This is a genomic window from Rhizobium hidalgonense (genome assembly GCF_002914525.1).
GTDB lineage: Bacteria > Pseudomonadota > Alphaproteobacteria > Rhizobiales > Rhizobiaceae > Rhizobium > Rhizobium hidalgonense.
The window spans coordinates 54,957-112,010 of sequence record NZ_LODW01000046.1; the positions used below are offsets into that span (position 1 = coordinate 54,957).

51 protein-coding genes and 8 pseudogenes (2 of these 59 running past the window's edge) are annotated in these 57,054 nt (G+C 59.6%); 23 read left to right on the forward strand and 36 right to left on the reverse strand.

The window, feature by feature from the left end; all coding sequences use genetic code 11:
- Positions 1-770, reverse strand: partial view of an AraC family transcriptional regulator gene (locus ATY29_RS08400; RefSeq protein WP_097535883.1) — the 5' portion only. It extends 130 nt beyond the left edge of the window; the window shows 770 of its 900 coding nt (coding positions 1-770); it begins with the start codon at positions 768-770; the stop codon falls past the left edge of the window.
- Positions 771-869: 99 nt separating this feature from the next.
- On the opposite strand from ATY29_RS08400, the gene ATY29_RS08405 reads away from it, so the two are divergent.
- Both ATY29_RS08405 and ATY29_RS08410 read left to right on the forward strand, forming a co-directional pair.
- Positions 870-1,628 (forward strand): SDR family oxidoreductase, encoded by a 759-nt coding sequence (locus ATY29_RS08405; protein WP_097535885.1) that lies wholly within the window; start codon positions 870-872, stop codon positions 1,626-1,628.
- Between the two features lie 38 nt (positions 1,629-1,666).
- Positions 1,667-2,609 (forward strand): annotated as a pseudogene (locus tag ATY29_RS08410) (alpha/beta hydrolase family protein).
- 238 nt (positions 2,610-2,847) lie between these two features.
- Here the strand turns inward: ATY29_RS08410 and ATY29_RS37545 are convergent.
- Positions 2,848-3,071: pseudogene (locus ATY29_RS37545) on the reverse strand (ribosome small subunit-dependent GTPase A); the annotation flags it as partial.
- A gap of 425 nt (positions 3,072-3,496) precedes the next feature.
- On the opposite strand from ATY29_RS37545, the gene ATY29_RS08420 reads away from it, so the two are divergent.
- Positions 3,497-3,643, forward strand: coding sequence for a DUF1127 domain-containing protein (locus tag ATY29_RS08420; protein WP_003567864.1), 147 nt, complete (start codon positions 3,497-3,499; stop codon positions 3,641-3,643).
- A 533-nt stretch (positions 3,644-4,176) separates the two neighbouring features.
- Here the strand turns inward: ATY29_RS08420 and ATY29_RS36800 are convergent.
- The 3 genes from ATY29_RS36800 to groES are packed head-to-tail and all read right to left on the reverse strand — an operon-like array spanning position 4,177 to position 6,366.
- Entirely contained in the window at positions 4,177-4,314 is a 138-nt protein-coding gene (locus tag ATY29_RS36800) for a hypothetical protein (RefSeq protein ID WP_157214772.1), read from the reverse strand.
- Between the two features lie 53 nt (positions 4,315-4,367).
- Positions 4,368-5,996, reverse strand: coding sequence for a chaperonin GroEL (groL, locus tag ATY29_RS08425; RefSeq protein WP_097535887.1), 1,629 nt, complete (start codon positions 5,994-5,996; stop codon positions 4,368-4,370).
- 55 nt (positions 5,997-6,051) lie between these two features.
- On the reverse strand, positions 6,052-6,366 hold the full coding sequence (groES, locus tag ATY29_RS08430; protein WP_097535889.1) for a co-chaperone GroES: 315 nt from the start codon (positions 6,364-6,366) through the stop codon (positions 6,052-6,054).
- A gap of 273 nt (positions 6,367-6,639) precedes the next feature.
- Between groES and ATY29_RS08435 the strand changes: the two genes are divergently transcribed.
- The 5 genes and pseudogenes from ATY29_RS08435 to ATY29_RS38490 form a co-directional block, all read left to right on the forward strand.
- Positions 6,640-6,912, forward strand: a complete 273-nt coding sequence (locus ATY29_RS08435; RefSeq protein WP_003567860.1) for an usg protein — start codon at positions 6,640-6,642, stop codon at positions 6,910-6,912.
- Positions 6,913-7,005: 93 nt separating this feature from the next.
- A complete protein-coding gene (locus ATY29_RS08440; protein ID WP_003567859.1) occupies positions 7,006-7,296 on the forward strand; it encodes a hypothetical protein in 291 nt (96 codons plus the stop codon).
- Positions 7,297-7,562: 266 nt separating this feature from the next.
- The gene (locus ATY29_RS08445) at positions 7,563-8,036 is read left to right on the forward strand and encodes an Hsp20 family protein (protein WP_003567857.1); all 474 of its coding nucleotides are present in this window, start codon (positions 7,563-7,565) and stop codon (positions 8,034-8,036) included.
- Positions 8,037-8,107: 71 nt separating this feature from the next.
- The gene (locus tag ATY29_RS08450; protein ID WP_097535891.1) at positions 8,108-8,407 is read left to right on the forward strand and encodes a DUF982 domain-containing protein; all 300 of its coding nucleotides are present in this window, start codon (positions 8,108-8,110) and stop codon (positions 8,405-8,407) included.
- Positions 8,408-8,628: 221 nt separating this feature from the next.
- Positions 8,629-8,940: pseudogene (locus ATY29_RS38490) on the forward strand (ornithine cyclodeaminase family protein); the annotation flags it as partial.
- Between the two features lie 95 nt (positions 8,941-9,035).
- On the opposite strand, the gene ATY29_RS08455 reads toward ATY29_RS38490, so the two are convergent.
- Genes ATY29_RS08455 through ATY29_RS08470 form a run of 4 tightly spaced genes read right to left on the reverse strand, consistent with a single transcriptional unit; the run spans position 9,036 to position 11,370 of the window.
- Positions 9,036-9,203, reverse strand: a complete 168-nt coding sequence (locus tag ATY29_RS08455) for a hypothetical protein (RefSeq protein ID WP_244597367.1) — start codon at positions 9,201-9,203, stop codon at positions 9,036-9,038.
- 1 nt (position 9,204) lies between these two features.
- The gene (locus tag ATY29_RS08460) at positions 9,205-9,852 is read right to left on the reverse strand and encodes an amino acid ABC transporter permease (RefSeq protein ID WP_097535893.1); all 648 of its coding nucleotides are present in this window, start codon (positions 9,850-9,852) and stop codon (positions 9,205-9,207) included.
- The gene (locus ATY29_RS08465) at positions 9,849-10,502 is read right to left on the reverse strand and encodes an amino acid ABC transporter permease (RefSeq protein WP_097535895.1); all 654 of its coding nucleotides are present in this window, start codon (positions 10,500-10,502) and stop codon (positions 9,849-9,851) included. Before ATY29_RS08465 ends, ATY29_RS08460 begins: the two co-directional genes overlap by 4 nt.
- 22 nt (positions 10,503-10,524) lie before the next feature.
- Positions 10,525-11,370, reverse strand: coding sequence for a transporter substrate-binding domain-containing protein (locus ATY29_RS08470; protein WP_097535897.1), 846 nt, complete (start codon positions 11,368-11,370; stop codon positions 10,525-10,527).
- A 112-nt stretch (positions 11,371-11,482) separates the two neighbouring features.
- Here ATY29_RS08470 and ATY29_RS08475 point away from each other — a divergent pair, with 112 nt between their 5' ends.
- Positions 11,483-12,412, forward strand: a complete 930-nt coding sequence (locus tag ATY29_RS08475; protein WP_097535899.1) for a LysR family transcriptional regulator — start codon at positions 11,483-11,485, stop codon at positions 12,410-12,412.
- Between the two features lie 187 nt (positions 12,413-12,599).
- Complete coding sequence (locus ATY29_RS08480; RefSeq protein ID WP_097535901.1) at positions 12,600-13,598, forward strand: IS30 family transposase; 999 nt, start codon at positions 12,600-12,602, stop codon at positions 13,596-13,598.
- Positions 13,599-13,909: 311 nt separating this feature from the next.
- On the opposite strand, the gene ATY29_RS08485 is transcribed toward ATY29_RS08480, so the two are convergent.
- The gene (locus ATY29_RS08485) at positions 13,910-14,206 is read right to left on the reverse strand and encodes a type II toxin-antitoxin system RelE/ParE family toxin (protein ID WP_003567855.1); all 297 of its coding nucleotides are present in this window, start codon (positions 14,204-14,206) and stop codon (positions 13,910-13,912) included.
- Positions 14,203-14,469 (reverse strand): type II toxin-antitoxin system ParD family antitoxin, encoded by a 267-nt coding sequence (locus tag ATY29_RS08490; protein ID WP_025418433.1) that lies wholly within the window; start codon positions 14,467-14,469, stop codon positions 14,203-14,205. The genes ATY29_RS08485 and ATY29_RS08490 overlap by 4 nt, the downstream gene beginning before the upstream one ends.
- 277 nt (positions 14,470-14,746) lie before the next feature.
- Here ATY29_RS08490 and ATY29_RS08495 point away from each other — a divergent pair.
- Positions 14,747-14,934 (forward strand): annotated as a pseudogene (locus ATY29_RS08495) (type II toxin-antitoxin system HicA family toxin).
- Positions 14,935-14,938: 4 nt separating this feature from the next.
- A pseudogene (locus ATY29_RS08500) lies at positions 14,939-15,342 on the forward strand (type II toxin-antitoxin system HicB family antitoxin).
- Between the two features lie 316 nt (positions 15,343-15,658).
- Here ATY29_RS08500 and ATY29_RS08505 read toward each other — a convergent pair.
- The 3 genes and pseudogenes from ATY29_RS08505 to ATY29_RS36805 all read right to left on the reverse strand — a co-directional run bounded on the left by ATY29_RS08505 (position 15,659) and on the right by ATY29_RS36805 (position 16,572).
- Positions 15,659-15,895 (reverse strand): BrnA antitoxin family protein, encoded by a 237-nt coding sequence (locus tag ATY29_RS08505; RefSeq protein ID WP_003567851.1) that lies wholly within the window; start codon positions 15,893-15,895, stop codon positions 15,659-15,661.
- Between the two features lie 292 nt (positions 15,896-16,187).
- Positions 16,188-16,295 (reverse strand): annotated as a pseudogene (locus tag ATY29_RS38495) (DUF3175 domain-containing protein); the annotation flags it as partial.
- A gap of 127 nt (positions 16,296-16,422) precedes the next feature.
- On the reverse strand, positions 16,423-16,572 hold the full coding sequence (locus ATY29_RS36805) for a hypothetical protein (protein WP_003567849.1): 150 nt from the start codon (positions 16,570-16,572) through the stop codon (positions 16,423-16,425).
- 31 nt (positions 16,573-16,603) lie between these two features.
- On the opposite strand from ATY29_RS36805, the pseudogene ATY29_RS08520 reads away from it, so the two are divergent.
- A pseudogene (locus ATY29_RS08520) lies at positions 16,604-17,982 on the forward strand (thiamine pyrophosphate-requiring protein); the annotation flags it as partial.
- Between the two features lie 77 nt (positions 17,983-18,059).
- Here ATY29_RS08520 and ATY29_RS08525 read toward each other — a convergent pair.
- Positions 18,060-18,491: pseudogene (locus ATY29_RS08525) on the reverse strand (alpha/beta fold hydrolase); the annotation flags it as partial.
- A 356-nt stretch (positions 18,492-18,847) separates the two neighbouring features.
- On the opposite strand from ATY29_RS08525, the gene ATY29_RS08535 reads away from it, so the two are divergent.
- On the forward strand, positions 18,848-19,504 hold the full coding sequence (locus ATY29_RS08535; RefSeq protein WP_097535919.1) for a LysE family translocator: 657 nt from the start codon (positions 18,848-18,850) through the stop codon (positions 19,502-19,504).
- A 115-nt stretch (positions 19,505-19,619) separates the two neighbouring features.
- On the opposite strand, the gene ATY29_RS08540 is transcribed toward ATY29_RS08535, so the two are convergent.
- The 13 genes from ATY29_RS08540 to ATY29_RS08600 form a co-directional block, all read right to left on the reverse strand.
- Complete coding sequence (locus ATY29_RS08540) at positions 19,620-20,210, reverse strand: cysteine hydrolase family protein (RefSeq protein ID WP_097535921.1); 591 nt, start codon at positions 20,208-20,210, stop codon at positions 19,620-19,622.
- 45 nt (positions 20,211-20,255) lie between these two features.
- Positions 20,256-21,848: a gamma-glutamyltransferase gene (ggt, locus tag ATY29_RS08545; RefSeq protein WP_097535923.1), complete on the reverse strand. Its 1,593-nt coding sequence runs from the start codon at positions 21,846-21,848 to the stop codon at positions 20,256-20,258.
- A 33-nt stretch (positions 21,849-21,881) separates the two neighbouring features.
- Positions 21,882-22,574, reverse strand: coding sequence for an ABC transporter permease (locus tag ATY29_RS08550; protein ID WP_097535925.1), 693 nt, complete (start codon positions 22,572-22,574; stop codon positions 21,882-21,884).
- A complete protein-coding gene (locus ATY29_RS08555; RefSeq protein ID WP_097535927.1) occupies positions 22,571-23,284 on the reverse strand; it encodes an ABC transporter permease in 714 nt (237 codons plus the stop codon). Before ATY29_RS08555 ends, ATY29_RS08550 begins: the two co-directional genes overlap by 4 nt.
- A 74-nt stretch (positions 23,285-23,358) precedes the next feature.
- On the reverse strand, positions 23,359-24,210 hold the full coding sequence (locus ATY29_RS08560; protein ID WP_097535929.1) for a transporter substrate-binding domain-containing protein: 852 nt from the start codon (positions 24,208-24,210) through the stop codon (positions 23,359-23,361).
- 93 nt (positions 24,211-24,303) lie between these two features.
- A complete protein-coding gene (locus ATY29_RS08565; protein ID WP_097535931.1) occupies positions 24,304-24,975 on the reverse strand; it encodes a GntR family transcriptional regulator in 672 nt (223 codons plus the stop codon).
- Positions 24,976-25,073: 98 nt separating this feature from the next.
- Positions 25,074-26,744: an amidohydrolase gene (locus tag ATY29_RS08570; protein ID WP_097535933.1), complete on the reverse strand. Its 1,671-nt coding sequence runs from the start codon at positions 26,742-26,744 to the stop codon at positions 25,074-25,076.
- 58 nt (positions 26,745-26,802) lie between these two features.
- Entirely contained in the window at positions 26,803-28,290 is a 1,488-nt protein-coding gene (locus tag ATY29_RS08575; RefSeq protein WP_097535935.1) for an aldehyde dehydrogenase family protein, read from the reverse strand.
- Entirely contained in the window at positions 28,290-29,678 is a 1,389-nt protein-coding gene (locus ATY29_RS08580; RefSeq protein WP_097535937.1) for an NAD(P)/FAD-dependent oxidoreductase, read from the reverse strand. Before ATY29_RS08580 ends, ATY29_RS08575 begins: the two co-directional genes overlap by 1 nt.
- Positions 29,675-30,472, reverse strand: a complete 798-nt coding sequence (locus ATY29_RS08585) for an ABC transporter permease (protein WP_097535939.1) — start codon at positions 30,470-30,472, stop codon at positions 29,675-29,677. Before ATY29_RS08585 ends, ATY29_RS08580 begins: the two co-directional genes overlap by 4 nt.
- Positions 30,469-31,320 (reverse strand): ABC transporter permease, encoded by an 852-nt coding sequence (locus ATY29_RS08590; RefSeq protein WP_097535942.1) that lies wholly within the window; start codon positions 31,318-31,320, stop codon positions 30,469-30,471. Before ATY29_RS08590 ends, ATY29_RS08585 begins: the two co-directional genes overlap by 4 nt.
- A 4-nt stretch (positions 31,321-31,324) precedes the next feature.
- A complete protein-coding gene (locus ATY29_RS08595) occupies positions 31,325-32,365 on the reverse strand; it encodes an ABC transporter ATP-binding protein (RefSeq protein WP_097535945.1) in 1,041 nt (346 codons plus the stop codon).
- 70 nt (positions 32,366-32,435) lie between these two features.
- Positions 32,436-33,542, reverse strand: coding sequence for an ABC transporter substrate-binding protein (locus tag ATY29_RS08600; protein WP_097535947.1), 1,107 nt, complete (start codon positions 33,540-33,542; stop codon positions 32,436-32,438).
- 154 nt (positions 33,543-33,696) lie between these two features.
- Here ATY29_RS08600 and speB point away from each other — a divergent pair, with 154 nt between their 5' ends.
- The 9 genes from speB to ATY29_RS08645 all read left to right on the forward strand — a co-directional run bounded on the left by speB (position 33,697) and on the right by ATY29_RS08645 (position 44,484).
- Positions 33,697-34,743 carry an agmatinase gene (gene speB / locus ATY29_RS08605; protein ID WP_097535949.1) on the forward strand — a complete coding sequence of 349 codons (1,047 nt, stop codon included), beginning with the start codon at positions 33,697-33,699 and terminating at the stop codon, positions 34,741-34,743.
- 93 nt (positions 34,744-34,836) lie between these two features.
- Positions 34,837-35,760, forward strand: a complete 924-nt coding sequence (locus tag ATY29_RS08610; protein WP_097535951.1) for a LysR family transcriptional regulator — start codon at positions 34,837-34,839, stop codon at positions 35,758-35,760.
- A 145-nt stretch (positions 35,761-35,905) separates the two neighbouring features.
- On the forward strand, positions 35,906-36,853 hold the full coding sequence (locus ATY29_RS08615; protein ID WP_202973650.1) for a LysR family transcriptional regulator: 948 nt from the start codon (positions 35,906-35,908) through the stop codon (positions 36,851-36,853).
- Positions 36,854-37,025: 172 nt separating this feature from the next.
- Complete coding sequence (locus tag ATY29_RS08620) at positions 37,026-38,129, forward strand: polyamine ABC transporter substrate-binding protein (protein ID WP_202973651.1); 1,104 nt, start codon at positions 37,026-37,028, stop codon at positions 38,127-38,129.
- A 24-nt stretch (positions 38,130-38,153) separates the two neighbouring features.
- The gene (locus ATY29_RS08625; RefSeq protein WP_165779410.1) at positions 38,154-39,224 is read left to right on the forward strand and encodes an ABC transporter ATP-binding protein; all 1,071 of its coding nucleotides are present in this window, start codon (positions 38,154-38,156) and stop codon (positions 39,222-39,224) included.
- 137 nt (positions 39,225-39,361) lie between these two features.
- Positions 39,362-40,120, forward strand: coding sequence for an ABC transporter permease (locus tag ATY29_RS08630; RefSeq protein WP_310856048.1), 759 nt, complete (start codon positions 39,362-39,364; stop codon positions 40,118-40,120).
- 2 nt (positions 40,121-40,122) lie between these two features.
- Complete coding sequence (locus tag ATY29_RS08635) at positions 40,123-40,920, forward strand: ABC transporter permease (RefSeq protein WP_097535955.1); 798 nt, start codon at positions 40,123-40,125, stop codon at positions 40,918-40,920.
- Between the two features lie 121 nt (positions 40,921-41,041).
- Complete coding sequence (locus tag ATY29_RS08640) at positions 41,042-43,501, forward strand: aminotransferase class III-fold pyridoxal phosphate-dependent enzyme (protein WP_097535957.1); 2,460 nt, start codon at positions 41,042-41,044, stop codon at positions 43,499-43,501.
- 11 nt (positions 43,502-43,512) lie between these two features.
- Positions 43,513-44,484 carry an acetylxylan esterase gene (locus ATY29_RS08645; RefSeq protein WP_097535959.1) on the forward strand — a complete coding sequence of 324 codons (972 nt, stop codon included), beginning with the start codon at positions 43,513-43,515 and terminating at the stop codon, positions 44,482-44,484.
- Positions 44,485-45,334: 850 nt separating this feature from the next.
- Here ATY29_RS08645 and ATY29_RS08650 read toward each other — a convergent pair.
- From ATY29_RS08650 to ATY29_RS08685, 8 genes are all read right to left on the reverse strand, one after another.
- Positions 45,335-47,437: a beta-galactosidase gene (locus ATY29_RS08650; RefSeq protein WP_097535961.1), complete on the reverse strand. Its 2,103-nt coding sequence runs from the start codon at positions 47,435-47,437 to the stop codon at positions 45,335-45,337.
- 108 nt (positions 47,438-47,545) lie between these two features.
- A complete protein-coding gene (locus tag ATY29_RS08655) occupies positions 47,546-48,424 on the reverse strand; it encodes a 2-hydroxy-3-oxopropionate reductase (RefSeq protein ID WP_097535963.1) in 879 nt (292 codons plus the stop codon).
- Between the two features lie 7 nt (positions 48,425-48,431).
- A complete protein-coding gene (gene otnI / locus ATY29_RS08660) occupies positions 48,432-49,211 on the reverse strand; it encodes a 2-oxo-tetronate isomerase (protein ID WP_097535965.1) in 780 nt (259 codons plus the stop codon).
- Between the two features lie 10 nt (positions 49,212-49,221).
- On the reverse strand, positions 49,222-50,931 hold the full coding sequence (locus tag ATY29_RS08665; protein WP_097535967.1) for an ABC transporter ATP-binding protein: 1,710 nt from the start codon (positions 50,929-50,931) through the stop codon (positions 49,222-49,224).
- Positions 50,932-50,941: 10 nt separating this feature from the next.
- A complete protein-coding gene (locus ATY29_RS08670) occupies positions 50,942-52,129 on the reverse strand; it encodes an ABC transporter permease (protein ID WP_097535969.1) in 1,188 nt (395 codons plus the stop codon).
- Between the two features lie 10 nt (positions 52,130-52,139).
- Positions 52,140-53,126, reverse strand: a complete 987-nt coding sequence (locus ATY29_RS08675; RefSeq protein WP_097535971.1) for an ABC transporter permease — start codon at positions 53,124-53,126, stop codon at positions 52,140-52,142.
- A 106-nt stretch (positions 53,127-53,232) separates the two neighbouring features.
- Positions 53,233-55,341 carry a family 10 glycosylhydrolase gene (locus ATY29_RS08680; RefSeq protein ID WP_097535973.1) on the reverse strand — a complete coding sequence of 703 codons (2,109 nt, stop codon included), beginning with the start codon at positions 55,339-55,341 and terminating at the stop codon, positions 53,233-53,235.
- Between the two features lie 85 nt (positions 55,342-55,426).
- On the reverse strand, positions 55,427-57,054 hold the 3' portion of the coding sequence (locus ATY29_RS08685; protein WP_097535975.1) for an ABC transporter substrate-binding protein. The gene runs 298 nt beyond the window's last position; the window shows 1,628 of its 1,926 coding nt (coding positions 299-1,926); its start codon lies beyond the right edge, outside the window — the gene reads right to left on this strand; the stop codon is at positions 55,427-55,429.

Genomic DNA, 57,054 nt, shown 5'->3' on the forward strand with positions numbered 1-57,054 from the left:
AGGATTAACTCTTTCGCCAGCGCCATGCGCCATCCCGTCGCGTACTCCATCGGCGCGACACCAACTTCCTTGCGGAAACGATCGAAGAAGGTCGAACGAGACATGGCGGCTTCGCGAGCAAGCGTTTCCACCGTCATGCTGCGACCCGGATCTGCGTGGATCCGGCGCAAGGTCGGTGCCAGCAGTGGATCGGCCATGCCACGCAGCAGACCCGGCGGCATCTTGGCAGTTGCTGCCGATCGCAGTGCATCAATGAACAACACCTCGAGCAACCGGTGGAGAACCATCTCACGCGCTGCGCGGTCAGCCCTCGTCTCGTCATTGATCATGCGGACCAGAGCCATCAGTCGCTCTTCACCGTGAACATGGATGACTTCCGGCAGCAGCGAAACAAGCAGAGCCTTGTCATCTGAGCCGAACCCGCAATGCCCGACCAGTGCTTTGATCTCTGCCGGCGCTTCCGGGTCGCCCAGACGGAAGACACCGGGGCTGGTCTCCAAACGTTGGGCAAACGCACCTCTTGGCGGCGGCTCCATGCTGCTCATCGTGAACGAAAAGATCTTCGGGACCAGGACGAAGTCGCCCGCAGTCAGCGCCATCGGCTCACGACCGGCAATCGTCATCAGGCAACGGCCTTCAACCACGGCGCAATAGAAAGGGCTTCCAAGCTCAGTCCGCTCAACCAGCCACTGACCACCACCCGTGACCAGCTTTGAGATCGACGGGCTTGGTCTGAGCAATGAAACAACCTCAGCGACAGGATCGGCCATGACTTCGGACTTTTGCTAAATACTCTCGGACATACGCACATAGCAAGTCCAAGACGGTAGGTCCATCTTCAGGCGAGTTAAAACGTCAGGAGACAGAACATGCCAAAGATCCTCATTACCGGTTGCTCGTCCGGCTTCGGCCTCGCCATGGCGCAGAAATTCGTGAATGCAGGTTGGGACGTCGTCGCGACCATGCGCACGCCGCGCCACGATCTTCTCCCGTCAAACGACCGGCTCGAAATCCTGGCGTTGGACGTCACCAGCGCAGACAGCATCGCAGTGGCGGTCGAAGCCGCCGGCACGATCGACGCTCTGGTCAACAATGCCGGCGTCGGCATGCTCAATGTGCTCGAAGGAACGGAGATGCCGAAGATCCGCGAACTGTTCGAGACAAACGTCTTCGGTGCGATGGCGATAACCAAGGCCGTGCTTCCGCAGATGCGGGGCCATCGCTCAGGCGTCATCGTCAACGTCAGCTCCACCGTCACGCTGCGACCGCTGCCCGCGCTCTCGGTTTACAGCGCCAGCAAGGCGGCGCTCAATGCCTTCACGGAGAGCCTTGCTCTTGAGGCGGCTCTTTTCGGCATCCGCGCTAGACTTGTTTTGCCTGGCTCGGCGCCTACGACTGGGTTCGGCAAGAATGCTGTCTCGCGCATGGGGATGGAAATTCCAGAGCCGTACGAAGTCTTCGTCCGCGACTACCTGACGAAGTTGCGTTCCAGCACTGAAGTTACGACGGCGGATGAAGTCGCGGAGGCTGTCTGGCGGTCTGTGACAGAGATTGAGGCGCCGATGAAGATCCCCGCCGGAGCCGACGCGGACACCTCGTTCCGCGCGGCCGGCTATTCGCTGACCTGAGAAGCTGTCACCTGAAACCACACATGAAGGTCCTGGCCATGAACAATCTCATCAATCTCGCAAAGTATATTCCGACGCCAGAAGCCGCTCTCACTGTGGCCTACACGCCGATCCGTCTTCCGATGCCAGGCCGTCAGCCACTGGAACTGCGTTTGACTGCGCCGGCAATCGGCACTGAGCTGCCCATCCTGCTGCTGTCACATGGGTTTGGTCCATCCAACTATATCCCCTCAAAAGACGGTTACGCGTCCTCTCGCACAGTTCTGGGCGGAAAGGGGGGTCGTTGTGATCCAGCCGACGCACGCGAGTTCGCGGGTTGGTGGCCTACCGTCGGATGTAACCGGCGCGCCGTTCTTCTGGCGCGAGCGTGTCGAGGAGATGAAGGCGATCCTGGACCACTTGGCCGAGATCGAGCGGCAGGCTCCGGCCGTTGCCGGCCGGATGGATCATGCACGCATCGGCGCGGCCGGGCATTCCTTCGGCGGCCACACGGTCGGGCTGCTGCTCGGCGCGCAGCTGGACGGCGAGGATCTCTCTGACCCTCGTATCTCGGCAGGCGTTCTACTGACAACGCCGGGACGCGGCGGCAAGGATATGACGTCCGAGAGTGCTGCGCGGTTTCCGTTCTTCGATGTCGATTTCTCGACCCTGACGACACGCAGCCTGGTCGTTTGCGGTGATATGGACAACCCGCATTTTACAACTCGCGGCCCTGAGTGGCATGGAGATGCTTTCCAAGATGCGCCGGGCGCAGAAACGTTATTGATGATGCGCGGCGTCGGGCACGGCCTTGGCGGGATCGCCGCCCTGGACGCAAAGGAAACGGAGACTGAAGCACCGGACGTGCTGGAAGCGACAAGGCGTCTTACGCTTGCTTGGCTTCAGACCGCGCTCGGCGCAGATGAGGGCGCATGGCCGCGAGCTCGTCTTTCGCTTGAGCGTGAAGCGGCATCACTTGCGACTGTCACAGAGAAGCTCTGAACTGTTGAGGGTTCTCGGGCGCCGGCGCTCGAGGCTGCCGTGGCGTTCGCAGATCCCGGCGGGGAGAGTGCCAGGCAGGGAAAACGCCCCGTTTTATCATTCATACACAAAGTGCGCGCAACTCCGGTCTGACTGACGTTACAGTTCCCGGTGACTTCCGTCCTCAGGCTTTGGATTGTATCTGTCGAGGATCAGTAGCGTGATTCCTAGGCGAAAGCCTCGCGCTGCAGTCGAACCGTCAGTATTTCTTCTTTCTCACGAGCTTGTTCTCTCGTGGCCCGCTCAGGGTGTTCGGTCACGGTTTTCAGCATGCAGGCGCGCCAACGTTCGAGGCGATCTGGATAGGGTGCTAATCGCGGCTGCGGCCTGTACGGCGCATCCCGGTTCATGTGCTTGGGTACAGTCGCGAAGCCGGCAGAGTGGTGTCAGCTCGGTGATCTCAGCGAACAGCGTGTTTATTCCGCCTTTCTGCGACATGGTGACAAAACAGGACATGACGACTCCCACCGCTCATGGTCTCGACCAGGCTGAAGGTCGATGGTTCGTTTCCCATTCGAGCGTTTGCATTCCTTGCGTTTGTCAAAAGCTGGTAGGCTTGGCGATGCGATGGAAATATGCACAGATTTGCTTTCGCTTCCCTTCTGATCAGATACCCTTCCGTTGAGGATCAGCCAGATCAATTCCGGTGACCCATCAGCGACCGGTTCAGCAGCGCCTTCATAGCCTCTCGCCTATCTCTGAAGCGACCCATGCTTTGAGCGCATGGGCGACCTGAGACCTTGTGCCTTATCGATGGGCGTCCAAAGGCCTATATTCCTACCATCGAAACGACGTTGGAACCAAAGCATGGTTGCTGGCGTCAAGAGACCTCACGAAAGGGGATCATCATGAACGTAGCACGCTCTTTCAACGCTTGGCGGAAGTATCGTCAGACTGTCACCGAACTCGGCCGCATGAGCTCGCGGGACCTGCAGGATCTCGGTATCAATCGCGCCGACATCCACAGCATTGCCCGCCAGTCGGTCGCCCGCTAAGCAATTTATTTCCTGCCGATCCTGAGTGACACTACGCCCGCTGATGACGCGGGCGTTTCGTTGTCTGGCCCCACGGTGAGGCGCCGGGCTGGAGATTTCTTTCGTCGCAAAAGAGGTCGTGCATTTTCCGCATAGCTGCACTGCAGCAAAGTCTATTTCATGTGCGGCGGGAATGGGTATTCTATTTTCATCGAAGCGATGCACCTCCTCCCGCAGAGCTTCGATTTCAGGCGGCCCACTCCTCCTCCCGAGGGACGTCTGTCAGAACGGCGACACTCTCCTCCCAGTCGCTGTTCGGTTCTTTTCGAAAAGCCTGCCGCACCTCCTCCCACGGCAGGCTTTTTCGTTTTCAGGAACGGCGGCATCAAAGTCCGAGATCAAGTTGCGGTTCCTGCCCGCTCTCTTCGGTGTTGAGCGACGAAAGGGTGACCCCCACGCACCGCCCCCACGACGGCTCTCCGAGCGGCGTCACTCAGGCGGTCTGAACGGAGTTCATGGCCGCCGTCGGTAGCGGGTCGCGATCGCACACGCCCTTATTGAAAAGCCTGGCAACGGTTGTCGTCAGGCCCCCCGATCGCGGCCGGGTCGTTGACGATGCCTTTCGCACGCGCGACTTCCTTCACCACGCCGGCGCATAGACGTGCATCTTCTTTTGAAACCGGTTCCATCATTTTGCTATTCCGATGAGGCCCGCCCCAGCGGAAGAGGCGGGCCTCATCACCGTTTAGAAGTCCATGCCGGCACCAGCGGGCAGGGCCGGTGCGGTGTCCTTCTTAGGCTTCTCCGCGATCATGGCTTCCGTCGTTACCAGCAGGCCTGCGACCGAGGCCGCATCCTGGAGCGCTGTGCGAACCACCTTTGCAGGATCAATAACGCCCTGTGCATAAAGATCGCCATACTCGCCAGTCTGAGCGTTCCAGCCGAATGACAGCTCACTCTTTTCCCGGAGCTTGCCGACCACGATCGAACCCTCGGCGCCGGCGTTTTCGGCGATCTGGCGGATGGGTGCCTCGATTGCGCGGCGGACAATGTCGATCCCGACACGCTGATCGTCGTTGGCTGTGGGGAGACCTTCGAGTGCCTTCACCGCGCGCAGCAGCGCTACGCCGCCGCCCGGCAGGATGCCTTCCTCAACGGCCGCTCGCGTTGCATGCAGGGCATCGTCGACGCGATCCTTCTTCTCCTTGACCTCGACTTCCGTTGAGCCGCCGACGCGGATGACGGCGACACCGCCAGCGAGCTTGGCTAGGCGTTCCTGCAGCTTTTCGCGGTCGTAGTCGGAGGTGGTTTCCTCGATCTGGGCGCGGATCTGCGCGACACGACCGTCGATTTCCGTCTTGGAACCGACGCCATCGATGATGGTTGTGTTCTCCTTTTCGATCGCCACCTTCTTTGCGCGACCAAGCATGTTGAGCGTAACGTTTTCAAGTTTGATACCGACGTCCTCGGAGATGACAGTGCCACCAGTCAGGATGGCAATGTCTTCGAGCATTGCTTTGCGGCGGTCACCGAAGCCTGGAGCCTTGACGGCTGCGATCTTCAGGCCACCGCGCAGCTTGTTGACGACGAGGGTCGCCAGGGCTTCGCCTTCGACGTCTTCAGCGATGATCAGCAGCGGTTTGCCCGACTTTACGACCGCCTCCAGTACCGGCAGAAGAGCCTGCAGGTTAGAAAGCTTCTTCTCATGGATCAGGATATAGGGATCCTCGAGCTCGACCCGCATCTTGTCTTGGTTGGTGACGAAATAGGGGCTGAGGTAACCGCGGTCGAACTGCATACCTTCGACGACCTCAAGCTCGGTTTCAGCGGTCTTGGCTTCTTCGACGGTGATGACGCCTTCGTTGCCGACCTTCTCCATCGCTTCGGCGAGGTAGCGGCCGATTTCTTCATCGCCATTTGCGGAAATGGTACCGACCTGCGCGATCTCCGAATTGCTGGTGATCTTGCGCGCGTTGGTCTTCAACTCCTTGACTACAGCGTCCACGGCAATATCGATGCCGCGCTTCAGGTCCATCGGGTTAAGGCCGGAGGCCACCGCCTTTGCACCTTCCTTGACAATCGCCTGCGCAAGCACCGTCGCGGTCGTAGTGCCGTCGCCGGCGAGATCGTTCGTCTTCGACGCCACTTCGCGCAACATCTGGGCGCCCATATTCTCGAACTTGTCTTCCAATTCGATTTCCTTGGCGACGGAGACGCCGTCCTTGGTGATGCGCGGCGCGCCGAAGGACTTGTCGATGACGACGTTGCGCCCCTTTGGACCAAGCGTTACCTTGACCGCGTTGGCGAGAATATCGACCCCACGCAGCATGCGTTCACGGGCATCGGTGTTGAATTTGACTTCTTTCGCAGCCATTTCTTCACTCCTTCGATAGGCAGCTTTTTGACTGATAGGTTCACCAGTTGGATAGTCAGGCAGCGATCTTCTGCTTTGCTTGGGCTTCGATGACGCCCATGACGTCGCTTTCCTTCATTATCAGCAGGTCTTCGCCGTTGATCTTTATCTCAGTGCCGGACCATTTGCCGAACAGGATGCGATCGCCCGCCTTGACATCGAGCGCATGCACCTGACCGGCCTCGTTGCGGGCGCCAGTTCCCACGGCGATCACTTCACCTTCCTGGGGCTTTTCCTTGGCAGTATCCGGAATGATAATGCCGCCTTTGGTTTTTTCTTCGGATTCCACCCGGCGGACAAGGATGCGATCGTGAAGCGGTCGGAACGACATTTTTTCCTCCATTGAGCAAAAATGATGACGTTAAAACCCTGGCCGGACCGGATGACTAGCCCGGGCAGGTGCGAACCTCATTGAGCGTTCGCGCGGAAAATTTATTTTTCGGATTTTTCAATTTCAAGAGGGTGGACGAAAAAATTAGCACTCGCCCTCGACGGCTGACAACACACTGTAAAGGAACAAAAAACTGACATTTTTCGTTCGGAACATGTTGAAAGAAGCGAAGTTATGCGCGACCATCATCATGTTACGAAACGGAGATGAAGCATGCAATTTTCATCGGACTTGGAGCGTCAGCTCAACGGCTACGGTCTCACCACCGCTCACATCCTCTACCGTATTCCCGATTTCGAGTCCGTCCTGCAGACCTACGTTTGGCAAGATTACGATCTTGCCCCTGATTTCCCCGAGATGCGCAAGTTTCTGGATTTCTGGCAGGCATCGCTCGATGGACCGTTGCATTCGGTCCGTTATAGCCACCAGCGACTGATCAGGCCGAACGAATGGCGGCGCGTTGATGGTGAGTTCAAGCTGCACTGAGCCTTGAATTTGGTTTTTCGTCCTCCTAGCTCATCGTCCGACCGAGGCCGTTGAGCTCGGTGCGTGCCCCGAGAGTGTATGGAGTAGCACCCGTTGGAAGAGAACATCAATATCATCAAGAACGTAGACATCACTGAACGGGAAGAGATCATCGTCGACTTTGCCCGTTTGCTCGAAACCGCCTCACAGGAGGCGCTCGCCTATGGCGAAGGACGCTTTGCGATGGTGTCCGCCAGTATGGCTGAGGCGATGCGGGCTAATGCCGACGAACTCGCTCGCGATAAGCCGGAAGCGACGGAGCGTGTATTACAGCAGGCTTACGCCATGATGTCGCAATTCAAGGCCGCCTATCCTCATCGCGTGATCAGTCGCTCGGTCCACTAAAGGGGCTGCTAAGCGACGCCAATCGCTGAACCCGGCTGCAGACGGGGAGCTCTTCCTGATAGGCGAAATGTCCCAACTGACAAGCAAATCAGGTCGTATTCAACCAGCCTGGAGTGCGACGTAAATTTTTCTTGTTACGGGTCTTGAAACAGGAAATCCGCTAAACCGAATCGATTTCCGCCAGCTGCTGACGACAGAGTTGGCTTTGCTGGAAGCGCCGCCTTTCGGCGCTCCCGTACCCATGTTGCTTCAAGGAGGATATGGCTATGGCAACATCTTACAACTACGCACCCCTGTTCCGCTCGACCGTGGGCTTCGACCGGGTTTTCAATCTTCTCGAAAACGCCCAGCGCGCCCGTTCGATCAGCGACTGGCCGCCCTATGACATCTTCAAGACCGGCGATGACAGCTACCGTATCGCGATCGCGGTAGCTGGCTTTTCACGGGAGGATCTGGACATTACCTTTCAGTCCAACCTGCTGACGGTCACAGGCAAGAAGCAGGAAGCTTCCGCCGAAGGCTTTCTGCATCGCGGCATTGCCGGGCGTCCGTTCGAACATCGATTCGAACTCGCCGACCACGTCAGGGTCAACGAAGCGGATCTCAGCAACGGGCTCCTGTCGATCGAGCTTGTCCGTGAGATCCCGGAGGCACTGAAGCCGCGAAAGATTTCGATCCAGAGCACGCCGGCCTTGACTTCGCCCCCCCCGGTTCAGATCGAAGCTCAGAAGGCGGCTTGATTTCTGAGCTTGTCCAACAGGCTAAGGCGCCGTCGTGGCGGCGCCCTTCAACACTTGGGAAGGAGAGAGCGATGAAGCCCGATATGTTCAGCCAACCTGTCACCATTCTTGTCGGCCTGGGCTTTCCTGCAGAAATACGCGGCGTGACGGACGCCTACCGGCATCTTGCCGAGTGGCCGGCCTCGCTCAGGGACACGGCGCACTCCGTCGCATTAAAGGCGTGTCAAGCAGCGCTTCACGCCGAAATCGAAGCAGAGACGGCGCGCGGACTGTTCGTCGCGTTTGCTGAGAAGCATGATCTGCTCGCTCCCGAAACGCTCGCGATTGCTGCGTCGCGCATGAGAGGCGACCGCGACCCCCACGTGCAATGAGGTTGCCCCATGGCGAACATAATCTTGCAGCAGGCGGTCGACAGCGCAATTGCGGGTAGGACTGTTGATGCAGGGTTTGCAACTCCGGCGGCCAGTCGACGTCGTGAGATCGCCTCTCTGGCGCTCGATGACAAACGGGCCATTCTCGCGGCTTGGGCGTTCCATTTCTATGCGGTCGACTCGAAGCCGGAGCTTCGCCAACTGACTGAGACGCCGGCCAAAGCATTCCTTTTGAGCATGTTGATCTTGATCGACTGGGCTCAGTCCGATGTCATTACCTCGATCACCTCATCCTTTGCCCACTCTTAAAGCCATCGCAGGTGCAGCCAGCCACCCACCTTTATTGGGGAGTGCCAGCACACCCAGGAGAGGGGCATGCTGACGCAAGATTCAATCACCGAAATCGACTCTGTAGTCTCGGGAAACACGCCGGCCGAACGTCCGCAGATGAAATAACGCTATTCGACGACACCGGCGTTGCGCTGCAGGACCTTGCTGTCGCGTCGGGTGCAGTTGATTTGGCTCTCGTCTAACGACGGCTTCACTCACCAGACCAACTGTATGTCTCGTCCATTCATCGAGGTCCGTCGTCTGTCCCAGCGCTACGAACACCTTCATCTGATATTGTTTACAAAGATTCTTCCAATCGTGTTGAGCAATAGCTGAGCCGCGAGGAGGGCCCGATGATGCAGGTGACGTCGCCGCTGTGAACATCGAGATCGATGCCGCGCAATACGGCCTTGTCGCCAAAACGTTTTTCAAGTCCGCGAACGAAGATCGCCGCCGGTTGCGTCATGTCAGGAACCTTTCATGGCGAAGCGGCGCTCAAGAACGCGCCCGAGCCTCGACAGAATTTCGACGAATGCCCAGTAGAGGAGGGCGATGGTGACGTAGGGAGTGACAACGGCGAAAGTGATCGAGCTAATCGCACCGGCCACTTTCGTCAGTTCGCCAAGTGTGATGACAGACAGAACGGCCGATTCCTTCAGGAGTGCGATCGCTTGACCCACACACGGCGGCAGGGTGAGGCGCAAAGCTTGCGGCAGCTCCACATAAAGGAAGCATTGTCCCGGTGTCAGGCTCAGCATCTCGGCCGCTTCGCGTTCTCCCTTTGGGACGGCGTTGAGACCTGCCCGGAAAATCTCGGCGAACGGGCCGGCGCCATAGACACCGAGGCCCACGATGCCCGCCACATAGGGGCGGAGCAGAAGCCCGAATTGTGGGCCCCCGTAGTAGAGAAGGAACAGCACGAGCGCGAGCGGTGCGCCTCTGGCAAATTCCACATAGGCCCTGACCGCAAGGGAGAGCGGCCAGAAGCGGCGGCGCAGCGCCGAGGCAAGCATGATGCCGAGAAGGATTGCGATTGCCATGCCGCTGACCGACACCGTGATGGTGGTTAGAAGTCCGGCAAGATAGAGCGGAGCGTCGTTCATGAAGCCGGTCATTGGCCTTCGCTCCCATGCGAGAGACGTCGTTCGATCAAAAGGCCCACTCCTGCGAGAAGAATACCAATCGCGACATAGAGAATGAGAGCGAAGGCATATGCGTCCAGCGGCCGAAAGGTGGAGGCGGCGACCTGCTGGGCGCGGCGCGTCAGGTCGGTGACGGCGATCACCGAGACGAGCGAGGAGTTCTTCACCAGAGCCTGCATTTCGCCAACGAGCGCCGGCAGCATGGTGCGGAAAGCCTGAGGCACCTCGATATGCAGAAAGATCGTGCGGGGAGAAAGGCCAAGCATTTTCGCCGCCTCGATCTCGCCTTTCGGGATGGCCTGGAGGCCCGCCCGGTAGATTTCGGACTGGAAGGCTGCTGTATTCAGCGCTAGGGCCACGGTCGCCGCAACGACCGGGTCCAGTTCAAGACCGAGAAAGGGGAGAATATAGAAGATGATCAACAGCTGGACGAGGATCGGCGTTCCACGCCAGAATGAGAGATAGATCCCGGCCAGGGCCCGGATCCATCGTCCGCCACGTCCGGCTGACGCCAGCAGGAGGGCCAGCGGCGCGCCTAGAAGAAGCGCCGCCAGACTGATCGTCATCGTTGTGGTCAGGCCGTCGAGAAGTGCCGGCCAAATGTGTGCGACTGTCTTTTCCATGACCTGCCTGTCCCTGCGCGTCTTATTCGGCGGCGGGGAGGGCTTCCGGCAGTTCCATCGGCGCACCGAACCACTTCTTCTGAAGCTCGGCGAGCTTGCCGGACTTGTTCAGCTTGATCTGTTCCGCATCGATCAGCGCATTGAGTGCAGCGCTGTCTGCGTCATTGCGGCCGGCCCAGGCGAAATAGGTCTTCGGGCCGAAGGTCGGGAGAACCACTTCAAACGCATCGGGACGCTGGCGAGATGCTTCCAGGAGGTTCGGAAGCGAATTGACAACCGCCTGGATACGGCCGGCGCCGAGATCGGCATAGGCCTCCGAGAAATCGGTATAGGTAGAGACCGTCACGGCCGGCTTGCCGCTGTCCTTCAGCTTTCCAGCAAAGGTCTCAAGTGCTGCGAGCTGGGCCGAACCTGCCTGCGAACCGACCGCCTTGCCAGCGATGTCTTCGGGCTTGGTGATCGCCGAATCGCCCTTGTGCTTGAGAATGGCCATGGTCGCATCCGCAATCGGGGCGGAGAGGTGATAGGCCTTCATGCGTTCCGAGGTGACGGTGACGGACGTGACCACATAGTCGAAGCGGCCTGCCGCGAGGCCCGGCAGAATGCCCTGCCAGGGCAGGTCGAGCCGCTTCAACGTGACATTCGGCAATGCCTTCATGACTTCTGCCATGATATCGGCCGAGTAGCCGACGATCTTGCCGTCTTCAACGAATTCGAAAGGCGCGAAGCGTGCTTCGGTTGCAACAGTAAATACCTTGTCGGACTTGACCTTTTCGAGAAGGTCTGCGGCCCGGGCAGTGCAGGTCGAAAGCGCGGCAACGAGTGCTGCGCCGATGAGTAGAGCTTTTGAGGTCGATAGACGCTCCATAATTCCGTTCCCCGTTTTCAGTGATGCCGAAACAGGAAATCATGGACAACAGCGCAAAAAAATAGGAAAGATATGAAGTTTACATCAGAAAATATGATGTAAGGCGTTGCCGATGCTTCTAGCCCAGTCCGACCTTAGATCGTTGACCGTCTTTCGTGCCGTCGTGGAGCATAAGAGCTTCCTTGGTGCGCAGATCAACCTTGGCCTGAGCCAATCGGCCGTGAGCTTTCATATAAAGGCGCTGGAAGACAGGCTCGGCTTCAGGCTCTGTCGTCGCGGCCGCGGCGGCTTCGAACTGACCGATCGGGGCGCTATCGTGCACGAGCAGTCGAAATCGCTGTTTCTGGCGCTCAATGCCTTCGAGAGCGATGTCGGCAACTTGAAGAACCGGATTACGGGAACGCTGAGACTTGGCCTGGTGGATAACACGATCACCGACGCCGACCTTCCCATCCACCGCATCATTGCCCGGATTAGCGACAGGGCGCCGGAGGCACGGCTGGAACTGGTTATCGATTCGCCGGATGCGCTTCTGTCCGAAATCGCCAATGGCGGCCTCGACATTGCCATTCTGCCGGAAACGGAAGCTTACCAGGGCCTGAAATTATCGCGCCTGCGGGACGAGACCCATTCTCTCTATTGCGCAAATGGGCATCCGCTTTTCTCATCGCCGGATAATGAGATTTCGGTTGAGCGGGTCGAGGGCTTCGATTTTGTCGTCAGGCCCTATGCCAATATGCGGGAGCTGCAATATTTTCCGAAGGCACGGGCGCGGGCGTCTGCCTCGAACATGGAAGCGCAGGCAATGTTCGTGATGTCCGGACGCTACCTCGGATATCTGCCGGATCACTACGCGGCGGACTGGGTGCAGAAGGGCATCTTTCGGGCAGTGCTGGCAGAGCAGGCGCGGATCAAGTCGCCTTTCATCATCGCCACCCGCCTCGGGGAGAAACCGTCCACAGTTCTCGACTTCTTCATTCGCGAACTCGCCGGATTTGCCTCCGAAGCTCTTCATCGTGGGCCCCATTTGCTTAATGACTGATTCAGGTATCAGCCTTGCGAGTTCGGGAGAAGCAGTCGCTTTCTCTCAAATCTCAAGATTGCCTGTCCAGATCGGGGGCATAGTTCCATAATTTGGGCTTATGCGAGGAAGAGTTGTAGCGGGGTACATTCTATTTCCAAGTGCGACATGCCAATGATTTCAATGGTTTCACTTTGGAGATTTTGGCATGTCGCGATGCTATTCACACTTGACCCTCGCCGATCGACGGCGCCTGCATCATTTGGTCGAGCGGAAGGTTCCGATCAATGAGATGGCCAGCCAACTCGGTCGCCATCGCTCGACCATCTATCGCGAGATCAAGCGCAATACGTTTCGCGATCGCGAACTACCGGACTACGACGGCTACTACAGCACGGTTGCTGACGACATCCGCAAAGAGCGGCGACGGCGTTTGAGGAAGCTTGTGCGGCACCCGCAATTGCGCGAACTGGTTATCGAGCAGCTGGAGGCGCTTTGGTCACCGGAACAGATCGCCGGCCGCCTGCTCGCGGATGGCGTTTGCACCGTGCGTGTCTGCACCGAGACGATCTATCGCTTCATCTACGGCAAGGAAGATTATGCGCTGAAGCTCTATCAGCATCTGCCGGAGGGCCGCCGCAAACGCCGCCCTCGCGGTTCGAGGAAACCCCGCGACGGTGCCTTTCCTGCTGCCTGCAGGATATCGCAACGGCCTGACTTCATTGGTGATCGTTCGCAATTCGGCCACTGGGAAGGCGACTTGTTGATCTTCCAACGTGACTTGGGCACCGCCAACGTCACTTCCCTGATCGAGCGCAAAAGCCGCTCCGTGATGATCAAGAACCAGAGCCGACACTCGCGACCAATCATGGACAGGATCATCGAAGCATTCTCTTCCTTGCCGGCGTTCGCACGCCAGAGCTTCACCTTTGATCGCGGCACGGAGTTTGCCGGTTTCAGGGCTTTGGAAGATGGCATCGGCGCCCGTAGTTGGTTCTGCGACCCCAGTGCGCCGTGGCAGAAAGGCGCGGTGGAAAACACCAACAAGCGCATCCGTCGCTTCATGCCAGGCGAGACGGACCTGACGGCCGTCTCGCAACGCAACCTCATCCAGCTTGCTCGCCATCTCAACCACCAGCCAAGAAAGTGCCTCGATTACAGGACACCGGCCGAAGTGTTCATGGCCCATTTGCAAGAAGGACGCTGAACCCCTACCCTAAAAACCGGCATGATGCACTTCGGTTAGATTCTGCACGGCTATTTAGTAATGCGACAGTTGGGCCAGTTAGAGATGCGACAGTCTCGCCTCTCGACGCACTGGTCAAAGCCAACGTTGGGAGCAAGGATGACGACCTTCAGCCTGGTCGAGACCATGAGCGGTCGGAGTCGTCATGTCCTTTATGATCACCATGTCGCAGAAAGAATTGCATCGCCTCGCACGATGACGCTGAGACGCACAGAGTAGCCGCTCAGCTTGCCATTAGTGCGCGAGGTAGCCCCAAGATTGGCACATTCAAATCATTCGCCGAACAGGATGGCGCCATAGTCGGTGGCGCCATGCAAGATATGGATGATGACTACCTTCGCGGTTTCGACGCGGTAGAAGATCAGGTAGTTGCCATGAACACGACGACGAATACCGTGGTGCTCGTAGCGAGCGACGAGTGCGAAGCTGTTCGGACTATCAACGAAATCCACACATTCGCTCCGCAGCTCCCGGATAAATGACAGGGCGCGCCGCGGATTGTGCTCGGCGATATAATCGGCGATCTGCTCAAGGTCGTTTTCCGCCTCGCTTGAGAACTCAAGGATCATGCCGATTTTTCGGCCTTGTCAGCCATCGCACGGTATTTGGCGTCGAGACGGTCGAAGACATCGCTCGCCGGCTTCGTCCGACCAGCGTCCGCATCGGCAATGCCGCGCATGATGGAGGCGTCCAGCGCGGCGAGCCGGGTCTCGCGGTCCTGGATCAGTCGCACACCTTCACGCAGGACTTCGCTTTTCGAGCCATAGCGACCAGTATCCACGAGTTGCTGGATATAGCTTTCGAGCTGTTTTCCCAGTTCGGCGCTGATCATGCGGTTCTCCATCTGATTTGTTGTAGGATAGGCTCTTATCAACTATTATCAACAGTCATTATATCGCTGAACAGCGGGAAAAGGTACGTCCGACACTTTGTGCTGCCGCATGCCAGAATTGAGGTATTAGGCCTCTGAATGCCGGGGCCGTCAGAGATGACAAGCCTCTTAAGATTATTGTTCGCCGGGGCAGGTGCGCAGGACCGTTTGCCTATACCTTTCGCGGAAATATGGCTCTTCGGGAGTGAAGTAATACCTACTCGTGTATATTTCCGCCATGAAGAGCGGTGACATAATCTCGGCATTGAAGGCGGACGGTTGGTTCGAAGTGGCCACTAAAGGTAGCCACGTCCAATTCAAGCATCCAACCAAGTCGGGCCGCGTCACCGTGTCTCACCCAAAACGGCACATCCCTCTGGGAACGCTGAAAGCATTGAGAAGCAATCCGGACTGAAATTGAGGTGAAAACATGCGCAATTATATCGGACTGATCCACAAGGATGCTGGTAGCGACTACGGCGTGTCCTTTCCTGACTTTCCCGGACTTGTTACGGCCGGGGTGGATCTTGATGACGCGAGATCAATGGCTGAAGAAGCATTGGCCTTGCATGTCGAGGGACTTGTTGGAGACGGCGAAGCTGTGCCGGAGCCTTTAAGCCTTGAGGCGATTATGTCAGACCCTGACAATAAGGATGGTGTCGCCTTCTGGTTGCGCTGAAAACTGAAGCCAGGAAGGTCATCAGAGTGAACGTCACTCTGCCTGAGGACATTTTACAGCAGATTGACACATTTGCAGAAGCAAATGGGATGACCATTCCCGGCTTTTTGGTAAGAGCCGCTAAGCATGAGATCGATCGCACCGCTGCCGCGTGAGTTGATCCTTTGCGGTTCCCTTCGCGGGGTAAACGAAGCGCTGGACCCGAGCGCAGACAGGCCAATCGCTCTCGCTTCAGCGCACCTCGGCCCGTAATGATCGAACTTGGTCGGGGCAGACGCATCCGTGTGGACAGCGATATCGACACGGATGCGCTGGGCCGCATTCGCTTCGGCGCTGAGTGAACCCGGCAGCCTATCCTCGGATTGATGCGTCTTGACTAGCTCATTGTTTGGAAACTTTTTAGGTGGTGCGATAGCCTAAATGCTTCGTCGATCCGCTGTGCCTGAACGGGCACCGCGTTAGCAGCCAGGTTCAATGATCGTCCTTCATGGCGGCACGCAGCGCATCGTTGATACGCTCCTGCCAGCCGGGACCCTCCGCCTGAAAATAGGCGAGTACGTCGCTGTCGAGTTTCAGAGAGACCTGCTCCTTGACATTCGGCAGCGCTCGCCGTTCGACAGCAGGCGGCGGTGCCACCTTCTTTGCCGGCTTGAATAAGGCCTCCGCGGCGTCGAGCGGACTGGCGGGGCGGCGTGGTGTTCGTGTCATGCTTGACTCCAATGGCTTGGTCTACCTGCGCGAAGATGTGGCCTCATCATGGCCCCGAGCTTGCCTAGAAGACGTTCCTCCCGGAATTTCTGAGCTGAGACCGCGGTTGCATTTCCTGCAAGAAGGCCGTTCCAGCAACGCATTGTACCGATCGCGCATCAGGTGCTGCACGCCCGGTTGCTGCCGCTGCCTTGAATTGCCGCCCATCGGCGCGGCTGGGGTTGTAGACAGAAAAGATCAGAAGGGAAAGGAGAGAGGGCGTTCGCACGCTTACGCTCAATTAGTGAATCCACGATCTTTTGACGCTGCGTTGCTTGAAGATCCCGCCTTCGAGGTCCATCGCGTCGCTGTTGTCGGTCACGTCCTGTGACCATTTCTGCTTTAATTTATTTTTCGGTATGGGACCCCCTCAAGGGAACAGCGCCATCACGTATGGCGCCGCGATAACTTAGTGATGGGCGTGGTGCTCATTGACCGCGGCCAGATCCGGATTTTTTGCCGCCCCCGCTTTCCTGGCTGACGGTAGCTCAGGCGCGCCCCTCGGCTTCCTTCTCGGAGACGCCATGATCTTCGTAGCCTTCCTCGGACATCTCCTCAGCGGCATAGCGGCATCGCGGCGTTTTGGCCTGCCTTTCTGTCGCGGGGAACCAATGCGGCCAGGCGCGGTTTGTTGGCACATACCCCTCCTGACATTGGAAAGGCATTTTCATGACGCAGACTGTTGGTGATTACATCGTTTCTCGTCTTCACGCCTGGGGCGTTCGCCGCATGTTTGGTTACCCCGGCGATGGCATTAACGGCGTATTTGGAGCCCTGAACAGGGCAAGTGATAAGATCGAATTCATCCAGGCACGTCACGAGGAGATGGCAGCGTTCATGGCGTCAGCTTATGCCAAGTTTTCCGGCGGGCTCGGTGTCTGTATCGCAACCTCGGGGCCAAGTGCTGCGCACTTGCTGACTGGCATGTACGATGCCAAAGCCGATCACCAGCCACTTCTGGCAATTGTCGGGCAACAGGCTCGTGGTGCACTTGGCGGGCACTATCAGCAGGAAGTTGATCTTGCGGCTCTGTTCAAGGATGTTGCCGGAAACTTCGTGCACCAGGCAAACACACCAGCGCAGGTCAGGCATCTGATCGATCGCGCCGCTCGCATTGCGCTGGCAAACCAGGCAGTGACAGCCCTCATCCTACCCAACGACCTGCAGGAGATGGCATACCAGGAGCCGGCGCGCGCTCACGGGACCGTCCATTCCGGCTTTGGCTATCGAGCACCAAGGATCGTGCCCTATGAACAGGACCTTCAAGCGGCGGCCGATCTCCTGAACGCCGGCGAGAAGGTCGCAATCCTGGTCGGTGCCGGTGCACTGGGCGCGACCGACGAGGTGATTGCTATCGCCGACCGGCTCGGCGCGGGTGTTGCGAAAGCGCTGCTTGGCAAGGCCGTCCTTCCTGATGGTTTGCCCTGGGTCACAGGATCAATCGGCCTTCTCGGAACCGAACCCTCATGGGATCTGATGCGCGACTGCGATACGTTGTTGATGATCGGTTCCGGCTTTCCCTACGCAGAGTTTCTGCCGGAGGAAGGGCAGGCGAAGGCCGTCCAGATCGATATTCAACCTGGCATGTTGTCACTTCGGTATCCGATGGACGTCAATCTCCTCGGTGATGCCAAGGAAACGCTAAAAGCGCTTCTGCCGCTGATCGACCAGAAGGACTACAAGTGGCGCAACAACGTGGAAAAGAATGTGGCCGCCTGGTGGAAGCTGCTCGACAAACGCGCTCATGCGGAAGCCAATCCCGTCAATCCACAGCTGGTCGCATGGGAACTATCGTCAAGGCTGCCGGACAATTCCATCCTGACCAGCGATTCCGGCTCCTGCGCCAACTGGTATTCGCGCGATATCAAGATCAGAGCTGGTATGATGGCATCGCTCTCGGGCGGACTGGCGTCGATGGGCGCGGCCGTTCCCTACGCCATCGCCGCGAAATACGCCCATCCTGACCGCCCTGTCATCGGACTGGTCGGCGACGGGGCCATGCAGATGAACAACATGGCCGAGCTGATCACCGCGCCAAGTACTGGAGGGGATGAATGCGCGCGAAGCCGTGGGGATCCCTCTCGATCGCTTCGGCGCCGCGCTTCGTCGCCATGAACCAATGATACCAGTCCCGCTGGGCCTGTCGAAACGGCGGCGTCTCCAGACCGCCCATGCGTGGAATCGATGAAAGGAGTGCCATCCTGTCGATGCGGTCCGGCCACCCGATGGCGAGCGCTTCGGCGATGTTCGATCCCCAGTCGTGACCGACAACGGAGAAACGCTCGATGCCGAGACCGTCCATGAGGGCGATCGCGTCCATCGCGAGAACCGCTCCGTTTGCGGTGCGCGACGCGTTGTCGTTACGGAATACGGTTCCGCCGAAGCCGCGCAGGTAAGGCGCGATGAGACGAAAACTCCGCTCCTGGAGTTGGGACGATACCGCCTTCCAGGTGGAGGCGTCATCGGGCCATCCGTGCAGGAGGAGAACTGGATTCCCGCGGCGTGCCCCGGATTCTTCGAAAGCGATCTTCACGTCGTGGGTCTCGAGGTGCGGCATGACATTCTCCTGGTTAGACTAGGCAACACCCAGAGCCGGCGCCTGGTTCCGGCGAATGGAACATTGCAGCGCCACCTTGGTTGGTGCCATGGGCAGTACCGCCCCGCGGGGCGAAAGGGCAGTCGTGAGATCCCAGCACTCATTTCCGATCAGCCGACGATCTATCCTCGCGACAGCAAGCTCGACGCTCGCGGCGTCGGTTTTTCCCATCGTCGCCTGCCCATGGAAATTCAAAGCGCCCGACCCTAGCCGGAAGTCCTTTTCCAGCCCCTTCAGCGAAGAGATCAGACCCAAACCTGTTTGATCCTATACCGTCACGCCCTACTATTCTTCTGTCGCCATTGGGAGAGCGGTTCATGTTGGACATCGGGACGTTTTTAACCTTCTACGGCGCCGTGCTGGCGATACAGCTCTCCCCGGGGCCAGACATGGTCCTAGTCATCGGAAGAGGGATTGGACAGGGTCGCCGGACTGCCATCTTGAGCGTCGTGGGTATGACCATTCTGTCTGGCGCCATCCAGATCTCGCTGCTGGTCGTTGGCATCGCATCGATCCTGCAGGCCTCACCACTCGCTTTCTATGTCCTGCGCTGGATTGGGGCTGCCTACCTAGTCTGGCTGGGGATCAAGCTTTTCGTCCGAGCCGGCGGCCACGATCGACACGGTCTCCAAACGCCGCCGTCCATTTCGACCTCCAAGGCGCTGCGAGAGGGCATGATCAGCAACATGACAAACCCGAAAGCGCTGGCATTCCTGTTCGCGTTCCTTCCCCAGTTCGTCGATCCGAGCAGTAACTGGCCAGTCGCAGCACAACTACTTCTTCTCGGCACAACAACCAAGCTGTCGAACTTCATGATCTTGAGTTTGGTCGCTCTTGGATCCGGCACGTTCGGAAGTTGGCTTTCGCGACGTCCACGCCTTTTAATATGGCAGGAGCGGTTTGCTGGAACCGTCATGATTTGTCTCGGCCTGCGCCTCGCCTTCTCCGGTGATGCTCGCGGTGTGCGTGTCTGATCGAAGATCGGGTCTGTTTCAGGTAAACCCGACAGCGACATCCGGATGTGACGCAACGTACGTCACAAACAAGGGGGAGCGGCGTGGCCGACCGATCGCACTTCCAGCTGGTTGATTAGATTTCTCGTCCGGCAAGCCATTCCGCTGTGGTCATGACTCTTGCGAAGCCCGCAGACAGTGTCGCGGCTGTGCCAGCCTTGATTGCCGCCTGCGTCGCCGTTTCCGACAGGTCGGGGCATCCGGTCGCATCGAGGAGGAACTCGACGAAGAAGTCGAGATCGTGGCCGTGCCTCGCCGTGGCCTCGCAGCAGAAGTTGGTCATGAACCCGGTTACGACGATCCGGTCTATCGAGCGTTCCCGCAGCATCTGGTCGAGGCCCGTGCCGACGAAGCCGGAATAGCGTTGCTTGCTGATCGTAACGGCGCCAGCGGGAATCTTCAGTTCCGGGTCGTCCTCGACCTCTTCGGTGCCCGCGACAAATCCGAGCTCGCCGGCTTCACCGCTGAAGTCGAACATGCGGCCGGCATCCGAACCATCGGCGCGATGGACGTGCCTGATATGAACCACGAGATCGCCCGCGGCCTCCGCCGCTGATGTGATTGCGTTGATATTGGCAATCGCTTCGGCATTGCCGACACAATGCAGGGGCGAAGCCGGGCCGGTATAGACTTTCTGAACGTCGATGACGAGGATTGCGCGCGCCATGCAGTTTTCCTTCTATGCTAATGGGATTTCCCGCGAACAGAAGCCTCAAACTCCGAGCGCAATGCCATCTTTCCGGGATTCGGATGCGCCGGTCAGGGTGCCGTTGTCCCAATCGATGCGGATCACCTGCGCGCCACCGAGCGGGTCCTGCGCGGGCGAGAGCGTAAATCCCCGCCGTTCGAGTTCGGCTTTGGTCGCGCTGTCAATCGTGCTCTCTGCTTCAACCTTTGTGCCGTCGGAGGTAGGCATCACGCGCGGCAGATCGATCGCCTCCTGCATGTCCATTCCGTAATCGAGGACCTTGGATATCAGATGTGCGTGGCCAAGCGCCTGATAGTAGCCACCCATCACGCCGAAGGGCATCTCCACTCGACCGTTGCGGGTCACCATGCCCGGAATGATCGTATGCAACGGTCGCTTCGAGGGGGCTACACGGTTCGGATGGCCCGGTTTAAGCGAGAAGCTTTGGCCGCGATTGTGCAATATGACGCCGGAGCGTGGGGCGACGAGGCCAGTGCCGAAACTGTCGAAGATCGAGTTGATGAAGCTTACGGCATTGCGGTCGCGGTCGACGACCGAGATATAGACGGTGTCGCGGTGAAGCGGCATTTCGAACGGCGGCAGGTCGATCAGCGCCCTCTCCAGGTCGATCATTGCCGCAAGCCTGTCGGCCAGTGCGTCCGACAGCAGTTCAGCCACCGGCACATCCGCCTTGTCGGGATCGGCAATCCAGGCGTCACGGGCGGCATAGGCGAGGCGTGTCGCCTCGATCTCGACATGCAATCGGTCCGGCGATTGCGGGTCTCCCTTGGCTTCGAAGCGGCTCAGGATGTTGAGGATCAGGAGCGCTATGATGCCCTGACCGTTCGGCGGGCATTCGTGGATGGTATAGCCGCGGAAATCGGTGGTAACTGGATCCACATATTCCCCTCGCGCATTGGCGAAGTCCTCCATCGTGTGGAGCCCGCCGAGCGAATTCAAATATGACACCATGTCCTGGGCAATCGGACCTTCGTAGAATGCCGCACGACCCCCTACAGCAATGCGCTTTAGCGTTTCCGCCAGTTCCGGCTGTCGATGCACCTCGCCGATGGCAGGCGCACGGCCGCCTGTGAGGAAAATCCGTGCTGCCGTCGGATCGGCGGCCAGCACGTTTTCTTCGATTGACCAGTCGCGATGAACGCGGGGCGTGATCGCGTACCCTTCCTCGGCAAAGCGGATAGCAGGTGCCAGCACGTCGCCGAAGGGAAGCCGACCGTGATCGGCGTGAAGGCGTGTCCAGGCATCGATCGCTCCCGGGATCGTTACTGCTGCCGGCGACTGGCGTGGAACCGCCGTCAATCCGCGCTCTTCGAACCAGCCCGCTGTCAACGCCGCAGGCGTACGCCCCGAGCCGTTATAAGCGATAACCTTGTCCGATCCGTTGGCTGCATAGAGCACAAAACAATCACCGCCGATGCCAGTCGAGCCCGGTTCTACGACGCATTGCACCGCGCAGGCGGCAATCGCGGCATCCATGGCATTGCCGCCAGCCTCCATGATCTGCAGTGCCGCAAGCGTTGCTGAAGGATGCGATGTCGCCGCCATGGTATTCCGCGAGACTGCAACAGACCGTGTCGGCTTCTCGAAGTTACGCATTTGGTTCATTCTCCTTGCCATTGTTGGTATGACTCAGACCCGCGCCCGGTAAGGCGTAAGCCAGGCTTCGAGCGCATTGAGCGCCGAGATGATTGTAAAGTTGAGGGTGAGATAGATGGCGCCGGCTGTGACGAAGACCTCGACGGCACGATAGGTCTGCGAAATCAGCCCTTGGGCGATGCCGGTGACTTCCACGAGCGTAATAATCGATGCAAGCGACGTCCCCTTGACCATCAGGATGATCTCGTTGCTGTAGCTCGGGATCGCCTGGCGCAGGGCCAACGGCAGGACGACGAGACGCAACGTGAGGTACCGCGACATGCCGGATGCTGTAGCAGCCTCGACAAGGCCGCGCGGCACACCCTGTATCGCGCCGCGCAGGATCTCGCTTCCATAGGCGGCTGTATTGAGGCTGAGCGCAATGATGGCGCACCAATAGGGCTCGCGGAACAGCCACCAGAGCCCGATCGCCTGGAGCGTTGGCCGAAACTGGCCGAGGCCATAATAGATGAGGAAGATCTGCACCAGCAGAGGCGTGCCGCGAAAGACCGCGACGAAGGCGCGGATGGGCCAAACCACGAACCGGTGATTGCCTTGCTGGGCAAGCGCCAACAGCAGCGCCATGATGAAGCCGATGCTGATCGAGGACGCGGCAAGCTGCAGAGTAAGCGGCAGGCCGGCGAGCAGGGCAGGGATGATTTCAAGAAAGAACGCGAGGTCGATCATGCGTGGACCATGCCCCGCCAAGCCCGGGCCTCGCCATAGCGGAAGACCGAGGCGGTCACGACGGCGATGACGAAATAGAGCCCGGCCGCCGCAATATAGAAGATGAACGGCTCTCGCGTCGAACCTGCGCCGATCTGCGCCTGGCGCATCAGCTCGACCAGTCCGATCACCGAGATCAAGGCCGAGTCCTTCAGCACCAACTGCCAGACATTGCCGAGCCCCGGCAGGGCATGACGCATCAACTGCGGCACGACGACGAGGCGCAGCGATTGAAACCCGGACAGGCCAAGCGCCTTGCAGGCGTCGAACTGGCCGAGATCCACAGCCTGGTAGGCGCCGCGATAGACCTCTCCCTGATAGGCGCCGGATATGATGCCAATCGCCAGGACGCCTGTCGCAAAGGTGGGCAGGCCGACGAAGCCGGCGCTGCCAAAGAACTTGCCAATCTGCGTGAGGGCGATGCTGCCACCGTAGTAAAGCAGATAGATCGTCAGCAGATCGGGAATCCCCCGGAACACGGTGCCATAGGCCTTGGCAAGTCCCGCCGGAACAAGACGCCGCGATAGCCTGCCGCCCGCGGAGAGCGCGCCGAATACGGCACCAAGGAGAAAGCCGAGAACGGATAGGGCAAGCGTGACACCGGATGCGACAAGCAGGGCGGCGCCCCAGCCGCCCTGTCCGAAGCCGAGGAAATGCAAGATATAGGTCATGTGATTCAAAAGCCTTTCAGCGCGCTGCCCGGCGCAACGGCTCGCGCCGATCTGCCGGGCAGGTCCGCCCGCGCCTACTTAACCGGCGTTACATCCGTCTTCACCCACTTCTCCGAGATGCGCTTGATGGTGCCGTCGGCGATCGCCTCGTCGATGGCTTTGTTCAGCATGTCCTTGAGCTTGGTGTCTTCCTTGCGCAGACCGGCGCCGGTTCCGAGGCCGAACAAGCCACCCACGAAACCCGGGCCCGCGACGGTGTAATCGGCGAATTCGGGCTTTGCGAGCGTTGTCGCAAGCGCCGTTTGCTGCGCGAACAGCGCGTCGATGCGGCCGGCCGCCAGATCGAGGTCATGCTGCTCGGTGGTCTTGTATTCACGGATCTCCACCGTGTCGCCGAAATATTTCTTCACGAATTCAAGCATTGCCGTTGCCGCCTGGACGCCGACAACCTTGCCCTTCAGCAGCGGTTTCAGCTTCTCGATTGCGGCCATGGATGCAGCCTCGTCGTCCAGATTGAACTTCTCGCCGGAAAGACCCAGTTTGCCCAGGTCGCTGTCCTTCGCGACGGCGAAACTACCGGGATCGACGGCATAAGGTTGCGTAAAGTCGATGGTTTCCAGCCGCTTCTTCGTAATGAACATCCCGGCCATGATGACGTCGAATTTGCCGACCTTCAGCGACGGGATGAGGCCATCCCAATCCTGCGCGATGATCGTGCACTCGACTTTCATCCGTGCGCAGAGATCGTTGGCGAGGTCGATCTCCAAACCGTCGAGCTTGCCGTCGGCATTCGTGAAGTTCCATGGCGCATAAGCGCCCTCGGTCGCAATTGTTATGGCCTTCGGCGCGTCCTGCGCCAACGTGGGCTGGCCAAAGCCGAGCATACCGAGTACGGCCGCGACCGCGGCCAGGCGATGAATTTTCATGTGGTTCCCCTTTTCATTGGCTGATCTAGCTGTTCCCGTCGCCTGCATCCGGTCTGTCGCCGGTTCGAGGCATTCCTGTCCGGCCGGTGTTGATCACCGGCTCGGAGTCACGAACTCGGCAAGCATCGGTGCCGTGCCGAGAATATGATCCTGCATCACCAGTTCTGCATGGCGCGCATCGCCGGAACGTAAGGCCGCAATCACAGCGGCATGTTCTTCTCGCGCCGACACAGGCTTTTCGACGTAGTCGAACCAGATGCGCATATAGGGTTCGATCACCGCATGTAGCGCCGAAATCTGGTGGATGAGCTTGGGTCTCCGGCTCAGCGCGCAGATGCGGCCGTGAAATTCCTGATGGCGCGCCACCCAGTCGCTGCCGCCGCTGTTCCCCGCGCGTTCCATGCGCTCAAGAAGGCGATCGAGTTCCTCGAGTTCTTCCTCGTCGATCCGCGGGATTGCCAACCGGACGGCAAGCCCTTCCAGCACGGAACGCATTTCGAAGATCTCATAGAGCTCATCGACCGTAAGACCTGCGACAATGCAGCCTCGATTGGGACGCAGAACCACGAGCCCCTCTGACGCGAGGCGTCGAAATGCCTCACGCACCGGCATCCGGCTCATGCCGATCTCAGCCGCAATATCCTCGGGGATCAAGCGTTCGCCGGGCTTGTAGCGGCCAAGGCGAAGAGCTCGCTGGATATGCAGATAGGCCTCTTCCTCGGCAGTGGAGGCATGCTTCCCAAATGAGGCGACAGAAGAAGACATCAAAGACCTGGCTTTTTGTATCCACTTATCCAATCATGAGCGTCCCCCTTCGTCAAGCTTCTCAAACGGTGATTTCAGGGCAGGCGAGTGTTGTTGGCTCACGCTGCATAGGTGATCTGCCCTCCGCAGATGGTGTAGCGCGGCGCAACGTTGGCCATCTCGTCGGGCTCAATGGCCTGAAGGTCGTGGTCCCAGACGACGACGTCGGCGACGAAACCCGGTTTCAGCTGGCCTTTCCAGCTCTCGGCGAATTCGGTATAGGCGCCCCGGACCGTATAGGCATCCAGCACCTCCATGAGTGTCAGCCGGTTGTCCGGCTGGTCCTCGGTCCAGGGCTTACGGGTCATGGCCGAATGCATCGACAGCATCGGCGACACCGGAGAGACCGGCCAATCTGTCGAGAGGATCAGGTCGATTCCGGAGTCCCTGATGGCACGCCAAGCGTAGGAGCGCGCCCAATTCTCGCGGCCGATGCGCGACAGCGTCGGTTCGAGCGGCAGGCCCATCTGCCCGGGTGGAACAGTGGGCTGCATGGAAGCGACGATCTTGAGATCTGCCATGCGGGTGAGATCGGGAGCGCGCACCACCTCGATATGCTCGATCCGGTGGCGGCTGTCGCGCTTTCCATTGCTCGCCTGCGTCGCAGCGTATCCGTCGATCGTCTTGGCGACCGCGCCATCTCCAATGGCATGGACCGCGAGCTGCAGGCCGCGCTTGTCCGCCTCGATACAGACGTCGTCGAAAGTGGCCTGGTCGAAACGCGGCTCACCCTTCCAACCCGGCCGATCGGCATAATCGTCGTACATGACGGCCGTGTAGGAATCGAGAACACCATCCATGAACATCTTGACGGTCCCAGAATTCAGCCACTCGCCCTTGAAGTCGGCCTGCATGTGCGCGGCCTTGTCCATCTGGGTGACGATGTCACCACCGGTATAATGGAACGGAATGCGTCCCCTGCAGATCAGTCCGCCCTCGGCCTGGATTTCCGACAGCAGCTCCAGCTGGTAGCGATTGCCATCCATGTTCTGGAAGCTGGTGATCCCGTGGGCCGCAAGGTGCTGAAGTCCACGCTCCAGAAGAGCGCGGTCGTAAGCTCGGTCCGCAGGGCTCGGCGCCGGGTCGGGTTCGCCGCCAGTGCTAAGGCCCAGCAGATCGCGACCGCCATTGGCGCCGAGGGCGATGACGTCGTCGAAGGCATAATGTTCGCGTAGCTCACCTGTCGCAAGGCCGTCCTTGCCCATCACGATCTCATTGCCGGGTGGAAGGGTGCGGCCCTCCAGAATGCCCGCCTTTGTCAATGCGACCGTGTTTGCCCAGATCGTGTGGTGGTCCGGCGCCATCACAGCCAGCGGTCGGTCCGCCAAAATCGAGTCGAGAACGTGGCGGTCCACATCGCGATTCTCGGAGAGAATAGTGTAGTCGCACCCGTTGGCGAGCAGCAGGGGCTCGGCCGGCTTCAATAATGCGTAAGCCAATATCGAAGCCTTCATGGCGTCATACCCCCTGACGTTGAACAGCGAGAGCTGGTCGAGTTCGCTCGATCCGCCGAACAAGTGGATATGGCTTTCGTTCATGCCGGGCGTGATCGTGGCACCGCCTGCATCGATCATATGCGTTGCTGAGGTGCGATAGGCGGAAATCTCGCTTCCGCTGCCCACGGCCAGAATACGGCCGCCGGCGATCGCGATCGCTTCTGCCTCGGGTTGGTCCGGGTTCATGGAGAGAACCCGGCCATTGGTGATAATCATCTCTGCTGAAGCGGTCATGCTGTTTCCTCTCGAGGGCATGCGAAGGATCGACACCGTCTTGATCGCCAACGGGCGCTCAAGCCGCGCGGGTAATATGTTTAATGCCGCGATAGGCCGCGAGCCCCCAGGGGCCGAGTTCACGACCGATGCCGCTCGCTTTGAAGCCACCCCAGGCGGTGTTGGGGAAGATCATCTGGGACGTGTTTACCCAGACATGGCCGGCGTCGAGGCGGCGCGCCACTGCAGCCGCCGCCTCGCCGTCGGTTCCGACGACGCTGGCGGCCAGTCCGAAATCGGTGTCATTCGCCAGGGCGACCGCCTCGTCGGTGCTACTGAAACTACGAATCGCGAGCACTGGCCCGAAGATCTCTTCGCGCCACATCGGATGATCCGTCGGGACGTTGCGGTAGATCGACGGTTCAACGAAGAACCCCTGTCGATCGCGAGCGGGGTTTCCGCCTGCGACGCAATCCAGGCCGTCAACACGTGCTCTTTCCAGAACCGCCTTCACCTTGCGGTATTGCTCCGCAGTCGTGAGCGGCCCCATTTCAGCGTTCGGATTATCGTGGCCGGCCACCAGAAGCTGGTTGGCCTTAGCAACAAGGGCCTCCGTGAAGTCGTCGGCGATCGTGTCAGCGACGAGGAGACGGGAGGTTGCCGAGCACATCTGGCCGCAATTGAAGAAAATCCCGGCAGCAGCAATCTCAACCGCCTGGGAAATATCCGCATCACCGAGGACAATGATGGGGGATTTTCCACCAAGTTCGAGGGACACGGGAACAACGCGCTGAGCTGCGGCCGTCATGACCCGACCGCCGGTTGCGTTCGACCCGGTGAAGGAAATCTTCCGGATGCGTTTGTCGGCGCACAATGCCGCGCCGACATCGCCACCACCCGGAACGATGTTCAACACACCGGCCGGAAGGCCGACCTGCGCGGCCAGATCGCCATAGACCAATTCCGCCAGCGTTGTGAATTCCGAAGGTTTCAGGACGGCGGTGCAGCCTGCCGCCAGCGCCGGCGCCAGCTTCCATGCTGTCGTTACCATCGGAAAGTTCCAGGCGACGATCAGGCCGACCGGTCCGATCGGCTCGAAGTGGGTGGCGCCCGTTAACGCACCCTCTGCCAACTCTACGGGCTGGCCCTGCTGGGCGTCCAGATGTTCGGCGAGGCCGGCATAGTATTCAAACGTCGCGCTCGCATCGTCGACATCGATTTCAGCCTCGTATCGCGGCTTTCCGTTGTTGAGTACCTGCAGGGCGACAAGGTGGGACTTCCGTTCCTTCAGTCCCTTGGCGATCGCGCGCAGAAAGCCGGACCGCTCGCGACCGCTCGTCCGCCTCCAGTCATCGAAGGCCCGCGCAGCCGCCTCGCTCGCCTCCGCCACCTGCTCAACGGAGGCCGGTATGAAGCTCGCAAAGGTTTCGCTGGTGGATGGATCGACGGATAGAATGGACGCTGCACCATGCCCGGCATGCCAGCGGCCGTCGATCAACACGCTTTCCCGACGGTCAAGAAGAGCAGAGGGGATGTACAGATTGAGCGGAAGGGAGAATGTCGTCATTACAGCGGGAACCCCATTTTATGGACCATGTTTATCCAGTGTTTGCGCCATCCGCCCTTCTGGTCGACCTCGTCGAGTGCATGCATCGTCAGTTTCGCGCCGATCCAGCGGAAGGGTTCTGGGGGGATCCAGTTCGGTAAAGTCCTGGCAAAATCGAGGTCTAGATCAGGACCCGATTTCCCGTCCAGAATGTCAAGTCCGATGGACGCGCCAAAGCGCGTTGCCGTGACGCCAAAACCGGAATAGCCCCCTGCATAGATGGCTTTGCCTCCATAATATCGCTGAAAATGCACGGCAAGGCGCATGGTGAGGTCGATCGGACCAGACCAGGCATGGGTGAACTTGATGTCTGCGAGTTGGGGGAAAGTGGTAAAGAAGTTGCCCGCGAGCCGGTCATAGGTCTCGATCTTGCGATCGTCCGCTGGGTCCGGGTTGTTATTGAAGAAGTAGCCCACGCGACCCCCGAAGATAATCCGGTTGTCGCGCGTCAGCCGCATATAATTCAGCTGCGTTCGAGTGTCGTAGACGCCTTGGCGATTCTTCCAGCCAAGCCTCGAGAGTTGCTCTTCTGTCAGCGGCTCGGTCGCCAGAACGCGGTCTCGTGCCGACACGATGCGCGTCTTGATGTTCTTGTGGCCTGCATTCCAGGCGTTGGTAGCAAAGAGGACCTTCGGAGATTTGATCTGGCCGTCATGCGTGACGATGGTCAACATTGTGCCATTGTCTTCCACAACGGTCATCGGCGTGTGCTCATAGATGCGCACGCCCAGATTAAGCGCCGTTCGCTTCAGCCCCCAGGCTAGCTTCGCCGGATGCACAATTCCGCTGCGCTCTCTCGACCACATGGCGCCTTCGAACAGCGGCGAAGCGAGTTCCGCTCGCGTTTCCTCGCGATCCATCAGAACCACGTCGTGGCCGTAACGCTTGGCGAGATCGAACTCTTCGCGCAATTTGCTCATACCCGAGGGGCCTACGGCCACCGTCATCTCGCCCGACCATTCCAAATCCGCATCGATCGCATGATCCCGGATCGTCTTGGTCCAGCCATCGAGGTTGTCCTTGCCAAGTCGCTCGAGCGCTGGCAGATCTTTGGGAAAGATGCGGCTTGCGTTGGAGAGTCCATGCATCACCGAGGTGGAAACGATACCACCCGGTCTCCCGGAAGCACCGTGGCCGACCTTGCCGGCCTCAATAATGATGACATCCCGGTTCGGATTCGCCTGTTTGGCCAGAATGGCGGCCCAGAGTCCGGTGAAGCCGCCGCCGACAATGGCAAGGTCCGCATCGGTACGCCCCACGAGGTGTCTTTCGCTATCGGGAGCGAGCGGGTTGTCGAGCCAGAAGGGATAGAGCGTCGCATCGGCCAGTGCCTTAGGAATTGCAGTCATTTTGTGTGTGCTCCCAGCAATTTCGGGAGGTCCCCAAAACGCGCAACCAGCGAGAAGATGACGATAGTCAGGATGACGAAGAAGATCGAGGCGGAAGCCATAACGGGCGTGTAGCCGTAGCGGAGCGAGTTGAAGATCCGCATCGGCAATGTCTCCAGAACGGCACCGACCGTCATGTAGGCAATCAGATATTCGTTCAGGGAGACGACAAAGGCGAAGGCGAAGCCGGAGATCAGGTAGGGCCGAACCAAGGGAAAGACGACGGTGCGCAGAATTACGCGGTTGTCGGCACCCATGGTCGCGGCGGCTTCCGGCAGGCTTGCGTCGAGGGTGCTGAAACCAAGCGTCAGGGAGACGAGCGGCAGGGACACGAGAAAGATGCCGTGACTGACGATGACGGTAAAATATTGCCCATAGAGGCCGGCTTGGGTCCAAAAGGACAGGAAGCCAAGCGCCGTGATCACCGGCGGCAGAAGAAACGGAGCGAGGCCGATCGTGGTGACGACCTTTACCCAGCCCAGCCGGTAGCGCCAGTTGAACCAGGCGATCGGAAAGGCGATCACGACGGCGAAGGCGGCGGAGGATGCCGCGATGATCGCGCTGTTGAGTACGGCGTCTGACCAGTCGGACGAACGGAAGAGATCTCCATACCAGCCCAGATTGAACCCCTGCGGCGGGAAGGTCAGCGACTTCTTCTCGTTGACGGAGACGCCGAACACGACGAGCAGTGGCGCTGCCATTATGATGCCGAGCAGGCTGAAGGCAATGCGGCGAAGGGAGACCTGGCTTATCATGCGCGCTCCTTGCGACCGAATTGCACGACGGTGATCACGATCAGAAACGTCACGATCACCAGGAACACTGCAAGCGCTGCGGCGAAGGGGATATTCGACTGCACAAGCGCCTGGTCGCTGATGACGACCGACAAGGTCCAGTGCTGGGGACGGCCCAGGATCTGGGGCATCAGATAGGTACCGAGCGTGAAGACGAGCAGCATGAGAAAGGTCGTGACAATGGTGTTGCGCTGCATGGGCAGCACGACGCCGAAGAAGGTCCCAAGTGGCGACATGCCGAGCGTTCGTGCGGCTTCCTCGATATGCGGATCGACTCGCGACAGGATCGGATAGAGCACGAGAACGGCATAGGGGAAAGCAGTGTAGACGACGCCCGCCACGAGCGCCGCGAGGCCTGGCGTATAGGAGGCCGGCTTATCGATGAACCCGATGAAGACGAGAAAATTGCTGATCCCCGCCGTGCGCGACAAAAGTGTCGACCAGGCAAAACCGGTAATCGATTCCGACAGCGACAGGATTGAAAGCAGGAAGATCAGCCAGCAGATCTGCGTTGCCCGCGGCGCATTGACCAACAGGTAGGAGAAGGGAAAGGCGATGACGATCGCGATGGCGGCTACGCCGAAGGCCAGGCCGAAGGTCGCTAGGAGCAAACCCATGAAGAAGGGACTGAGCAGGCGCTGGTAGTTCGCAAGCGTCAACGTGGTTTCAGAGGCGCCAAAGCTTGAATTCTCATGACACGACGTCAGGACCATCGTGCCGAAGGGCACCACAAAGAACACGACCAAAAGCACTGCTGGTAAGATGATCGGTAGATAGCCTGCAATTGTTCTCGGACTTGAAGCGTTCATCGGATCACCTCAGAACAACGCAGGTGGCGCCGTTGACACGAACGTGGACGGGCCGACCCACTGCCAGACCGCTCTCGTGCCGAGAGGGGAGGGCGACAACAACGTCCTTTTCCATGCCCTCGACGGCAACGTTGACCTCGATCCCGGACCCTAGGTGGCGCGCGAAGGCAATATGGCCGAAGAAGCTGCTGTCGTTGGCCTCGTCGTGAAGTGCCAGATCTTCCGGGCGGACAGAGAAGGTGAAGGCGCCCGACGCCGGCGCATCGCTGATGGTGACGGTGCCGCCGGGGACGCTGACCCGCCCGGGCGACACGACACGGCCCCCGATCAGGTTTGCCGCACCGATGAAATCCGCCACGAAGGCGTTAGCCGGGTTGCGGTATATCTCAAGCGGCGGAGCGACTTGCTGGATTACGCCGCCGGACATCAGCACCACCAGGTCGGCGGTCGTCATCGCCTCCTTCTGGTCATGCGTGACCAGAAAGGTCGTAATGCCGAGTTCCTGCTGCAGGCGCTTGAGCTCGACCTGCATCGCCTCGCGCAGCTTGGCATCAAGCGCCGACATTGGCTCGTCGAGGAGGAACAGTTTGGGTTTGAGTGCCAGGGCGCGGGCGATTGCTACACGCTGGCGCTGGCCACCTGAAAGTTGCGTGATGGACCGGTCGGCCACGCCCGGCAGGTGAACGAGAGCAAGAAGCCTTTGCACCTCGGCCTTCTGGACATCCTTCGACGCCCCGCGAATGCGCAGGGCGAAGGCGATGTTCTCACCAACAGAGAGATGGGGAAAGAGCGCAAGCGACTGGAACACCATACCGAAATCGCGCATGTGCGCGGGCACGTTCGTGATGTCACGCCCGTCGAGAAGGATCTGTCCGTTCGTCGCATCCTCTAGGCCCGCGATGATCCGGAGCAGTGTGGATTTTCCGCAGCCGGATGGCCCCAGAAGGCACAGGAATTTCCCATTCTCCACATCGAGGGAAATGTTGCTCAAGGCGGTAATGGGCCCATAGGCCTTGTTGATTTTGCGGATAGCAAGTCCGGACATGTCGTTCCTCCGGCAGGGCGCGCCAAACCGTCGCCTGCTTTAAGGTTGCTCGCGGGAATGCAGCGGGGGGTCAGCCCTGCTGCATCTCTGTCCAGACCTGATTGATGAATTCCGTCTTGAGAGCCTGCATTTCGTAATGCGGCCTTACCGGATCGATGTTGGAGGAGACGGAATCGAATTCCTCGTCCGTTAGATCCATCGTTGACCGTTCGACCACCGGCGCGCTGCCGAGCTTACGGGCGAGCTTCGCCTGGGTCGAGGGCTGCGACATGTAGTCCATGTAGACATAGGCGAGATCGAGCGAGGAAGCCGCAGCCTTCGTGACCGCCCACGTGCCGTAATCGTAGATGCCGCCTTCGACGGGCATGGTTGATCGAACGGGGAAGCCGTCCCGCACGGCCAATCTCGTGACATCATGGAAATACTGGCCCATGGGGATCTCGCCTGACTTCAGCGCCTGTTCGAACTGGGCCTCGTCGCGATACCAGAGGCGGACATTCGGCTTGAGTTCGCCGACCTTGGCGCAGGCTTCCCGGATACCATCGTCGGTGTCGAGATGCTTGATACCGCCAAAATAGACCTTAGCGGCCACTTCAAGGAGGTAGGAATTACCGACATTGGCCAAAAGCCCCAAGCTGTCCTTGTATCTCGGGTCCCAAATGTCCTTCCAGGACGTTGGGGCTTTCGGGTAGACGTCGGTGTTGGAAACCAGCGTGACATACCAGCTCGTGGCACCGATCGCGATGATCTCGCCCTTGCTATTCTGGCGGACCAGAGCCGGCTTGATGTATTTAATGTTCGGAATCTTCTTCGGGTCGAGTGGTGCCCAAAGCCCTGAATACGCACCCCGGATGACGGGAACGCCCGCCATCATCGAAATATCAACCGGCGACTTGCCCGCTTTGGCTGCCTGCTCAAGCTGGATCAGCCAGACCTCGCCGGTGGGCTCACCCACGCTTTCAATTTGAATGCCGGTAGCCGCCGTAAAATCCGGAAAGATCTCTGCGTCGAACGTATCCTGGAAATAACCACCGTAAAGGCCGACGCGCAGCTTTTTTTCCTGCGCCCGTACGATATTGGGGAAACCGGTGACGAGAGGCGCCAGACCGAGACCTGACAACCCCTTCAGCACGCCACGTCGCCCGACGGATCCCTTTGCGATGTTTTCAATAGACATGACGTTCCCCTGCTTTTCGTATTGATTAGCGGAGATGGTCACCGATCACGCGGCGTAAATACATTACAATATCCGCGCAATCACTTCGATAAAATCCGAACTACTTCTATGCTTCCTCCTATTAAGGTCGCCATGTTCATGGGAGATCTCAGAAATGGTAGACCAAGCGCATCTCGACGCACTTCGAGGCAAGTATGGAAACGCCTCCGGCGGTGACATTTTCGACCCGCATTTTCGGGAGGTTGCCCAGTCGCAATTTAGCGGTGGCGACAAGCGTAAATGGCCGTTCGCCGGCATTCCGACACTCCTTGACGCCCGTAGTTTGCCAGAGGCCCAGGATACTGCCGATTTTGGCGGACTGGATATCGCGCTGGTCGGCGTGCCCATGGATCTGGGCGTGACTAATCGCAACGGAACGCGCTTTGGTCCGCGCGCCCTGCGCACAATCGAGCGCATAGGCCCCTATGACCATGTCCTGCGTACGTCTCCGATGAGCAAAGCCAAAGTCGCCGATATCGGTGACGTGCCATTGCTCAGCCGCTTCGATCTCGCCCAGTGCCATAAGGATATTGAGGCCTTCTATCGTCGCGTTGTTGCTGCGGGCGTGCGGCCTCTCAGCGTGGGCGGCGATCATTCCATCACGTCGTCGATCCTCAAGGCGCTCGGTGAAAAGGAGCCGGTCGGTCTCATTCACATCGACGCCCATTGCGATACCGCCGGGCCTTACGAGGGAACCAAGTTCCAGCATGGAGGGCCGTTTCGCCTGGCCGTTCTGGACGGGGTGCTGGACCCGCGCCGTACGATCCAGATCGGCATTCGTGGCCCAGCCGAATATCTCTGGGAGTTCTCCTATGAGAGCGGCATGACCGTGATCCACGCCGAGGAAGTGGGCGAGGCAAGCCTGCCCCGCCTGATAGAAAGAGCACGCGAGATAGTCGGCAACGGCCCCACCTATGTCTCGTTCGATATCGACAGTGTGGATCCGGGCTTCGCTCCGGGTACGGGGACCCCAGAGGTGGGTGGCCTGCAGCCGCGCGAAGTGCTGCAGATCCTGCGCGGCCTGAATGGGCTCAACATCATTGGTGGGGACGTGGTCGAGGTCGCGCCGCAGTATGACTCAACGACCAACACGGCACAGATAGCCGCTCAGGTCTTGCACACGATCATGTGCCTCATGGTCAATGGCGCTCAGGGGGTGTAGCCGCGGCGACGCAGTCGCAAGTTCAAATCATATGAAGCCGCCACTCGCTGCTCTGAGTGCCCGCGCGTCCGCGGTCGGGGAGTTTGCGATCCCATGCGTTTGGTGCAATCTACCGTAATGAAAATATCAGGATCCGACCTTCACTTGCTACGGGTATTCGAAAGCGTCGTTCGCAACGGCGGCATATCTGCCGCACAAATGGAGCTTTCGCTCAGTCAGCCCACCATCTCCAATCATCTCACGGCGCTCGAACAACGCATTGGCGTCAAGCTGTGCGGACGCGGACGTCGCGGGTTTTCCCTGACGGAAGAAGGACGTCGCGTCTACGATATCAGTCTCGAGCTGACCGGAATGCTGGACGCGAGCTCGGCGCGTCTCTCCGGCCTTCGAAGCGCCCTGTCAGGAAGGGTGAGTGTTGGTATCGTCGACTGCATGGCGACCGATCCGCGTCTGAAGATCTGCGAGGCGATCGCGGAGGTCTCTCGGGTAGCGCCGGAAATTGAGCTCAACCTGAAGATCATGCGGCCGAACAACATTACGAGGGCGGTCGCTGAAAACGAAGTTGATATTGGGATAGGCGGCTCCAGCATTAAAGTCGCAGGCCTCGTTTACCGCAACCTATACCGCGAGGAACATGCCGCTTTTTGCGGGGCCGTTCACCCCCTCTTCCACGTCGCTCACGACACTATCACCAGTCCCGATTGCTACGCCTATCCCTGGGTTCACCGCGGCTATTGGAACGGTAGCAGAGGTCACCGCTTCGCCAATTCTGTTTTCAACAGCGTAGCCTTCGACATCGAGGCCGAGACGTTGATGGTGCTGTCAGGCGCATTTATCGGTGTCCTTCCGGTACACTATGCGAGCGTGTTCGAGGAGCAGGGTCGCCTGCGCAGACTTCCCGTATCTAAAGAGGATTATTTCGCCGACATCGAACTCGCCACACGCGCGGGAGAGCAAGCCGCCAATGTCGGGTATGTGGCTGATGCGATCGTGAAAGCGCACGAATTACATTTGTAAACCTCAATGTATTAGTTCTTCGATTGGTATTCTTGATATCGCCGCTGTCGATCTAGCTTAGCGCCCAAGCGGGCTGAGCATGGGCGCCACAGCGACCAGTCCACGGCCGCGTATTGATCGCGCGGGGCGATGAAGGAGGCTGCAGATGCTGAAATGCGAAGGCAACGCGCGTAACCAGATTTCGGTAGACAACGCCGACATCCGCCTCATTCGCATCTTCATCAGGGTCGTGGAGGCCGGCGGTCTGTCTGCGGCCCAGGCCGAACTGAACCTCTCCCTATCTACGATATCGGGCAAGATAACGGCGCTTGAGGAGAGGTTGGGCGTGACGCTCTGCAAGCGGGGGCGGAGCGGCTTCCAACTCACTGACAGCGGACGTCTGATTTTTGAGGAATGCCAGCGGCTTTTCAGCTCCCTGGACCAGTTCGGCCGCAAGGTCTCGGGGTTGCGATCCAACCTCAGCGGCAACCTCGCCATCGGTCTCGTCGACAATACCATTACGGACCCGCAGTCGCCGCTGGTGGCAACGATTGCCAAACTCACTGACGTCGCGCCGGCGCTCCACCTCACCATTGAGGCCAAGTCGCCGGGCGAGCTGCTGCGCGACGTCGTATCGCGAAAGCTCGACCTCGTCGTCGGCAGTTTCCCGCGCATGGCACTGGGGCTCGCCTATATCGATCTTTACGACGAAGTGCAGAATTTCTACTGCGGCGTGGGTCACCCTCTGTTTTCCATGCCGGACGAGAACATCGACATCGAGGAGGCGCGGACACACCGGATTATCGGGCGCAACTACTGGGCCGCGCGGGACATCAAGATTTTTGCGATAAGCAGTCCGCACGCGACGGTGTCTAGCATGGAGGCCGAGGCTTTCCTGATCCTCTCGGGCTGCTATCTCGGCTATCTACCCGAGCACTATGCGGCCCAGTTCGTCCGGGCCGGCCGGATGCGACTGATCCGCCCGAACCTGTTTTCCTACAAGGCGAAGTTTCAGGTCGCGACGCTCGAGGACTGGCAAAGCCGGCCGATCGTGAGGACCTTTGTCGATGTCATTAAGAGCGCGACGAACAAGGCGATGGTCCGAGCCGCATAGATCAATCCCCTGTGATACGTGGCGCAGTCTTCCTCATGAACATGGTTGAAGAATCCCGGTCTTTCACTTCGCGAAATTACGAACAAAGGTGCCCGAATTATACTTTAAACGGATAGCGATCGAACATCAGACCATCTCAAATCGTCTGAAGATATTTTGTCGGGAGGGTTCCGTGAAAAGATCGCTGTATCAGACTCTGAGTACACTCGCGGCAGCAGGTTCGCTGCTGCTCTTTTCGACTGCCGGTGCATATGCGCAGCAGTTATTTATCTACAATTTCTCCGATTATTTCGCGCCGGACACGATCAACAACTTCGTGAAGAAGTCCGGCATCGATACCCGGGTTGATTTTTACGATTCCCTCGAAATACTTGAGACACGGCTTCTGGCCGGCGGCAGTGGATTTGATGTCGTGTTTCCAAGCTCAACCGTCGGAGAGCGGCTGATTGCCTCCGGCGCATTGCAGCCGATCGACAAGAGCAAACTCAAAAACTACGGCAACCTGGATCCAGAGCTTCTCAAACTGCTCGGCGAGCACGACCCTGGCAATAGTCATCTCGTCCCGTATATGTGGCTGACGACGGGGATCGGCTATAATCGCGCCATGATCGAGCAGAGGCTCGCCGACGCGCCTGTCGATAGCCTGGCAATGGTGTTCGATCCGAAGATTGCTGCCAAGTTCGCGGATTGCGGTATAGGCATCGTGGACGCGCCGAATGAAGTCATCCCGATCGCGCTGAACTATCTCGGCCTCGATCCCTATTCCGCCAAGGAAGAAGATCTGCAAAAGGCCCAGGATCTGCTGATGGCGCTGCGGCCGAACATAAGGCATATGCAGAGCGGCAAGCTGATCGCCGACATGGCGTCCGGCCAACTCTGTGTGGCAATCATGTGGAGCGGTGACGTGGGGATCGCGGCCGCTCGCGCCAAGGAAGCCAATACCGGTCAGGACGTCCGCTATTCGCTGCCGAAGGAAGGAACGCTCGTCTCGTTCGATACGCTGGCCATTCCCGCCGATGCAGCCAATGTCGAGCAGGCGCTGCAGTTTATCGATTACATCCTCGATCCCAAGGTGATCGCTGATATCAGCAACACCGTCTTCCTCGCCAGTGCGAATGCCAAGGCCACGCCGCTCGTGGATCCCGCGATCACCACCGACCCCAATATCTACCCCTCTGACAACGTCCGGGCGAAGCTCTTTAGCGATCGCTCCCTGCCTCCGCGTCAAACCAGGGAGCGGACCCGGGTCTGGACCACCTTCCGCGCCGGCAACTGAGCGTAATATTTGGGAGCGGTGAAAGTGCAGCAGTCCTATTTGACGGTTACTAGCTTGAGCAAGTCGTTTGGCGGCTTCGTTGCCGTCAACGGCGTGTCGCTTGACATAGGCAAGGGCGAGTTCTTTTCGCTTCTGGGGCCCTCCGGTTGCGGGAAATCGACACTGCTCAGGATGATCGCGGGTTTCGAGAGTCCCACGTCAGGGCGCGTGCTGCTCGACCAATCCGATGTCACCATGCTGCCAGCGGAAAAGCGGCCGACGAACATGATGTTTCAGTCCTATGCCCTCTTTCCGCATCTCACCGTGGCAAAGAACATCGGATTCGGTTTGGTTCAGGAGCGCCTGCCGAGATCCGAAATCGACAGTCGCCTGGCGGACGTCACCCAGAAGCTGCAGTTGAAGCCCTTGTTGGACAGGAAACCCTCGCAGCTTTCGGGAGGCCAGAAGCAACGCGTGGCCCTGGCGCGTGCTCTGGTCAAGCGCCCGAAAGTGCTTCTGCTGGACGAGCCGTTGGGCGCACTAGACAAGAATCTCCGCAGCGAGACCCAGGACGAACTCGTGCGCTTGCAGAAGGAACTGGGCCTCACCTTCGTCATCGTGACGCATGACCAGCATGAGGCAATGACCGTGTCCTCGCGCATCGCGATCATGGAGTCGGGCCGCGTGCTTCAGGTTGGCTCGCCGGAGACGGTGTATGAAGCCCCTGTCTCCCGCTATGTGGCGAAGTTTCTGGGCGAGGCCAATCTCTTCGACGTTGCGAGCGCTCGCGCGGAGGCCGGACAGGCAAGGCTCACGCTGGCGTGCTTCGATGGGCAATTTGGCGCGAGGCTGCCTGCGGGCGTTTCGCCGGACGGTCCGCTCTGGCTCTCAGTGCGACCGGAAAGGGTTGAACTCTTCCGCAGCGGCGAGGGCATTCCCGGCGTGGTCGAGGACATCACCTATACCGGCGCTCAGCGACGCTATCGCCTGAGGCTCGCGACGAACGCGACACTCGACGCGCTCAAGGTCAACGTCGGCAGCGGCGACGATTTCGCCGTTGGGGACGCCGTTGTCGCACGGTGGCCGGATGACGCCGCTCATCTGCTCGGGGAGTGATCCGAATGATCGCCCCCTCCAATTTGCGCCTGAACCGGAGGACGCTTATCCTCCCGCCATTCCTCTGGCTCGGGGTTATGTTCCTCCTGCCGACCATTCTGGTGCTGGCTATCGCGCTATCATCGACAAGGGTCGGTATGCCTCCGTATGAACCGCTCTTTACGTGGGAGGGCGCCCAGCTTTCCATCAGGCTCAACTTCGAAAATTTGGAATTCGTCCTCCGCGACGGGCTTTACGCAAGGGCCTACCTGAACAGCCTGAAGATCGCGCTGATCTCCACGATCGTCACGCTTCTTGTCGCCTATCCGCTTGCCTACGGCATCTCCCGCTGCCGCTCCCCTTGGCGTTCGATCCTGGTCTTCCTTGTAATCGTGCCTTTCTGGAGTTCGCTGCTGATCCGCGTCTACGCCTGGATGGCCATTCTCAGCAATGACGGTCTGCTCAATGTCCTATTGGAGAGTGTTGGCGTGATCGATCATCCGCTGCAAATCATGAACACACAGACGGCGATCTATATCGGCATCGTTTATACCTATCTGCCCTTCATGGTTTTGCCGATCTACTCCAACCTTGCAGGTGCCGATCGCACCCTTCTCGAGGCCGCGCGCGACCTTGGATGCAGCCGCTTTGGCGCATTCTGGCGTGTCACCTTTCCCCTGAGCTTGTCGGGTGTGGTGGCGGGATGTGCACTGGTCTTCATCCCCGTTGTGGGTGAGTTCGTGGTGCCGGACCTCCTCGGCGGCGCCGATACGCAAATGATCGGGAGGACGATCTGGATCGAGTTCTTCAACAACCGGGACTGGCCCGTTGCCGCAGCGGTTACGGTGCTGTTGGTGCTGCTTCTCGTCATCCCGATCACGCTGCTGCAATCGCAGCTTTCCAAAGGGAGAGTCTGAGGATGACAGTCTCAACCGGACCGAGCCGGTTCAATCGCCTGTCGATCGTCATCGTCATGGCTTTCCTTTATCTGCCGATCATGATTCTCATAATCTTCAGCTTCAACAAATCGAAGCTGGTGACCGTGTGGGGCGGCTTTTCGACCCAGTGGTACGCGTCCGCCCTTTCAAACGCGGCACTGCTCGATGGGGCGCGGGTGAGTTTCACCGTAGCAGCGGTCTCGGCGACGATCGCTACACTGCTGGGCCTGTTGGCCGCGCTTGTCATTGTGCGGATACGGCGGTTTCGTGGCAGGCAGCTCTTCACAGGTCTGCTCGCGGCACCCATGGTCATGCCGGAAGTGGTGCTTGGCGTGTCGATGCTCCTGATGTTCGTGGCCCTCGGCATCAATCGCGGTCCTCTGACAATTATCCTAGCCCATGCGACATTCACCATGTGTTTTGCAGCGGTCGTTCTGCAGTCGCGACTGACGGAGCTCGATCCGTCATTGGAAGAAGCGGCGAGGGATCTCGGCTGCCCGCCAGCAACGGCTTTTCTGAAGGTCGCCCTGCCGAACATCCTGCCGGCACTGACATCGGCGTGGCTGCTTTCCTTCACTTTATCGCTAGACGACCTCGTCATTTCGAGCTTCACGACAGGGCCGGGTGCATCGACATTGCCAATGAAGATCTACTCGCAGATCAAGTTCGGGGTCACGCCCGAAATCAATGCAGTATCGACCATAATCCTCGGCATTGTGGCGTTGGGCCTTCTGATCGTTGCACTCACCACCAGACGCGCGGGGGAGGGCTTGCATTGATGCCGATGCCGTTTGCTGGGCGAACATGGGCATCGCTGGGAATTTTGCAGGCTTCTGAAGCGCACTGCCCGTCTTAAGACCTCCATGAGAGATCGTTCTGAATAGATCACGAGGTAAATCGGTGAACATTCCATCACAGTCGAAACAGGGGGCGACCGATGTCTTGCTTGCGAGCATTGCGGCGCCAGACCTTCCCCTCGCTTTGGTTCAGACTAGAGTTGCCAGCATTTACGGCCTTACTGGCACATGGCGTCGCTTGGGCGGGGAACGGGAACAGAATTTTCGCCTCGTGACCGACGATGGACAGCAGTTCGTCGTCAAGGTGGCGTCGATCGAGGAACCAACGGAAAGCTTGGAATTCCAGATCGAAGCTCTCGAGCATGTCGCGGCGATCGATGCGCGCTTGCCCGTGCCGCGGGTCACGCGGACCTTGCAAGGCGAGCCCATGGGAAGCATCACCGACGAGAATGGTCGGATTCACATTCTGAGGGTTTTGAGCTTCCTGCCAGGGCAAACCCTGCTCGACCGGATCAAGGCGGCCGGTCGCCCACTGCAGGCCGCCGAGCTGGTGACGCTTGGCTCGATGAGCGGGCGCCTGGCGCGCGCGCTGCAGGGTTTTCACGGGCGAGGGGCGCCGACGAGCATGCCGTGGGACCTGAAAAGCGCTCCCCTGCTGCTCGATCGGCTGCTGGTCCATATGCCTGAACGGATCAGGCCGGTCGCTCTGGCGCTATTGCCAGATCTGGCTCAGGCGGTATCGGAGCACCTGCCGAAGCTTCGCGCACAGGTCATCTACAACGACTTTCACGAATCCAACATTCTCGCGGAATTCGCCCCCGTTTTCAGCGTCCAAGGTGTCATCGATTTCGGTGACATGGTTTACGGACCAATTGCGCAGGATCTGGCCGTCGCGATCGCCTCGCTGATCCACTGGACACCGGACCAGGTCCTCGCGGCGACCTGTCTTGCACGGGGTTACCAGCTCTTCATGCCGCTGGAGGCGGAGGATCTTGCCGTTCTGCGCCGGCTCGTGCTCGCGCGCCTTCTGCTGCAGGTCGGCATCGTGGCCTACCAGTCGTCGGTCACCGGCCTGGATACGCCGCTCGACAACCTGCAAAGCTGCTACATGGGCGCCATCGAACGCTTTGCCCAGGTGACGGATGCTGCTTTTGTCGCCGGAATTCTGCCGTCAGTCGTGCCCGTGAGCGTGCCGGTCGCAACTATTCCGCCTGCCCCCATGCCGTCTCTGCTGCAGGACCGCGAATCCGTGCTCGGCAAGACTTATACATTCTACAACGAACCGCTTGAGCTAGTACGTGGCCGTGGCTCCAAGGTTTACGACGCGTCGGGCAAGGAATATCTAGACTGCTACAACAACGTCGCAAATCTAGGACACTGCCATCCCTATGTGGTCGGTGCCCTGATGCAGCAGGCGAGTACGCTCAACACGAACTCGCGCTACCTGCACCGCGAGATCGTCAGGCTTGGCGAGCGGCTGTCCACGACGCTGCCGCCACATCTAGATACCTGGATCTTCGTATGCACCGGCTCGGAGGCAAACGACCTGGCCGTGCGCATGGCGCGCGCGGTAACAGGCAAAGAAGGCATCGTCGTCACCGAAAACAGCTATCACGGCAACACCTCGATCGGTGCGCCGCTGTCGTTGATCGACTACGATGCCAGCGACCGGCCCGACTGGGTGGAAACTGTGCCGCCACCAAACCTATACCGAGGCCTCTACAGATATGGCGACAATGACGCCGGTTCGAAATATGCCGGCCATGTCGATCAAGCAGCGCGCGTCTTCGTCGACAACGGCAAGGGGATGGCGGGCCTGTTGATCGATTCCATTTTCGACGCGAACGGCGCGCTCGTCCCCCCGCCGGATTATCTGTCGCAGGCATACGCCAACGTCAGGCGTCACGGTGGGCTGACGATCGCCGACGAAGTTCAGATGGGCTTCGGGCGCTCGGGAGCCCACATGTGGGGCTTCCAGGCCTTTGACGTGGAGCCGGACTTCGTCACCATGGGCAAGCCCATGGGCAACGGCCATCCGATTGCAGCCCTTGTGACCCGGCGCGAGATTGCCGCAGCCCTGCAAACAAGGGGCGGCTACTTCAACACCTTCGGTGGCAACACGGTCTCGGCGGTCGTGGGCAATGCGTGTCTCGATGTGCTCTGGGGAGAGGATCTGCAGGGCAACGCGCGAAAGATCGGGGCTGTCTTGAAAGAAGGGCTCGATGACCTCATGAAGCGGCACGAGCTCGTCGGCCATATCCAGGGACGCGGTCTTTTCCTCGGCGTCGAGCTTGTCACGGATCGCATCACGACAGCGCCTGCAAAACTGGCTGCCCGCTGGGTTCGCGAGCGGATGAAGGCCCTCGGCGTTCTCGTCTCATCCACCGGGCCGCTCGGCAACATCATCAAGATCAGACCACCTCTTGTCTTCAGTGAAGCCGATGCCGCCAAGTGCCTTGAAGCTCTGGAGAACGCCCTCTCGGAGGTGCCTGCCGAGCTTCGCCAGAAGACGTCTGAGCAAGGGAACGGTCACCTCTCTCACCATTCACCTCAAACTCGCTGAAGGAGGCGAACATGCCGATTGCCGATCTCGTACATCCCGAATTGGGCGCTTATGAAAGCAAGGTTGTGATGCCTGACGACTTCGTTGAGTTTTGGGCGTCCACGATCGCTGAGGCGCGAAGCGCGGGTGGGGCTGTCGACCTGAGAAGAGCCGAGACCTCGCTGAAGGTGGTCGAGACCTATGATGTGACTTTTCCAGGTTTCGGGGGTCATCCGATCAAGGGGTGGCTTATCATGCCGGCGATACGAGAAGGGCGCCTTCCACTCGTGATCCAGTATATCGGTTATGGCGGCGGCCGAGGCCTGCCACACGAGCAGTTGCACTGGGCGGCCTCCGGCTATGCTTATTTCCGCATGGACACACGTGGTCAGGGCGGCGAATGGAGCGTCGGCGATACGGCAGATCCGGTCGGCTCCACGGCAGCCTTCCCCGGCTTTATGACGCGCGGCGTTCTTGACAGGAACGACTATTATTACCGGCGGCTTCTGACCGACTGCGTGCGCGCTGTCGATGCCCTGATCGATCTGCCGTTCATCGATGCCGAGCGTATTGCCGTCTGCGGCGACAGCCAGGGCGGCGGGATGTCGATCGCCGCCGCCGGTCTTGATCCGCGGATTAAAGCTGTTATGGCGGATGTACCTTTTCTGTGTGACTTTCCGCGTGCGGTCCAGGTCGCGCTCCGGGAACCCTATACCGAGATCGTGGGGTTTCTGGCTCGGCATCGCGACAAGAGGGATAGAGTCTTCGAGACGCTAACCTATTTTGACTGCGTGAATTTCGCCCGGTTTTCGAAAGCGCGGGCACTCTTCTCCGTCGCCATGATGGACGAAGTCTGTCCACCCTCGACAGTGTACGCGGCGTTCAACGCTTATGCAGGGGACAAGCGAATGGTTGAATACGATTTCAACAATCACGAGGGCGGTGGGGCCTACCACGACCGCGAACAAATGTTCTGGCTCGGAGAACTCTTCGGTATCGATTGATGCCGGGCTGTCGATGGCTGTCAGAGATGACGGGGCCTATCCCAAGGCCGCATCATCGCCTGTAACTGAGCAGAGTTCGAGGGTGCTGAGAGTTGACCCGGGATTTGCGCCAAGAATTGACCCGCCTGTTAGATATCTTTCGGGTCGGGTGTTGTGGTCAAGGACTTGCCTTTCTTTGAAAACCAGGTTCGTTCCACCGGCTTCGAGGAAAGCCTCATAGCCCTTACCAGAAAGCATGCAGTCGAGGAACATGTACGCCTCGCATCGCGCTCGGCTTCACGGGTCTTGTGCTCATGACTTGGTTCACTCCGCACAGCGGCAGATTCTCTCCAGTCGGTGCTGCGCTGATGCTCGCTGCGCCAGGATGCTGGGCCGGCGGGTCGCTTTGGGCACGGCGAGTGCGCCTGCCCGCGGACCCGATCGTAGCGCTGACGACGCAACTGGTCGCTGCCGCTACGGTCCTCCTGCCCGCGAAGTCCGCGATTCCGGCGCCTTGCTGGTCCGGCCGGCCACCATGTCGCCTGGCGCGCGGAGGAGGCGGTCGCCGATCCCGAAGGCGCGCTAAGCCGCGTGCTGAAGACGATTCTGGATCGGTGAGGGCATCAGGAGCACTGAAGAAAAGGGCTACTTCACCGAGGTAAATTCCGTCGAAGTCGTCACGAGTCGCGATTTCAAAAAGAAGGGATATGTGGCGATCTCAACTTGCTGGTCTGTCGTTCGACTCCTTTCAACTTGCAAGAAAGAGCCATTTGCAAATGCGTCAACCACCGAAACGGAGTTGAGGAGTGGCCGACGGATGCTGGATCACTGCCTGCATCCGTCCGGCCCAGTTCATCTCGTTCACTGCTGGCTACGATAGCGGCAGGATCAACACGTCTCGCGCCGGCACTTCGAGCCGGTCCGCATCATACGCAAATTCAGGCGGCCAGGCGGCCTTCGCGCCCGAGAGCTTTCCTTCAGCGAGGCTGACTGATGTTGTCTGGTTCTGGCGTGTCGGGTTGACCAGCCATAGGAAGCTTGCGCTCTCCCCCCTGTGGATGCGAGCAAAGATCGCTTCGTTTGACAAGGTTACGTGCCGCGTCCTGGCGCTCCAGGCCACAAGCCCGGCAAAAAAAGCGGCATTGGACCTGCCGTCCGTGCGATAGAAGGCGACAGAGGGATTGGTTCCGATAAGCAAGGTGCGGCCCTTGCCAAAGCGACTTTCGACGACTGCAAGGCGCCCATCGTCGAAATAGCCGCGCCCCGTGCCGCTTGTGAGGCGGTAAGATTGCAGCAGGCCTCCGCCATCGACGGCTATGTCGCCGACCTTGAAACGGATACGGTGGCCGATGTCGGGCATGAATTCAACGTCTTCCTCGCGCACTCCGAAGACCTCATCGAGCCCCAGATTGGGCTGCACCTGGCCGACATGACCACGGTCGCCGAAGTAGCCGGGGCAGGCTTCGGAAATGAGCGTGCCGCCTTTCTCCACCCAGGTTTTCAGGCGTGCCGCCTGTTCGGCGGTGAACATGATCGGGTAAGGGAAATAGAGAAAGTCATAGGAGTCGATATCGTCGATGTGGACCCAATCCGGTTGCAGACCCTGTTCGAGGAAGGCGCGGTAAGCGCCCCACATGGCTTCGGGATAGGGCTTTTCCTTGCGGTCATAGTTCAACAGGTAATCCCATTCCTGCGTTTCGCGGACGACGAGGATGCCCACCTCGCCACGCACCGGCTTGGCTTCCCAAAGCACTGCCTGCGCCGGATCGTTCGCCCATTTCGCCATTCCACTCTGCATGTCCGAACGTGGCGTGCGGCTGCCGTCCATGCCATAGGCGCCGAAGGCGCCGAAGAGCGGCCCGTCGAGCAGCGGACGCCAGCGCAAGTTCAGCACGCCGCGCGCGCCGCCGGCAAAGGACGTCATACTCCAGATGCGGATGTCCTCGGGCTCGGCGACGCGGCCGTCCTCCTTGTCCCGGCCGATCACCTGCGGCTGCAGCCAGAGCGGACCGCCCTGACGCTCCGCATGCCAGAAGGGTTTGCCGCGGGCGGCGGCTCGGTTGATGTCGACCCCGTACCAGGTCTTCCACGGCTCGGTACCCTTGCGGGCCTGGATCCAGGTGAAACCGTAGATTTCGACCTTGGAAGCGGCAAGCCAGTCGTCGCAGCCATTGGCGACCATGTTCGGGATCGAGCCCGAAATACCGTGGGCGGCAATGACGTTCTTCTGGTCGACCGCGCGGATCGTATCGATGCGCCATTGCATCTGATTATAGAAATTGTCGCGCTTGAACTGCAGCCAGTCGATGCATTCAGGATAGGGCGCCATATGGACCGGCGGCTCGATATCCTCCCATTCGGCATAGCTGTAGCGGTGCCAGGCTTTGGCGAGGACTTTCAGGCTGCCGTATTTCTTCTCCAGCCATCTGCGGAAGGCGGCTTTGGCATAGCTGCTGTAATCGACATCGGCGGAATAGTTGCACTCATTCCAGACGTCGTAGCCATAGATCGCCGGATGGTCCTTGTAACGGGTGGCAAGCGCGGTCAAGAAATTGCCGGCCGCTTCCTTCACTTCCGGGCAGTTCAGCGTCAGCGCACCGGCGCCGCCGCCATTGTTGGAAAAGCCGCCGGTTGCCGCCGATACACCCATGGAGGAGCCGAGCTTGGTGCCGTCGGCATTGACCTGCAGCGCATCGGCATATTTGCGCACGGCCCAATCCGGCACCGCATGAATGAGTTCGGCAATAATCGTCTTGATGCCGTTTTTCGCGGCAAGATCGAGCTGGCGGTCATATTCTTCCCAGTCGTAGACGCCGGGCGCCACTTCGATGGCGCTCCACATGAACCAGTGGCGGAAGATGTTCAGGCCGTCTTCGCCTGCTGTCGCGTAGTCGCGTTCCCAGTCGTCGCGCGGCGGATTGGACTTGCGGAAATAGACGGCGCCATAAGGGAATTGGATATCGTTTCTGAGCATTGTCCTGTCCTTTCTATCGATGTCCGGACATGGCTTCGCCATCCGGAAAAAAGGGCTCCGGTGGAAGGCAATCGAAGATGTCGTCCGGGTGTTCTAGGTGGTCTTGATCTAGCGCGGCCCTCCGGCGAGGAGCTCGAGCGTGCGGATAAGGGCGGAATGGTCGCGTTCGCCGTCGCCATTGGCAACAGCGGCATTCATGAGTTGCTGTGTGGCAGCCGTGTTCGGCAAGGACAGATCAAGCGCGCGGGCTGCATCGACGGCAAGCGTCATGTCCTTGCGGTGCAATCGGATACGGAAGCCGGGGTCGAAGGTCTCCTTGACCATGCGCTCGCCGTGCACTTCGAGAATGCGCGAGGCGGCAAATCCGCCCATCAAGGCTGCGCGCACCTTGGCCGGATCGGCGCCGGCGCGTTTGGCAAAGAGCAGCGCTTCGGAGACGGCCTCGATCGTCAGCCCGACGATGATCTGGTTGGCGAGCTTGGCGGTCTGGCCATCACCGACGCCGCCGACCAGCGTGATATTCTTGCCCATCTTTTCGAAGAGTGGCCTGGCTCGCTCGAAAGCCTCATCCTTGCCGCCGGCCATGATCGTCAGCGAAGCGGCCTTGGCGCCGACTTCGCCGCCGGAGACCGGAGCATCGACATAGTCGCAGCCGAGCGCTTCGATGCGCCTGGCAAAGTCCTTGGTGGCGACAGGCGAGATCGAACTCATGTCGATGACGAGCTTGCCGGCCGAGAGGCCAAAGGCTACGCCGTCTCCTCCTGCGAAGAGCACGGCTTCTACATCGGGCGTATCCGGCAGCATCAGGATGATGATGTCGGAGGCTTCTGCGACAGCCTTGGCGCTATGGGCGGCCTTGCCGCCCTTGGTGACGAGGTGCCGCGAGGCTTCTTTCACGCGGCTCAGGTGCAGCGTATGGCCGGCATCGATCAGGTGTTCCGCCATCGGGCGGCCCATGACGCCCAGTCCGATAAAACCGATATTCACGTCTTGCTCACTTCCGATAGGGTTTCATCCAGCCAAGGCCCTCGCTGGTGTCAGCCTTCGGCTTGTATTCGCAGCCGACCCAGCCGTCGTAGCCGAGGCGGTCGAGTTCGGAGAGGACGAAGCCGTAATTGATCTCACCCGTGCCAGGTTCGTTGCGGCCGGGATTGTCGGCGATCTGCACATGGGCAATCCTGTCCTTCAGCCGGATGAAGGTCGGGATCAGGTCGCCCTGCATGATCTGCATGTGGTAGAAATCATACTGGATGTAGAGATTGTCGGATGCGACCTTTTCGAGGATGCGCTCAGCGTGGTTGGTCGTCGACAAGAAGAAGCCCGGGATGTCGCGCAGGTTGATCGGCTCGATCAAGAGCTTCACGCCGGCATCGGCGGTGCGCTGAACGGCATATTTCAGATTCTCGACCAGAACCTTTTCCAGCGTTTCGAGATCGGAACCTTTCGGCACGAGGCCGGAGATGACGTTGACCTGCGGGCAGGCAAGCGCCTTGGCGTAATCGAGGGCCAGCGAGATGCCGGCGCGGAACTCCGCGATACGATCCGGCAGGCAGGCAATGCCACGTTGGCCGCCGGCCCAGTCGCCGGAGGGAACATTGAAGAGCGCCTGTTTCAGGCCGTTTGCCTTGAGCGCATCGGCGACCTTTTCTTTTGGCTCGGTATAGGGGCCGAGATATTCGAGCGCGCCAAAGCCGTCTTTTGCAGCGGCGGCGAAACGATCGAGGAAGGCTATGTCCTGGTAGAGGAGGGAAAGGTTGGCGGAAAATTTCGGCACTGGAACGTCCTCAGGCATTGGCGGGAGCGACGAACCGGTGCCGGTGCAGCATGCGTTTGTCGCGTGGGTCGGGATTGGGAACGGCTGAAATGAGGCTCTTCGTATAGACCTCCTGCGGCGCGGTGCAGATCTGCTCGGCCTCGCCGAGTTCGACGATCTTGCCGCGATGCATGACGGCAACGCGATCACAGAAGTAGCGTACCACCGAAATGTCGTGAGAAATGAAGATGAAGCTCAGGTTCAGCCGCTGGCGGATATCGAGCAGCAGGTCGAGGATCTGGCTGCGGATGGATACGTCGAGCGCGGAGGTCGCTTCATCGGCGATGATGATGCGCGGATCGAGTGCAAGGGCGCGAGCAATGCCGATGCGCTGGCGCTGGCCGCCCGAGAAGGCGTGCGGATAGCGCTCCATGCCCATCGGATCGAGGCCGACGAGGCGCATCAGCTCGGCGACACGGTCCTCCAGGGCCTTGCCCTTGGCGAGGCCGTTGACGATCAGTGGATCGCCGATCACTTCCTTGACGGTCATGCGCGGGTTGAGCGAGGCGAAAGGATCCTGGAAGACGAGACGGACTTCGCGGTGGAAGTTGCGCAGGTCCTTCTTGCCGAGCTTGTTAAGATCGGTCTCGCCGCCATCCTTCCCGCGGTAGAGGATCGTGCCGGTCGTTGGCTCGACGGTACGCAGGATCAGGCGGCCGAGTGTCGTCTTGCCGGAACCGCTCTCTCCGACAATGCCGAGGTTCTCGCCGGGATAGAGGTCGAAATTGGCGTCATCGACGGCGCGTAGCGTGTTGGCATTGCCGTGCCAGCCGAAGGTCTTGCTGAGATTGCGCACAGACAGGATCGGTTGCGGTGCCTGCGAAGACAAGGCGATTGCCGGCCGCCTGCCTTCGACATGATGTGTCAGCTTCACGGTCGAGGCCAGCAACTGGCGTGTGTAGGGATGGGTCGCGGCATGATAGATGGCATCGACCGGACCGCGCTCGACGATACGGCCGAAGCGCATGACGGCGACATCATCTGCCACTTCGGCGACCACGCCCATATCATGGGTGATGAGCAACATCGCCATGCCGCGATCGACCTGCAGGCGCTTGATGAGGTCGAGGATTTCGGCCTGCGTCGTTACGTCGAGTGCGGTGGTCGGCTCGTCGGCGATCAGGATATCGGGATTGCCGGCAAGAGCCATGGCGATCATGGCGCGCTGGCGCATGCCGCCCGAGAATTCGAAGGTGTAGCGGTCGGCCATCTTGTCGGGGTTTGGGATTTCGACCTGGCGCAGCAGCTCGACCATGCGGGTACGCGCTGCCTTCTTGTCGAGATCACTGTGCATGCGGATCGCCTCGACGATCTGCGAGCCGATCGTGTGGACCGGCGAGAGCGAACTCATCGGCTCCTGGAAGATGAGGCCGATGCGCCGGCCGCGGATCTCCCTCATGGCGCGGCTGCCGGGTCCGAGGGTGGCGATGTCGGTGATCTCGCCGCCGTTGCGCAGCAGGATGCGGCCACCGACGATGGTGCCGGGCTTGTCGACGATCTGCAGCAGTGAGCGGGCGGTCACACTCTTGCCCGAGCCGCTTTCGCCGACGAGGCAGAGCGTCTGGCCACGCTTCAGCTCGAAACTGACATCCTCGACGGCATGCAGGATATGCGTGCGCAGCCGGAAATCGATGGAGAGATTTTCAACCGAGAGGACGACATCTTCTGGAAGATCGGTCATGGCTTCCTCCTCAATTGTCATAGGGATCGGCTGCGTCGCGCAGGCCGTCGCCGAAGAAGTTGAAGGACAGGACGGCAACGACTACCGCCAGAGACGGCCAGATCAGCAGCCAGGGCGCGGTTGCGACCGTGCGGATATTCTGGGCGTCCTGCAGCAGCACGCCCCAGCTGACAACAGGCGGCTTGAGGCCGATGCCGAGGAAGGAGAGCGAGGTCTCCGCCACGATCATCGTCGGCACGGCGAGCGTGACGACAGCCAGGATATGGCTCGTCAGCGACGGCAGGATATGGCGGAAGATCAGCCGCGCCTCGCTTGAGCCGTCAAGCTTTGCGGCAGTAACGAAATCCTCGCCGCGCAGCGCCAGAAAGCGGCCGCGCACTTCGCGGGCAAGACTGGTCCAGCCAAGCAGCGAGACAATGATGGTGATGACGAAATAGACGTTGACGGGCGACCATGTGAGCGGGATCGCCGCGGCAAGGCCGAGCCACAGCGGGATGGTCGGCATGGCGCTGACGACTTCGATGACGCGCTGGATCAGCGTATCCACCCAGCCTCCGTAGAAGCCGGAGATAGAGCCAAGCACGACGCCGAGGACGAGCGACATGGCGACGCCGACGAGGCCGATCGACATGGAAATGCGGGTGCCGTAGATCAGCCGCGTGAGAACGTCGCGGCCGAGGCGATCGGCGCCGAGCAGGTACATGGGATCAGCAGGGTTGATCGGGCCGATGAAATGCCTGTTCATCGGGACCAGGCCCCAGAGCTTGTAGGCCGGACCTTTGACGAAGAAGCCGATCGGCACGACCTTGTTGTCGTCGACGACAAAGGTGCGCCTCAACGCAACCTTTTCGATCTCCACCTTGTAGCCTTTGACATGGAAATTGAATTCCGAGCTGCCATCCGGTTTGTTGACAAAGAAGCTGAGGCCTTGCGGCGGCGCGTAGGTATATTGCGGCTTGGAGGTCGCGGGCAGGGAAGGCGCCAGGAATTCGGCAAAGAGACCGATGAGATAGAGCAGGAGGATGATCACGCCGGCGACCATCGCCACCTTCTGGCGGATCAGCTTGCCGGCGACCAGCCGCCAGGGACCGATGGCTGCGGTCGATACGGTTTTGCCCTGTTTCAGCGGGCTGATCGAGGGTCCTTCGGAAACGATGTTGAGAGGACCGCTATGGGGCGCGAATGTTTCGTGGGTCATCGGCGCCTCCTCAATTGAACCGGATGCGCGGATCGAGCAGCGCAAGCAACAGGTCCGACAGGAGCATGCCGACGAGGGTCAACGCCGAGAGCAGCAGGATGAAGCTGCCGGCGAGGTACATGTCCTGCGAGACCAGCGCACGGAAGAGCAGCGGGCCGGCGGTCGGCAAATTCAGGACGATGGCGGTAATTGTCACGCCGGAGACGAGATGGGGTAGTACCCAGCCGATCGCCGAGACGAAGGGGTTCAGCGCTATGCGCACTGGATATTTCAGGATCACCTTGTATTCCGGCAGGCCTTTGGCGCGGGCGGTGATGACATAGGGCTTGTGCAGTTCGTCCGTCAGGTTGGCGCGCAGGATGCGGATCATGGCGGCGGTGCCCGACGCGCCGATGATGATGATTGGGATCCAGAGATGGGCGAGGAAATCGCCTGCCTTGGCGAGGCTCCAGGGCGCGTCGGCAAATTCGGGGGAGTTGAGGCCGCCGACGCTCTGGCCGAGGTAGCGGTAGGCGACATACATCAATGTCAGCGCCAGGATGAAGTTCGGTACCGCAAGGCCGATGAAGCCGAAAAAGGTGAAGACGTGGTCGCTGATCGAGTGGCGGCGCACGGCCGAATAGATGCCGATCGGCAGGGCGACGATCCAGACGAAGAGCAGGCTCAGAAGCGAGATGACCAGCGTCGAGCCCATGCGCGCCCAGATGAGGCCTGAGACTGGCTGGTTCCATTCGAAGGACCAGCCGAAATCACCGCGACTGACGATGCCCCAGATCCATTTGAGATACTGGATATAGAAGGGGTCGTCGAAGCCGTAGATCTCCTTCAACCGCTCGATCTGCGCGGGATCGACGGCCTGGCCGCTGTCGCTCATCGTCGCGATCATTGAGGTCAGGTAATCACCCGGCGGCAGCTGGATGATCAGGAACGAGATCAGCGACATGCCGAACAAGGTCGGGATCATGTAGAGCACGCGCTTGAAGATATAGCCATGCATCGAAATGTTTCTCCTCCCGTTGAGAGCGCCCGGTCAGGCGCTTCCTTCGGATCTCCATCCGCTTTCGGCCCTTCAGGCCGAAAACGCTCTTCCTTGTCTCGACACCTCATTTCCAGGTGAGGTGCACCACCTCCAGCCGCTCGATATCAGGCACTTCCACCTGTGCGCGGCCATCCTTGACGCTGAAGTTTGCGGCGCGGTCGGTAACGGTGAGCCATGCCTTGGCTAGCGACCTGCCCTTAGGAATTTCCACTGACACCGTCTGGGCCGCCAGAGGATAATTCTCGCGTATAGGCCCCTTCATCATCATCGGGTTGGTGAGGTTGAAGAGACTGACCGCGATACCTTCGGCACTGTCGCGCAGTGCCATATCGATGACGCCGGGACCTTCGACCGTGACGCGCGGGGTCTTGCCGAGCGCCCAGCTGACCGCATTGCTGATGAGCTTGCCATGGTCCACCGCGAAGACTTCCCAGAAGATCTCCCCGATATTCCAGGGGATATAGACCGTACGACCGCCCTTGCCGGTTTCGCGGGCGATGACTGCAGCACCTTCCGGCGCTTTGCGAGGATAGACCTCTTCCATCGGCAGGTCCGGGAAATCGGGCACATAGAGGAAGGGCGCTGTCGCATTGCCGGTCGGGTCGGCATGAATGAGGCGCGTGCCGCCCATGATGCGCTCGGCACCCTCATAGCCCTGATTAACAGGATGAGCGCCTGACAGTGCCACATAGGTGTTCTTGACGATGCCGCGCGGGCCGGACACGAACTTGGCGCCCAGCACATCCGAAAGGCCGAATTCGTTGCGCTTCTTGCCGAATTCATCGCGGAGTGAGGTTTCGTAGGAAGCGACGACGCTGCCGCCACGTTCGACATAGGCCCGGATCGCCTCGTTCTGCGCATCGGAAAGGCAGGAAGCGTTGGCGAGGATGATTACTTTGAAACGGTCGAGATTTTCCTTGGTCAGAACCTGATCCGAGAGAAGCTCGAAGGGCAGGCGGGCTTCGACGAGCGCGTGATAGAAGCCGAGATCGTGCTTCTCGGCATTGGTCCGCTCTTCCGGCGACCAGTGGCGAAGGGTGGTCGAAGGATCAACGACGGCGAGTTCGGCGGCCGGCTGCATGCTTTCGAGGACCGGCTCGACGGCTGCCTGTAGTGCAAAGGCGTCGGCGACCGGTTCTACCCAGCGCTTGTCCGGCACGACGCCGTTGAACTTGGTGAACCAGGCATAGAGGCCATGGGCCGTACCGTCATTGATCCACAGCTGCATTTCCTCGCCCGAGGTGACCGCGTCCTTCCAGCGGTATTCCTCCTCCGGGCCGATCGACGTGATGAGCACGACGGGGCGATCGGGGAAGGTGGCGCGGATGCGCTTGCCGTTGCGGCCGGCCGACCAGCCGAGTTCGAGGCCTTTACGGCCCTGATGGTCGACAACGAGGAAGGGGCAATGTTTGGCGATGACCGAGAGGTCGAATTCCATCAGCGAGGCGCCGCCCATGTTCGGGATGAAGCTCGCATGCGGGCGGATCGCTTTGACCGCATCGTCCCACTGGGCAATCATGTCGGTCAGTACGCGGCGGCGCCACTGCACCCAGGCCTGCCAGGCCGGGTCTTCGGCATCCGGCTTTTTCGGCAGGTCGTGGCCGAACATATCCTTGAAGCGGCGCGCGCTGTCTTCGCTGTAATCGACGCCATGGCCCTGCCAGCGATTGGCGAAGACGGCGTCGATATCGTATTTGCGAACGATCTCCTTGACGACGTCAGGCATGAAGACGGTGTTGTAATCGCCATAGGCATTGGTCACCCAGACATCCGGATAGGCCCAGTGGCGGCGCGGTGTGCCGTCGGCATTAATCATCACCCATTCGGGATGTGCCTTGGCGGCATCGTCGTGGATTGCGTGTGGGTCGACTCGGGCCATGACATGCATGTCGAGCTTTCGGGCGGCATCGACGAGCGCGCCGAAGATGTCCTTATCGCCCAGATATTTGCTCACATAGTGATAGGGGACCTCGCTCGGATAATAGGCGATGTAGCCGCCGGCGCTGAGGCATACCGCGTTGGATTTCGTGCGTTTGAAAACGTCGACCCAGAAGGCCGGATCATATTTTTCCGGATCGTCCTCCACGAAGGTGAGCTGGGTCCACCGTGTTGCGGTCTTGAACCAGTTCGGGGTGCGCAGGGTGTCGCTATTCTGTCTTCTGGCGTCGAGCATCGTCTTCATCCAACCGCTGGGCAATGAGGGACCTTGGCGCCGGCTGGCAGAGCCGGCGCCTCGCATTCATGGCTGTCAAAGGCCATCAGACCTTGTAGAACTGCTCCGGCATGGTGGGAGCAGGCGTCGGCCAACCGAATGAGTTCGGCATCGTCTTCGTGATGTTCTTCATATTGTTCTTGACGATGCCGTAGCCATCCGGGGGCAGGGAAATGCCAAAAACATAGAAGTTGTCAGCCGCACCCTGCAGGATCTGCTTCATGACCTCCTGCTGTGCGGCCGGATCGGAGGTCGATTTCAGCTTGTCGTAGAGCTCAAGCTGCTTCTTGGTCTCTTCCGGCGGCTCTTCCGCATTGGCGTTGTTGCGGTCGAGATACCAGAGCTGCCAGGCCGGCGCATACATAGCGTTCGAATCCGTCGGCACGTAATAGCGCGGATCGAGCATGGCGGCCACGCCGCCATTGGCGCCAAACTGGTGGGCCGTAGCGTCAAAATCGCGCCCCTGGCGGACGCGGGTTTCCCAGAGCGACCGATCCATGGTGCGCATCTGCGCATCGATGCCGACGGCCTGGAACATCGGGATGACGAGCTGGAAGAGATCGAGGAAGACAGCGCGTGCCTGGTCGATTTCGAAGATCACCGTCAGCCGGCGGCCCTTTTCGTCCAGCCGGAAATTCTGGTCGTCACGCTTCGGAACGAGCTGATCAAGCATGGCATTCGCCTTGTCGACATCATAGCTCGTGAACTGCGTCGCGAGCTGCTCGTTGTAGAGCGGATCGCCCGGCTTGATCGATGGCTGGGCGGGAGCGCCCTGGCCAACGAGTACGGCATCGATCAGCGACTGGCGATCGAGCGCCAGTGAGAGTGCTGCACGGAAATCCTTGTTGCGGAAGAGCTTTCGCTTGGTCTCGTCATTGTGGTTCAGGTTGAAGATGAAGTTCATCACATTGGCTTCGGTCGAAGTCAGTGTGTAGAAATCATATTTGCCCTGCTCACGCGCATCGTAGAGAACCGACTTGTTGTTCGGTGTTGCGATATACTGGTCCATCAGGTCGATCTCTCCCTGCATGGCCTTCAAGAGCAGAACTTGAGGATCTGCGACCATTTGGTAGACGATGCGGTCCATATAAGGGAGCTGGTTCCCCTCCGTATCAACCTTCCAGTAGAAGGGATTGCGCTCGGCAATGGCGCGTTCGGTATTCTCGCCTGGGGCGACGGTGAACATCCAGGCATGCAGGCAGGGCTTTTTCGAGGAGTTCAGGAAGAAGGCGTTGTCGTCCTGAAAGCCGGAGGCGGATTGGAAGGCGGCGATCCAGCTCTCGAAGCCGCGCTGCTTGGCGAGCTCGTCAGCCTTCGGATTATAGTCGATATGGAACTGCTCGAGATAATGCTTGGGACAGCGGGTCGTGTGATCGCTATTGGCCCAGGCGACCTGAAGCGGGAACATACCGTTAGGTTTAGCGAACATAACTTTAAACGTCTGTTCGTCGATGATTTCGAGCTTGGCCGGCTTGCCTGATGTCTTCCAATGACCCTGGCCGTTCACGGCCACGCGCTTGTCCGTGAGAATCGTGTCGTACCAGAATTTCACATCGGCTGTGGTGTAAGGTTGTCCGTCCGACCACTTCATGCCCTTGCGCAGACGGATGGTATATTCGGTGGAATCCGCGTTGCCGTCAAAGGCTTCGGCAACGTTGAGCGTCACGCCCGACC

Coding starts and splice junctions, on each gene's coding strand:
- ATY29_RS08465 (WP_097535895.1), bottom strand. CDS start 10,502: ATGGAAAAGACAGTCGCACACATTTGGCCGGCACTTCTCGACGGCCTG.
- ATY29_RS08475 (WP_097535899.1), top strand. CDS start 11,483: ATGCTTCTAGCCCAGTCCGACCTTAGATCGTTGACCGTCTTTCGTGCC.
- ATY29_RS08450 (WP_097535891.1), top strand. CDS start 8,108: ATGAAGCCCGATATGTTCAGCCAACCTGTCACCATTCTTGTCGGCCTG.
- ATY29_RS36800 (WP_157214772.1), bottom strand. CDS start 4,314: ATGATGGAACCGGTTTCAAAAGAAGATGCACGTCTATGCGCCGGCGTG.
- ATY29_RS08550 (WP_097535925.1), bottom strand. CDS start 22,574: ATGATCGACCTCGCGTTCTTTCTTGAAATCATCCCTGCCCTGCTCGCC.
- ATY29_RS08680 (WP_097535973.1), bottom strand. CDS start 55,341: ATGCTCGACGCCAGAAGACAGAATAGCGACACCCTGCGCACCCCGAAC.
- ATY29_RS08615 (WP_202973650.1), top strand. CDS start 35,906: ATGCTGAAATGCGAAGGCAACGCGCGTAACCAGATTTCGGTAGACAAC.
- ATY29_RS08580 (WP_097535937.1), bottom strand. CDS start 29,678: ATGACTGCAATTCCTAAGGCACTGGCCGATGCGACGCTCTATCCCTTC.
- ATY29_RS08645 (WP_097535959.1), top strand. CDS start 43,513: ATGCCGATTGCCGATCTCGTACATCCCGAATTGGGCGCTTATGAAAGC.
- ATY29_RS08405 (WP_097535885.1), top strand. CDS start 870: ATGCCAAAGATCCTCATTACCGGTTGCTCGTCCGGCTTCGGCCTCGCC.
- ATY29_RS08600 (WP_097535947.1), bottom strand. CDS start 33,542: ATGTCTATTGAAAACATCGCAAAGGGATCCGTCGGGCGACGTGGCGTG.
- ATY29_RS08435 (WP_003567860.1), top strand. CDS start 6,640: ATGCAATTTTCATCGGACTTGGAGCGTCAGCTCAACGGCTACGGTCTC.
- groL (WP_097535887.1), bottom strand. CDS start 5,996: ATGGCTGCGAAAGAAGTCAAATTCAACACCGATGCCCGTGAACGCATG.
- speB (WP_097535949.1), top strand. CDS start 33,697: ATGGTAGACCAAGCGCATCTCGACGCACTTCGAGGCAAGTATGGAAAC.
- ATY29_RS08590 (WP_097535942.1), bottom strand. CDS start 31,320: ATGAACGCTTCAAGTCCGAGAACAATTGCAGGCTATCTACCGATCATC.
- ATY29_RS08555 (WP_097535927.1), bottom strand. CDS start 23,284: ATGACCTATATCTTGCATTTCCTCGGCTTCGGACAGGGCGGCTGGGGC.
- ATY29_RS08490 (WP_025418433.1), bottom strand. CDS start 14,469: ATGATCAGCGCCGAACTGGGAAAACAGCTCGAAAGCTATATCCAGCAA.
- ATY29_RS08460 (WP_097535893.1), bottom strand. CDS start 9,852: ATGACCGGCTTCATGAACGACGCTCCGCTCTATCTTGCCGGACTTCTA.
- ATY29_RS08595 (WP_097535945.1), bottom strand. CDS start 32,365: ATGTCCGGACTTGCTATCCGCAAAATCAACAAGGCCTATGGGCCCATT.
- ATY29_RS08445 (WP_003567857.1), top strand. CDS start 7,563: ATGGCAACATCTTACAACTACGCACCCCTGTTCCGCTCGACCGTGGGC.
- ATY29_RS08505 (WP_003567851.1), bottom strand. CDS start 15,895: ATGACACGAACACCACGCCGCCCCGCCAGTCCGCTCGACGCCGCGGAG.
- ATY29_RS08670 (WP_097535969.1), bottom strand. CDS start 52,129: ATGACCCACGAAACATTCGCGCCCCATAGCGGTCCTCTCAACATCGTT.
- ATY29_RS08570 (WP_097535933.1), bottom strand. CDS start 26,744: ATGACCGCTTCAGCAGAGATGATTATCACCAATGGCCGGGTTCTCTCC.
- ATY29_RS08585 (WP_097535939.1), bottom strand. CDS start 30,472: ATGATAAGCCAGGTCTCCCTTCGCCGCATTGCCTTCAGCCTGCTCGGC.
- ggt (WP_097535923.1), bottom strand. CDS start 21,848: ATGCGTAACTTCGAGAAGCCGACACGGTCTGTTGCAGTCTCGCGGAAT.
- ATY29_RS08675 (WP_097535971.1), bottom strand. CDS start 53,126: ATGCATGGCTATATCTTCAAGCGCGTGCTCTACATGATCCCGACCTTG.
- ATY29_RS08535 (WP_097535919.1), top strand. CDS start 18,848: ATGTTGGACATCGGGACGTTTTTAACCTTCTACGGCGCCGTGCTGGCG.
- ATY29_RS08485 (WP_003567855.1), bottom strand. CDS start 14,206: ATGATCCTTGAGTTCTCAAGCGAGGCGGAAAACGACCTTGAGCAGATC.
- ATY29_RS08420 (WP_003567864.1), top strand. CDS start 3,497: ATGAACGTAGCACGCTCTTTCAACGCTTGGCGGAAGTATCGTCAGACT.
- ATY29_RS08455 (WP_244597367.1), bottom strand. CDS start 9,203: ATGACGCAACCGGCGGCGATCTTCGTTCGCGGACTTGAAAAACGTTTT.
- ATY29_RS08540 (WP_097535921.1), bottom strand. CDS start 20,210: ATGGCGCGCGCAATCCTCGTCATCGACGTTCAGAAAGTCTATACCGGC.
- ATY29_RS08650 (WP_097535961.1), bottom strand. CDS start 47,437: ATGCTCAGAAACGATATCCAATTCCCTTATGGCGCCGTCTATTTCCGC.
- groES (WP_097535889.1), bottom strand. CDS start 6,366: ATGTCGTTCCGACCGCTTCACGATCGCATCCTTGTCCGCCGGGTGGAA.
- ATY29_RS08470 (WP_097535897.1), bottom strand. CDS start 11,370: ATGGAGCGTCTATCGACCTCAAAAGCTCTACTCATCGGCGCAGCACTC.
- ATY29_RS08610 (WP_097535951.1), top strand. CDS start 34,837: ATGCGTTTGGTGCAATCTACCGTAATGAAAATATCAGGATCCGACCTT.
- ATY29_RS08565 (WP_097535931.1), bottom strand. CDS start 24,975: ATGTCTTCTTCTGTCGCCTCATTTGGGAAGCATGCCTCCACTGCCGAG.
- ATY29_RS08480 (WP_097535901.1), top strand. CDS start 12,600: ATGTCGCGATGCTATTCACACTTGACCCTCGCCGATCGACGGCGCCTG.
- ATY29_RS08635 (WP_097535955.1), top strand. CDS start 40,123: ATGACAGTCTCAACCGGACCGAGCCGGTTCAATCGCCTGTCGATCGTC.
- ATY29_RS08665 (WP_097535967.1), bottom strand. CDS start 50,931: ATGACCGATCTTCCAGAAGATGTCGTCCTCTCGGTTGAAAATCTCTCC.
- ATY29_RS08575 (WP_097535935.1), bottom strand. CDS start 28,290: ATGACGACATTCTCCCTTCCGCTCAATCTGTACATCCCCTCTGCTCTT.
- ATY29_RS08630 (WP_310856048.1), top strand. CDS start 39,362: ATGCCTCCGTATGAACCGCTCTTTACGTGGGAGGGCGCCCAGCTTTCC.
- ATY29_RS08560 (WP_097535929.1), bottom strand. CDS start 24,210: ATGAAAATTCATCGCCTGGCCGCGGTCGCGGCCGTACTCGGTATGCTC.